Source organism: Flagellimonas taeanensis (assembly GCF_003584105.1).
Taxonomy (GTDB): domain Bacteria; phylum Bacteroidota; class Bacteroidia; order Flavobacteriales; family Flavobacteriaceae; genus Flagellimonas; species Flagellimonas taeanensis.
Genome location: NZ_QXFO01000018.1, coordinates 57,545 through 114,291, shown reverse-complemented (window position 1 = coordinate 114,291; position 56,747 = coordinate 57,545). Strand labels below are relative to the sequence as shown.

At 44.4% G+C, this 56,747-nt stretch carries 61 protein-coding genes and 2 tRNA genes (1 of these 63 cut by a window edge); 21 read left to right on the top strand and 42 right to left on the bottom strand.

Features of this window, described 5'->3' with window-relative positions; genetic code table 11:
* Positions 1–370: 370 nt before the first annotated feature.
* The 4 genes from D2V93_RS08545 to D2V93_RS18645 all read right to left on the bottom strand — a co-directional run bounded on the left by D2V93_RS08545 (position 371) and on the right by D2V93_RS18645 (position 4,607).
* Positions 371–1,168 carry an SDR family oxidoreductase gene (locus tag D2V93_RS08545; protein WP_119619168.1) on the bottom strand — a complete coding sequence of 266 codons (798 nt, stop codon included), beginning with the start codon at positions 1,166–1,168 and terminating at the stop codon, positions 371–373.
* A gap of 229 nt (positions 1,169–1,397) precedes the next feature.
* Positions 1,398–2,330 (bottom strand): helix-turn-helix domain-containing protein, encoded by a 933-nt coding sequence (locus D2V93_RS08540; protein ID WP_119619167.1) that lies wholly within the window; start codon positions 2,328–2,330, stop codon positions 1,398–1,400.
* A 728-nt stretch (positions 2,331–3,058) separates the two neighbouring features.
* On the bottom strand, positions 3,059–4,273 hold the full coding sequence (locus D2V93_RS08535; protein ID WP_119619166.1) for a site-specific integrase: 1,215 nt from the start codon (positions 4,271–4,273) through the stop codon (positions 3,059–3,061).
* Positions 4,274–4,510: 237 nt separating this feature from the next.
* Positions 4,511–4,607 (bottom strand) — tRNA-Arg (locus D2V93_RS18645).
* A gap of 107 nt (positions 4,608–4,714) precedes the next feature.
* On the opposite strand from D2V93_RS18645, the gene D2V93_RS08530 reads away from it, so the two are divergent.
* The 11 genes from D2V93_RS08530 (at position 4,715) to D2V93_RS08475 (ending at position 13,764) form a co-directional block, all read left to right on the top strand.
* Complete coding sequence (locus D2V93_RS08530; protein WP_119619165.1) at positions 4,715–5,932, top strand: site-specific integrase; 1,218 nt, start codon at positions 4,715–4,717, stop codon at positions 5,930–5,932.
* The gene (locus tag D2V93_RS08525) at positions 5,932–6,795 is read left to right on the top strand and encodes a hypothetical protein (protein ID WP_119619164.1); all 864 of its coding nucleotides are present in this window, start codon (positions 5,932–5,934) and stop codon (positions 6,793–6,795) included. The genes D2V93_RS08530 and D2V93_RS08525 overlap by 1 nt, the downstream gene beginning before the upstream one ends.
* Before the next feature lie 79 nt (positions 6,796–6,874).
* Entirely contained in the window at positions 6,875–7,210 is a 336-nt protein-coding gene (locus D2V93_RS08520) for a helix-turn-helix transcriptional regulator (protein WP_119619163.1), read from the top strand.
* Positions 7,211–7,214: 4 nt separating this feature from the next.
* Complete coding sequence (locus tag D2V93_RS08515; RefSeq protein WP_119619162.1) at positions 7,215–7,625, top strand: hypothetical protein; 411 nt, start codon at positions 7,215–7,217, stop codon at positions 7,623–7,625.
* Positions 7,618–8,244: a DUF6291 domain-containing protein gene (locus D2V93_RS08510; RefSeq protein ID WP_119619161.1), complete on the top strand. Its 627-nt coding sequence runs from the start codon at positions 7,618–7,620 to the stop codon at positions 8,242–8,244. Before D2V93_RS08515 ends, D2V93_RS08510 begins: the two co-directional genes overlap by 8 nt.
* On the top strand, positions 8,241–8,669 hold the full coding sequence (locus D2V93_RS08505; RefSeq protein ID WP_119619160.1) for a hypothetical protein: 429 nt from the start codon (positions 8,241–8,243) through the stop codon (positions 8,667–8,669). The genes D2V93_RS08510 and D2V93_RS08505 overlap by 4 nt, the downstream gene beginning before the upstream one ends.
* Positions 8,662–9,495: a P-loop NTPase family protein gene (locus D2V93_RS08500; RefSeq protein ID WP_119619159.1), complete on the top strand. Its 834-nt coding sequence runs from the start codon at positions 8,662–8,664 to the stop codon at positions 9,493–9,495. Before D2V93_RS08505 ends, D2V93_RS08500 begins: the two co-directional genes overlap by 8 nt.
* A gap of 91 nt (positions 9,496–9,586) precedes the next feature.
* Positions 9,587–9,967 (top strand): hypothetical protein, encoded by a 381-nt coding sequence (locus D2V93_RS08495; protein ID WP_119619158.1) that lies wholly within the window; start codon positions 9,587–9,589, stop codon positions 9,965–9,967.
* A gap of 236 nt (positions 9,968–10,203) precedes the next feature.
* On the top strand, positions 10,204–12,780 hold the full coding sequence (locus D2V93_RS08485) for a hypothetical protein (protein WP_119619156.1): 2,577 nt from the start codon (positions 10,204–10,206) through the stop codon (positions 12,778–12,780).
* Positions 12,781–12,814: 34 nt separating this feature from the next.
* Positions 12,815–13,006, top strand: coding sequence for a hypothetical protein (locus tag D2V93_RS08480; protein ID WP_147377390.1), 192 nt, complete (start codon positions 12,815–12,817; stop codon positions 13,004–13,006).
* Between the two features lie 158 nt (positions 13,007–13,164).
* Entirely contained in the window at positions 13,165–13,764 is a 600-nt protein-coding gene (locus D2V93_RS08475; protein WP_119619154.1) for a hypothetical protein, read from the top strand.
* 292 nt (positions 13,765–14,056) lie between these two features.
* Here the strand turns inward: D2V93_RS08475 and D2V93_RS08470 are convergent, their stop codons facing one another.
* The 5 genes from D2V93_RS08470 to D2V93_RS08445 all read right to left on the bottom strand — a co-directional run bounded on the left by D2V93_RS08470 (position 14,057) and on the right by D2V93_RS08445 (position 16,183).
* Positions 14,057–14,572: a hypothetical protein gene (locus tag D2V93_RS08470; RefSeq protein WP_119619153.1), complete on the bottom strand. Its 516-nt coding sequence runs from the start codon at positions 14,570–14,572 to the stop codon at positions 14,057–14,059.
* Positions 14,573–14,706: 134 nt separating this feature from the next.
* Positions 14,707–14,928, bottom strand: coding sequence for a hypothetical protein (locus D2V93_RS08465; RefSeq protein WP_119619152.1), 222 nt, complete (start codon positions 14,926–14,928; stop codon positions 14,707–14,709).
* A gap of 18 nt (positions 14,929–14,946) precedes the next feature.
* Positions 14,947–15,189, bottom strand: coding sequence for a hypothetical protein (locus D2V93_RS08460; RefSeq protein ID WP_119619151.1), 243 nt, complete (start codon positions 15,187–15,189; stop codon positions 14,947–14,949).
* A gap of 1 nt (position 15,190) precedes the next feature.
* Positions 15,191–15,412 carry a hypothetical protein gene (locus D2V93_RS08455; RefSeq protein ID WP_119619150.1) on the bottom strand — a complete coding sequence of 74 codons (222 nt, stop codon included), beginning with the start codon at positions 15,410–15,412 and terminating at the stop codon, positions 15,191–15,193.
* A 474-nt stretch (positions 15,413–15,886) separates the two neighbouring features.
* Positions 15,887–16,183 carry a helix-turn-helix domain-containing protein gene (locus D2V93_RS08445; RefSeq protein WP_119619148.1) on the bottom strand — a complete coding sequence of 99 codons (297 nt, stop codon included), beginning with the start codon at positions 16,181–16,183 and terminating at the stop codon, positions 15,887–15,889.
* A gap of 159 nt (positions 16,184–16,342) precedes the next feature.
* Between D2V93_RS08445 and D2V93_RS08440 the strand changes: the two genes are divergently transcribed.
* From D2V93_RS08440 to D2V93_RS08430, 3 genes are read left to right on the top strand one after another with little or no spacing between them, the layout of a single operon-like run.
* Positions 16,343–16,609 (top strand): hypothetical protein, encoded by a 267-nt coding sequence (locus D2V93_RS08440; RefSeq protein ID WP_147377389.1) that lies wholly within the window; start codon positions 16,343–16,345, stop codon positions 16,607–16,609.
* Positions 16,610–16,616: 7 nt separating this feature from the next.
* A complete protein-coding gene (locus D2V93_RS08435) occupies positions 16,617–16,931 on the top strand; it encodes an SH3 beta-barrel fold-containing protein (protein WP_119619146.1) in 315 nt (104 codons plus the stop codon).
* 29 nt (positions 16,932–16,960) lie between these two features.
* Complete coding sequence (locus D2V93_RS08430; protein ID WP_119619145.1) at positions 16,961–17,536, top strand: hypothetical protein; 576 nt, start codon at positions 16,961–16,963, stop codon at positions 17,534–17,536.
* A 150-nt stretch (positions 17,537–17,686) separates the two neighbouring features.
* Here the strand turns inward: D2V93_RS08430 and D2V93_RS08425 are convergent.
* The 5 genes from D2V93_RS08425 to D2V93_RS08405 all read right to left on the bottom strand — a co-directional run bounded on the left by D2V93_RS08425 (position 17,687) and on the right by D2V93_RS08405 (position 21,464).
* A tRNA-Arg gene (locus D2V93_RS08425) sits at positions 17,687–17,760 on the bottom strand.
* Positions 17,761–17,862: 102 nt separating this feature from the next.
* The gene (locus tag D2V93_RS08420) at positions 17,863–18,690 is read right to left on the bottom strand and encodes a sugar phosphate isomerase/epimerase family protein (RefSeq protein ID WP_245978174.1); all 828 of its coding nucleotides are present in this window, start codon (positions 18,688–18,690) and stop codon (positions 17,863–17,865) included.
* 179 nt (positions 18,691–18,869) lie between these two features.
* Positions 18,870–19,469: a YceI family protein gene (locus D2V93_RS08415; RefSeq protein WP_147377388.1), complete on the bottom strand. Its 600-nt coding sequence runs from the start codon at positions 19,467–19,469 to the stop codon at positions 18,870–18,872.
* A gap of 85 nt (positions 19,470–19,554) precedes the next feature.
* Positions 19,555–20,817, bottom strand: coding sequence for a hypothetical protein (locus D2V93_RS08410; protein WP_119619340.1), 1,263 nt, complete (start codon positions 20,815–20,817; stop codon positions 19,555–19,557).
* Between the two features lie 41 nt (positions 20,818–20,858).
* Entirely contained in the window at positions 20,859–21,464 is a 606-nt protein-coding gene (locus tag D2V93_RS08405; RefSeq protein ID WP_119619142.1) for a YceI family protein, read from the bottom strand.
* A 278-nt stretch (positions 21,465–21,742) separates the two neighbouring features.
* Here D2V93_RS08405 and D2V93_RS08400 point away from each other — a divergent pair, with 278 nt between their 5' ends.
* Positions 21,743–23,719 (top strand): monovalent cation:proton antiporter family protein, encoded by a 1,977-nt coding sequence (locus D2V93_RS08400; RefSeq protein ID WP_119619141.1) that lies wholly within the window; start codon positions 21,743–21,745, stop codon positions 23,717–23,719.
* 11 nt (positions 23,720–23,730) lie between these two features.
* On the opposite strand, the gene D2V93_RS08395 is transcribed toward D2V93_RS08400, so the two are convergent.
* From D2V93_RS08395 to D2V93_RS08360, 8 genes are all read right to left on the bottom strand, one after another.
* Positions 23,731–24,246 (bottom strand): DUF5004 domain-containing protein, encoded by a 516-nt coding sequence (locus D2V93_RS08395; RefSeq protein WP_119619339.1) that lies wholly within the window; start codon positions 24,244–24,246, stop codon positions 23,731–23,733.
* Between the two features lie 55 nt (positions 24,247–24,301).
* Positions 24,302–24,571 (bottom strand): hypothetical protein, encoded by a 270-nt coding sequence (locus tag D2V93_RS08390; RefSeq protein WP_119619140.1) that lies wholly within the window; start codon positions 24,569–24,571, stop codon positions 24,302–24,304.
* Between the two features lie 35 nt (positions 24,572–24,606).
* Entirely contained in the window at positions 24,607–25,020 is a 414-nt protein-coding gene (locus D2V93_RS08385; RefSeq protein WP_119619139.1) for an SRPBCC family protein, read from the bottom strand.
* Position 25,021: 1 nt separating this feature from the next.
* A complete protein-coding gene (locus tag D2V93_RS08380; RefSeq protein ID WP_119619138.1) occupies positions 25,022–25,447 on the bottom strand; it encodes a VOC family protein in 426 nt (141 codons plus the stop codon).
* 37 nt (positions 25,448–25,484) lie between these two features.
* Entirely contained in the window at positions 25,485–25,862 is a 378-nt protein-coding gene (locus D2V93_RS08375) for a DoxX family membrane protein (protein WP_119619137.1), read from the bottom strand.
* A 101-nt stretch (positions 25,863–25,963) separates the two neighbouring features.
* On the bottom strand, positions 25,964–26,872 hold the full coding sequence (locus D2V93_RS08370) for a VOC family protein (RefSeq protein WP_119619136.1): 909 nt from the start codon (positions 26,870–26,872) through the stop codon (positions 25,964–25,966).
* A gap of 32 nt (positions 26,873–26,904) precedes the next feature.
* Positions 26,905–27,270: an iron chaperone gene (locus tag D2V93_RS08365; protein WP_119619135.1), complete on the bottom strand. Its 366-nt coding sequence runs from the start codon at positions 27,268–27,270 to the stop codon at positions 26,905–26,907.
* A gap of 18 nt (positions 27,271–27,288) precedes the next feature.
* Complete coding sequence (locus D2V93_RS08360; RefSeq protein WP_119619338.1) at positions 27,289–27,696, bottom strand: VOC family protein; 408 nt, start codon at positions 27,694–27,696, stop codon at positions 27,289–27,291.
* Between the two features lie 34 nt (positions 27,697–27,730).
* Between D2V93_RS08360 and D2V93_RS08355 the strand changes: the two genes are divergently transcribed.
* Positions 27,731–28,795: a GlxA family transcriptional regulator gene (locus tag D2V93_RS08355; protein WP_245750747.1), complete on the top strand. Its 1,065-nt coding sequence runs from the start codon at positions 27,731–27,733 to the stop codon at positions 28,793–28,795.
* Positions 28,796–28,807: 12 nt separating this feature from the next.
* Here D2V93_RS08355 and D2V93_RS08350 read toward each other — a convergent pair whose 3' ends face one another.
* The 8 genes from D2V93_RS08350 to D2V93_RS08315 form a co-directional block, all read right to left on the bottom strand.
* Positions 28,808–30,562: a hypothetical protein gene (locus D2V93_RS08350; RefSeq protein ID WP_119619134.1), complete on the bottom strand. Its 1,755-nt coding sequence runs from the start codon at positions 30,560–30,562 to the stop codon at positions 28,808–28,810.
* On the bottom strand, positions 30,555–32,771 hold the full coding sequence (locus tag D2V93_RS08345; protein ID WP_119619133.1) for a tryptophan-rich sensory protein: 2,217 nt from the start codon (positions 32,769–32,771) through the stop codon (positions 30,555–30,557). Before D2V93_RS08345 ends, D2V93_RS08350 begins: the two co-directional genes overlap by 8 nt.
* Complete coding sequence (locus D2V93_RS08340) at positions 32,768–34,054, bottom strand: BatA domain-containing protein (protein WP_119619132.1); 1,287 nt, start codon at positions 34,052–34,054, stop codon at positions 32,768–32,770. Before D2V93_RS08340 ends, D2V93_RS08345 begins: the two co-directional genes overlap by 4 nt.
* 1 nt (position 34,055) lies before the next feature.
* A complete protein-coding gene (locus D2V93_RS08335) occupies positions 34,056–34,955 on the bottom strand; it encodes a DUF58 domain-containing protein (protein WP_072878887.1) in 900 nt (299 codons plus the stop codon).
* Positions 34,955–35,959, bottom strand: a complete 1,005-nt coding sequence (locus tag D2V93_RS08330) for an AAA family ATPase (RefSeq protein ID WP_119619131.1) — start codon at positions 35,957–35,959, stop codon at positions 34,955–34,957. The genes D2V93_RS08335 and D2V93_RS08330 overlap by 1 nt, the downstream gene beginning before the upstream one ends.
* Positions 35,960–35,969: 10 nt before the next feature.
* Positions 35,970–36,590, bottom strand: a complete 621-nt coding sequence (locus tag D2V93_RS08325; RefSeq protein WP_119619337.1) for a DUF4159 domain-containing protein — start codon at positions 36,588–36,590, stop codon at positions 35,970–35,972.
* Between the two features lie 97 nt (positions 36,591–36,687).
* Entirely contained in the window at positions 36,688–38,004 is a 1,317-nt protein-coding gene (locus tag D2V93_RS08320; RefSeq protein ID WP_072878883.1) for a TldD/PmbA family protein, read from the bottom strand.
* A gap of 26 nt (positions 38,005–38,030) precedes the next feature.
* On the bottom strand, positions 38,031–39,671 hold the full coding sequence (locus D2V93_RS08315) for a TldD/PmbA family protein (RefSeq protein ID WP_072878882.1): 1,641 nt from the start codon (positions 39,669–39,671) through the stop codon (positions 38,031–38,033).
* Positions 39,672–40,066: 395 nt separating this feature from the next.
* On the opposite strand from D2V93_RS08315, the gene cls reads away from it, so the two are divergent.
* The gene (cls, locus tag D2V93_RS08310) at positions 40,067–41,497 is read left to right on the top strand and encodes a cardiolipin synthase (protein WP_245978150.1); all 1,431 of its coding nucleotides are present in this window, start codon (positions 40,067–40,069) and stop codon (positions 41,495–41,497) included.
* On the opposite strand, the gene D2V93_RS08305 is transcribed toward cls, so the two are convergent.
* The 6 genes from D2V93_RS08305 to D2V93_RS08280 all read right to left on the bottom strand — a co-directional run bounded on the left by D2V93_RS08305 (position 41,492) and on the right by D2V93_RS08280 (position 47,978).
* Complete coding sequence (locus D2V93_RS08305; RefSeq protein WP_119619130.1) at positions 41,492–42,499, bottom strand: 2-hydroxyacid dehydrogenase; 1,008 nt, start codon at positions 42,497–42,499, stop codon at positions 41,492–41,494. The genes cls and D2V93_RS08305 overlap by 6 nt on opposite strands.
* 138 nt (positions 42,500–42,637) lie before the next feature.
* Entirely contained in the window at positions 42,638–43,489 is an 852-nt protein-coding gene (locus tag D2V93_RS08300) for a universal stress protein (RefSeq protein WP_119619129.1), read from the bottom strand.
* A gap of 93 nt (positions 43,490–43,582) precedes the next feature.
* Entirely contained in the window at positions 43,583–44,425 is an 843-nt protein-coding gene (locus D2V93_RS08295; protein ID WP_119619128.1) for a universal stress protein, read from the bottom strand.
* A gap of 40 nt (positions 44,426–44,465) precedes the next feature.
* Complete coding sequence (locus D2V93_RS08290) at positions 44,466–45,302, bottom strand: universal stress protein (protein ID WP_119619127.1); 837 nt, start codon at positions 45,300–45,302, stop codon at positions 44,466–44,468.
* Between the two features lie 89 nt (positions 45,303–45,391).
* Positions 45,392–46,441, bottom strand: a complete 1,050-nt coding sequence (locus D2V93_RS08285; RefSeq protein ID WP_119619126.1) for a response regulator — start codon at positions 46,439–46,441, stop codon at positions 45,392–45,394.
* Complete coding sequence (locus D2V93_RS08280) at positions 46,419–47,978, bottom strand: sensor histidine kinase (protein ID WP_245978147.1); 1,560 nt, start codon at positions 47,976–47,978, stop codon at positions 46,419–46,421. Before D2V93_RS08280 ends, D2V93_RS08285 begins: the two co-directional genes overlap by 23 nt.
* A 49-nt stretch (positions 47,979–48,027) precedes the next feature.
* Here D2V93_RS08280 and D2V93_RS08275 point away from each other — a divergent pair, with 49 nt between their 5' ends.
* Positions 48,028–48,435 (top strand): hypothetical protein, encoded by a 408-nt coding sequence (locus D2V93_RS08275; RefSeq protein WP_072878875.1) that lies wholly within the window; start codon positions 48,028–48,030, stop codon positions 48,433–48,435.
* Between the two features lie 30 nt (positions 48,436–48,465).
* Here D2V93_RS08275 and D2V93_RS08270 read toward each other — a convergent pair whose 3' ends face one another.
* Together D2V93_RS08270 and D2V93_RS08265 are read right to left on the bottom strand one after the other, a co-directional pair.
* Complete coding sequence (locus D2V93_RS08270) at positions 48,466–48,756, bottom strand: chaperone modulator CbpM (RefSeq protein WP_072878874.1); 291 nt, start codon at positions 48,754–48,756, stop codon at positions 48,466–48,468.
* Between the two features lie 4 nt (positions 48,757–48,760).
* Entirely contained in the window at positions 48,761–49,672 is a 912-nt protein-coding gene (locus D2V93_RS08265) for a DnaJ C-terminal domain-containing protein (RefSeq protein WP_119619125.1), read from the bottom strand.
* A gap of 193 nt (positions 49,673–49,865) precedes the next feature.
* Between D2V93_RS08265 and upp the strand changes: the two genes are divergently transcribed.
* Positions 49,866–50,519, top strand: a complete 654-nt coding sequence (gene upp / locus D2V93_RS08260) for a uracil phosphoribosyltransferase (RefSeq protein WP_119619124.1) — start codon at positions 49,866–49,868, stop codon at positions 50,517–50,519.
* A 7-nt stretch (positions 50,520–50,526) separates the two neighbouring features.
* Here upp and D2V93_RS08255 read toward each other — a convergent pair whose 3' ends face one another.
* Both D2V93_RS08255 and D2V93_RS08250 read right to left on the bottom strand, forming a co-directional pair.
* Complete coding sequence (locus D2V93_RS08255) at positions 50,527–51,897, bottom strand: MBL fold metallo-hydrolase RNA specificity domain-containing protein (protein WP_119619123.1); 1,371 nt, start codon at positions 51,895–51,897, stop codon at positions 50,527–50,529.
* Between the two features lie 7 nt (positions 51,898–51,904).
* Entirely contained in the window at positions 51,905–52,747 is an 843-nt protein-coding gene (locus D2V93_RS08250; RefSeq protein ID WP_072878868.1) for an ATPase, read from the bottom strand.
* A 90-nt stretch (positions 52,748–52,837) separates the two neighbouring features.
* On the opposite strand from D2V93_RS08250, the gene D2V93_RS08245 reads away from it, so the two are divergent.
* Both D2V93_RS08245 and D2V93_RS08240 read left to right on the top strand, forming a co-directional pair.
* Positions 52,838–53,143, top strand: a complete 306-nt coding sequence (locus D2V93_RS08245; RefSeq protein WP_119619122.1) for a DUF6660 family protein — start codon at positions 52,838–52,840, stop codon at positions 53,141–53,143.
* An 81-nt stretch (positions 53,144–53,224) separates the two neighbouring features.
* Positions 53,225–55,399, top strand: a complete 2,175-nt coding sequence (locus D2V93_RS08240) for a TonB-dependent receptor (protein ID WP_119619121.1) — start codon at positions 53,225–53,227, stop codon at positions 55,397–55,399.
* A gap of 121 nt (positions 55,400–55,520) precedes the next feature.
* Here D2V93_RS08240 and D2V93_RS08235 read toward each other — a convergent pair whose 3' ends face one another.
* Positions 55,521–56,255, bottom strand: a complete 735-nt coding sequence (locus D2V93_RS08235) for a LytR/AlgR family response regulator transcription factor (RefSeq protein ID WP_119619120.1) — start codon at positions 56,253–56,255, stop codon at positions 55,521–55,523.
* Positions 56,256–56,271: 16 nt separating this feature from the next.
* Positions 56,272–56,747: the end of a tetratricopeptide repeat-containing sensor histidine kinase gene (locus D2V93_RS08230; protein WP_119619119.1), read on the bottom strand. The gene runs 1,318 nt beyond the window's last position; only the last 476 of its 1,794 coding nucleotides appear in the window; its start codon lies off the right edge, out of view — the gene reads right to left on this strand; it ends in the stop codon at positions 56,272–56,274.

The following is a 56,747-nucleotide window of genomic DNA, read 5'->3' as shown; positions in this document are numbered from 1 at the left end:
TACAAATAAGTGGAAACGCCGGACCTAGTATACCACACTCGCCGGATAAAATTGAGCACCCTTGGAACTAACACAAAAATCTGAATTTTAATCTGCTAAAGCCAAATTATTGAATGGCTCAAATTTTCCGTTTTTGGTGGTCTCAACCATTCGGCTCATCCGATCAGGAAACAAATCGATTAAAGTTCTTGGAAACACAATGGTTTTCCAAGAACTTTAAATTTCAACGATCTATACATGAATTTAATACAGTCTGATATTTAGAAAGTGTTACACTTTGGGCCTTTAATGAATCTTTTCGCAAATTGGCAATCCAATGGTAACCCTAATCCCCAAAAGAGCTAACCACATATGATAAATTATTTGGCTGTTACAATTCTTGCAAACTTGTTAAACGTTCATTTAATACCGCTTTAATATTGTTTTTTGCAACATTCCCTATCGCAATTCGAACCATAGGTTTTTGGTTATCTATACTATTGATAATAATATTCGCTACTTTATTAACATCGTCAAGTTCCCCAAACCCTTCTGCTATTAACTTCCTCAAATCATTTACTGGAGTTTCCTTGTATTCATCCATTGCCGTTGCGGTAACCAGGCTTGAACCAAAATTGGTTCCCGTAGGTCCAGGTTCCGCAATCACAAACTTTAAATTGAAGGATTCGAGGTCTTTCGCAATAGATTCAATAAACCCTTCTATTCCCCATTTGGATGCATGGTATAAGCTAAAACCAGGATATGCCATTTGTCCACCTTCTGAAGAAACTTGAATGATATGGCCACCATTAATTTGATTTCTCATATATGGGATGACCGCTTTTATCAGTCGGATAGAACCAAGTAAATTTACATCCAACTGTTGACAAATCATGTCATCTGATAATTCTTCCACGGCACCAAAAAGTCCATAACCTGCATTACTGACCACTACGTCTATACTTCCAAATTCATTAAAAGCCCTATCGACAACTGATTCGATCTCATTATTATCAGTTAGTTCCAAATGGGCGATTTTTAATTGTTCTGGATATTTAGAATGAAGATCCTCTAAAGCCTCCGTATTTCGGAGAGTAGCAAAAACGTTATTTCCTTGTGATAGAAGTTTTTCTGTCATTATCCTACCGATACCACTGGATGTTCCTGTTATAAACCAAGTCCTTTTCATATGTTCTAAATTTTTGTCTTATGCAAAGAACATTAATAATGGTAAAGGTGTGTTATCAAACACCAAACCAATAGTTGTAAAAATCAAACTTATTTGATATTCATCCAACGATGGGCGAAAACCTATCAAAAAACAAACTATAAAACCATCTATAAGTCAATAAAAACTGATAATTATTGAGTAATTGAATAGAACCAAATTGTATTTGTCTAATTTAACTTTTTAAAAATCAAACTTTTCGGTATTCCGATGGTGGAGTTCCCTGCAATTTTCTAAAGAAATTGGAAAAGTGGGTAACCTCCTTGAACCCCAAAAGATAGGATATCTCAGAGATGGTAATTGTGGAATGTTTTAATAGGACCTTTGATTCACGAAAAATACGTTCTTGAACAATCTTTGAGGTCGAACTGCCCATTGTCTTTTTGAGTACACGGTTTAAGTAATTCACATGAAGAGACAATTTATCCGCAAAATCCATGGGTGAGGTCAATGTCAAGTGCTGTCCCTTGGTCTCTATAGGAAATTGGCGTTCCAATAACGCCAAAAAATCATCGGTTATTCGTTTTGCCGAATCACTATGCTGTCTGTAATCATTGATTCTAGGCGAAATTTTTGTGCCAAAATGGATGATTTCAAAAATGAGATTGCGCAAAAGGTCATACCTATGGATATAATCAGAGTTAAATTCACTTCGCATCCTTTCAAAATAATTTTCAATTTCTTCACATTGGTGGTCTTCCAATTCGAACACATGTGTTCCATTGGGATGAAAGACAGCATACTCATTAATTTTTCCGAATTGATGAAAAAATTCAGGTGTGAAGACACAATAAACACCACTATGACTTCCTTCTAAAGGAATCCAATTGTATGAAATTGATGGATTGGCAAATAGTAAGGCTTGTTTTTTTATGGTATATGTCCTATCTGAAAAATGCAGATTGTATTTTCCTTTTAATAGATTGATCTTATAGAAATTTCTTCTTTTGTAAGGAATGGGTTGAATATGATATCCCGTTAAACTATCGACTGATATTATATTGAAGTTCCCAAGCTCCTTCGTCCATTCAATTTGACACCCTTGAAGGGTCCTGTCTTCGCCATGCTGCATATTCATAGTATGAAAATACAAACATCGACCGCATAATCCATCAGGATACATGATTTATTTAAGAATATGATATTTTGGACTTTTCAATAAAGTGTCTTTGGGCTTCTCAATAAACTGAAACTGTCAATGTATATAGGTCTTCCTATTAAAAATGTCCCACCGACTTCTCAATATTTTTAGGGTCTCCGAGAGTACACTGTCCCAATGACTTGCTGAAAATCTCCTTATCGGAAAACATAAATTCATGTTTATCAGAATTTTAACACCCACAACACCGCCTTGGCGTGTTGTCGTCTTGCTCTACCGCTTTTCCAAATAATTAAAAACCGTTGCGACCTGTGGCCGTTGGCCCCAGCATTATTGGGCATTAAACAATATTTTACATTTTATAGAACCTTTAAAATATGGGACAATACATGTCCCATTCATTTTTTTGAATGTCCCCAATCCTTTTGTTTTTAGGTCTTTTTCATTGTCATATTGTAATGGGACAAAAGAATAGTAAGCTTATCGATGTCCGTCACTTACGAAACTATGTACTATTTCATAAAATCTATTTATAGTGAGGCTCCTTTTTAATAGTATCTAATACTAAAGTCATAGAAAAGATTTTCATATTCCAAATTCAAAAAAGCTGTGGGGAATATTGATGTGAAATATAGTTGAAATTCCTGAACTTTGAGTACCCCAAACACTTCATGGACAGATACGTTCCCTTGAATATCAAATAGAAACTGGATATTCAGTGATTTCATTGTTGTGCAACCTTAATCCTGTATTTATCCAATCCTATATTTGGATAATACAATGTCCATATCCTCGGCCAATTTTCGGTCAACGACCTTCGCATAGATCTGGGTCGTCTTTATATTGGTATGGCCCAGCATTTTGCTCACTGATTCTATGGGAACACCATTGGCCAGGGTCACGGTGGTGGCAAAGGTATGTCTGGAAAGATGGAAGGTCACTTTTTTCTTGATCCCGCAGATTTCGGCGATGTCCTTGAGGTAGTCGTTCAGTTTTTGGTTGCTGACCACGGGAAGTATATATCCTGTTTTTTGGGTATGGGATGCTGCATATTTTTCCATGATCGCTATGGGTATGGGCAATAGTGGGACACTGCTCTTGGTCTTGGTCTTTTTTCGTTCGGTCTTGATCCAGTGTTGGCCTTTGATGTCCATAACGATATCATCCTCGGTGAGTTTTTTCACATCGGCATAGGAGAGTCCCGTAAAGCAGCAGAATAGGAAAACGTCCCTTGCCCGCTCCAATTTTTTGTTCGTGAATTCCTTTTCCAGTAGGGCATTGAGCTCACTTTCGGTCAATACCTCCCTATCGGTGAACTTCCATTGGGCCTTCCAGTGAAAGAAGGGATCTTTGTTGATCCAGTTATGGGCATGGGCGATCCGGACAATTTTTTTGAAGTTGGTGATGTACTTTGTAACGGTGTTTCTGCCCCCGGCTTTGGTGACCCTTAAATGGTGCTCGAATCTTTGTATAAAGGAGAGGTCCACTTTTTTGATGGGGATGTCCTCTAGGCCGTATTCCTTATATAAGAATTTTTTCAAGTGCTTCATGGTCCTGTTATGCTGGTAGTACCGTCCCTTTGAATATTCTTGGCCCACCAGTTCCAAGATCTGTTCGTTGTGTTCCCGGTATAGGGCTATGAGCATTTTTTCACTTTTGCCCTTGCCGAGAAATCCATCCCTAATGGCGTTGGCAGTAATGGTCTTGCCTTTGGAAATCATTTTACTGTGGATGTCATACAGTCGGTGACGGATTTCGTCAAGGTGCTTATTGGTGTCGATGGCGAATTGACCGCTACCTTTTACCTTACCTGCATCTTGATTCCATTGGTTGGGATTTACCTTTCGTTGGACGCTGATCTCGGCTCGTTTCGTGCCTACGGTGATACGCAGGTAAATGGAGGCCCTTTGGTCATTGTTAGATCGGCTTTTCCTGGTGTAGAACAGGATTGCGAACGATTCTTTCATGGTTTTCTGCCTTTTTTCGATTCTAATGTTGTCTTTGTTTCTGCACCGAATGTTGATATTCAGTTTCTTAACATTAAATCGACACGCTTTTTACGGATATGGTAATGTCAAAAAGTGAACACCGGATTGCACACCAATCCCTTTGTTTTCATTTGGAAGCAAATAGTGGCAATGAAAATGAAAAAGCCCTAAATTATTGATAATTAGGGCTTTTTGGATTCATATGGAAGTATGATGTGATCGCGGAAGGATTCGAACCTTCGACCGTCTGCTTAGAAGGCATAAATTCAACACAAACCATCCAAATACCAAAACAAACAAAAATAACACAACCCCTTTGTTATCAATACTTTTATGTTAACAAATACTTTGCATTGACATGCATTTGTTTTGTGATACTGTGTTACATTTGTGTTACAATCGTGTTACAGATTAAAGGATATGGAAGCTACCGCAGATATTTATCTTGATCCCCGTAAAAAAGCCGATGGGAAATGTTCGGTCAAAATCAAGGTCACCCACAAACGGAACCGTAAATATTTTTCCACTGGGATAGACCTCTTTCCTGACGAGTTTGAGAAGGTTATGACGGCCAAAAGGCGCACAAGGGAGGAAAAGAACATCCACACCAAACTTGAAGTATTCAAGAGCAAGGCCAACAATGTAATCGAGGGCATGAAGGTATTTACATTCGCAAACTTCAAGGAAGGTTATTACGAGAGCAGGGACATCAACAATGATGTTTCGTTTGCCTTTGATAAACGTATTGAGGAACTAAGGGAGAATGGAAAGATAGGTACAGCAGTGACATACGAATGTGCAAAAAATAGCCTTTCGGATTATAGTCCCAAATTGACATTTGCTGAAATAACCCCTACTTGGTTGCGCAAGTATGAAAAACACATGTTGGACAAAGGGCGCAGCATTACAACCGTCAGCATGTATTTGAGAAGTCTTAGGGCAATATTCAACAACCAGAACATTGATAAGTCAATCTACCCCTTTGGGCGTGGCAAGGGTAAATATAGCATCCCTACCGGGCGCAATGTAAAAAAAGCCCTCACTTTGGAAGAAGTTGCCAAGATATACAACTACGAACCAAAAAACGATGTCCAGGCGATGGCTAGGGATTATTGGATGTTCCTCTATTTATGCAATGGCATGAATGTAAAGGACTTTTGTTTGTTGAAATGGGATAACATAGAGGGTGATATTCTTTATTATGAAAGAGCCAAGACCACCACGACCGAAAGGGATAAAAAAGGCATTAGGATAGCCCTAAAGCCCGAAAGCAAATCCATAATCCGTAAATGGGGCAACCCATCATTGAACAAATCGGATTTTATTTTCCCACACCTAGAAGCCAGTATGACCCTAGAAAGGCAAAGAAGGATTTACCAAGACCTTACAAAGCAGATAAACAAATACATTCAGGTCATTGCCAAAGAGCTTGAAATACACCACCATGTGACCACATACAGCGCACGGCATAGTTTCGCCACGGTTTTAAAGCGTTCCGGTGCCAACATAGCCATGATAAGCGACCTTTTAGGGCATAGTGACCTAAGTGTGACACAAAACTATCTGGACAGCTTTGAAGATGATCAGATTCAGGAACAGACAAACGTATTGACCACTGGATTTAAAAAGGCGAATTGATGAAAACATTAGATTTGAGAACTGAATTTAAGGAACAATATCAAGGTTCAAATCTACAGAAGATTGTACGGAACAATCCTATTCCCATTAAATATACAATTGAGGGCATTGATTGCTATTTTTTCAATCCCGATTTGTTTGGGCTTATGGACTTCAAAATCAAAAAGGATGGACTTACCCCGGATGATTTTGCAATCGATTATAAAGACGGTTTCCAAGATGGATTGCTTCATCTTAGAGAAAAAGAGGAAATAACGGTCAAGGATTTAAGGAACAAGGATTTTAGAGAGGAAGCGATTCAGCAGTTAAAACGGATTCTTTATGAGAGAGAGTTTAAGCGTCACACCAAAGGACTATTGGAACTTGTATTTAAAACAACCCCTCGGATTTTCACTAAAAAGACAATCTACAATCATGGGTACTGGAACGCTATAGTCTATTCCATTGACGAATTAGGGGAAATTGCAGGGTTGGAGATTGGAGAACTGCAAAACCAAAATGTGAAAACTGAATATGAAGAAAAGAAAACCTTAACTCATCAACAAACCGAAAAGCCAAAATCTGAATTGTCTTTAAGACAAATCGCATTAATTTACGTGTATTCCGACAAACAAATAACTGAACATAACGGAAATGAAATTGCTAAAGAATACGGATGGACTTCAGGGCGTAAACTTTGGCAACACTTCAACTTTTATTATAAAAAAGTTAATAGAAAGGGATTAGATGCAACCGAAAAGAAAACTAAAAACAAAATAAAGCTAATTGAAAGCGTTGTTGAATTATTACCCACAGATAAGCAGGAAAAGGCAAAAGATGAAGTTTCAATATTAAAAAAGATATACGAAGCTGAATATCAATAAACTTTATAACTGGTTATAACTGGTTACCCACTTTTCAATCGTGAAACCTTTGTTCAAGTATTTTAAAAACTTGTACAAAATGAACAATCCATTTGAAGTAATTGCAGCACGGTTAAGCAGTATTGAAAACTTGATACTCGACCTTAAGCACAAACCGCAAACGGCTGAACCCGCCGAGTATTCCGAATCACGTGATAAACCTTTTACCGTTCCTGGACTTGCGGAGCTACTTGACCTCTCAATTCCTACAATCTACACTAAACACTCAAAAGGTGAATTGCCCGGTGGATGCAAAAGAGGTAAGCGGCTATACTTTCAACGTGATGTTATCCTTAATTGGCTAAAAGAAGGCCGTCAAAAATCAAATGCTGAATTAGAAAAGGAAGCTGAATCCTTTCTAGCATCAAAAAAATAAGCCCATGGAAAAAGATACCGATGGGCTAAATTCGTTTGCAGGCGAACGGTCCAAAGATAAACAATTTATAGTTAGCAACTTACGGAAAAAGATAGAAAAAGGCTGCGGTATGTCCATAGCACAATTATGGAAGGAACAGCCAGAGGACAAAATCTTCTATTTGGCCGCTTATGCCGTTACCACGACCAAGAAAGCTATTTGCTTGGCCAGTGGTGTACCAGTGGAGGCCGCATGTCGTTACAAGAGGGATCTCGAAAAGTCAGGACTATTGAAACAATCCGAAAAGGATGTGTTGTGTCCGGTCACCGGACACCCTGCAAGATTGATAAGTACCAACCCCAGTGAGTTTAGAAGGCTGGAGAACTCCAACCAATTGAAACTTTTCCCAACCCCTAAAATTCACGGCAATGGCTGACGGCAAGAAATCATTTTTATTCTACAACGATTGGTCGGAGATATTCAAGGAGCTTCCACCAGAAAAAGGGTATGCATTGCTAATGCACATATTGGCATACGTCAATGACGAGAACCCCAACACCGAAGACGATTATATCAAATTGGCCTTTGCATCCATCAAGAACACCCTAAAGCGTGATCTGGACAAATGGGAGGCAAGAGCTGAAAGGAGCCGGGAAAACGGGAAAAATGGTGGTCGACCTCCTAAATCAAAAAACCCAGAAAAACCCAATGGGTTAAATAGGAACCCAGAAAACCCAGACGAACCCGAAAAACCTGTTATAGTTAGTGTAAGTGTTAGAGATAGTGTTGTTATAAATAACAAGAGGTTTTTAGAAGACCTAAAAAAGAATGAAACCGAACATGCATCCTGGGCGGAGGGGCTGCACATGAAGCATTCTTTGAAAAAGGGTTCGTTAAATAGTCTACTAAAACAATTTATCTGGCATTTGGACAACATAGAAAAGCCGCACCCTGACCTAAAGTCCTTCAAAAGCCATTTTGATCACTGGTTGGGAACCTGTGGCAAGAGTGGGACATTAAACGAATACAAACATTCAAATGTTGGGATGCTATGAAGAAGAAGGAAGCGATACAGCGTTTGGGATGGAGGTTTGCCAACCACAGCACTTTCAACGTCAATGCCAAGGACATTGAAGCATGGAACACCATAATCGAACTGGTCAATTCACACGATGCCGATGGTTTCAAGAACAACCAGTTGTTCGCCAAGGCCTATATCGGATTGTTGAAGGCGACCTTGGAACACTACGGTACGGACATATTCGACAGCAAGCCCCAGAAGGCCATGCACAAGTATCTCGAAAAGCCGTTGCAATGGCACATCAAAGAGTTTGTGGAATACCTGAACCTATCGGCAATGTACGAGCGCATTGAGAACGGTAAACTGGAAAGTGCCGAAAATGCCTTTACGGTCGAGGACGTGGAAATGAACACAAAACAAATGGTCAACGAATGCCTAAGAAAGTACGGTAATGTTTGAGAAAGTCGAGATAAAGGCACCTGAAGAAGAAATGGTGGATTTCCGGGAGTTTAGGCACAAATACTACCTAGACCCGAATAAGCCCATAAAACGACAGCCCGTGGCATTGAGCATAGGAGAAACCAACTACGGACAGGAGCGTTTCCCGATACCCTTCGGGAGCTATGGCGACTTCTCTTGTTTGGTAGGGGCGTCCAAGTCCATGAAGACATTTTTAAAGACCGCTTTGATTGCCGGATATATCGGCGGCAGGACAAATAACTATTTTGATGAATTTTTAGGCCATGAGACGAACGAAAAGTTCATTTTGGACATAGATACTGAACAATCACCATATCACGCCCAGAGGGCTTCAAAACGTGTTATTGAGATGGTCGGCAACGAATATCCCTATCACATGCCCTTTGCGCTTCGGGAAGTAAGCCCAAGACAACGGTTTGAGTTCATAGAGTGGTTGGTAATGGAAAGCGAGTTCCGGGGCAATATCGGATTGATAACGATTGACGGTGCAGCGGATTTGATGGAAGATGTGAACGACCTAAAGGAATCCAACAGAGTGGCCCAAGCATTCATGCGGTGGACAACGGTTGCGAACTGTCATTTGATAACGGTGCTCCACCGAAACTTCGGCAGCAACAAACCAACGGGGCATTTGGGAAGTGCAATATTGAAGAAGGCCGAAACGGTGGCATTCGTGGAAAGGGACAAGGAATCGGGAACCACTAGGGTAACACCTGAATACACCAGAAACTACCCGTTCAAGGAATTTGCCTTTAGGCTCAATGACAGGTTTCTACCTGAAAAGGTGGAAGCGGGATATTTTTAATAAGTTACAATATGAAATCTATATTTGATTTTATAGTTACAAATAGTAAGTTAAAAGTAGATAATAGGTTAAAAACGGTTAATAAACGGTTATGGCAGGAAGAGAGGACATTCACCTAGACGGTAAGAGAACGCAGTTTGGAAAAGGTCAAGACCCCACCAAAGGGGGTGCGCCAAAGGGCAAGAGGACTACAACGATACTAAAGGACATCCTGAACAAAAAGGCCTCCGATATAGGTATCGAGGGATTGCCGGATGACATTGACGGCAACATGGCCATTGCTATGGAACTTTTGCGGATAGCCTTTGGCAAGGATTCAAACAACAAACTGGCGGCGATAAAGGAGATAATAAACAGGATCGAGGGCAGGCCGTTAAAATCCATACAAGTGAGCGATAGTGAACCAAAGGCAATGAGATTGGTTGATGCAACGGGCATAACATTCAAGGACGAACCAGAGATAGAAGAATGAGTAATTTAAAATTAAAAAGTGGAATTATGAAGTGGACAAAAGTTAGTGAAAGATTGCCATCTGTCGAAATTGATGGCGAAAAAGTACTCCTTTATAAAACAATTGAAGGAAGGGAAGAAGCAGAATCTATGTTTATCATAGACACCACGCTAATACGGCATTTTTGGATGGGCGATAATTATTGGATGTCGTTGCCTTATAGGCCATAACACTAATGTGAAGATAGATTTTTGATTATGGAAAATATTCGACTGGCAGAATTTGACATCGACATCGATGCAGTGGTAAAATCCGCAGCGGAATTGAAAAAGGCAATCGACCAGATAACTGATGCCCAAAAAAAAGCAAGAAAGGAAGGGAACGACCTTGACGAACAGTATGTTGCGAACGAGGCAAGCCTGAACAGGTTGCGGAAGGAATACAACAAGCACATCAAATCTTTGGCGGATTCAGCAAAGGCGACAGCGGACCAAGCCAATAGGGAGGAACTTCTGAACCTTGCCCTGACCCAAGAGGCCACCACCATTGAAGGGTTGAGGGAGCAGAACAAGCTGCTCAATACCCTAAGGAACCAAGCCAATCTCACCACAGCGGAGGGCAGGGAGGAAATCGACAAACTTAACGCTGCACTGGACAGGAACAACGACATCATAAAAGAAAATGTGGATGCCCTTTCCCAACAGAAAATAAACGTTGGTAACTATTCGGACAGTATCAGGGATGCCCTTGGGGACATGAACCCCTTTAACCAGTCCATAACCGTTTTCATATCCAACGTACAGGAAGCGGGGGGGGCGAGCGCATTCTTTTCAAAAGGGATGGCATCCTTACGAACCTCCATACTGGGCGTCACAAAGGCATCCTTGGCATTCATAGCCACCCCGATAGGTGCGATACTTGCAGCGATAGGCATTGCGGTCGGATTGGTGGTCAACGCCATGAACCGTAGCGAGGAAAGTACCAATAAACTCAACAAGGTCTTTTCCGTGTTCAGTGGTATATCAAATGCAGTATTAAAGGCATTGGAGCCACTTGGGGAGTTTTTGATAGATGGCATTGTCTGGGCAATGGAACAAGCAGTTGAAGCAGCCTCTAAAGCTAGGAACGCATTGGCCGACTTCTTGGATTTTGTGGGATGGGAGAGTGCAGCGGAAGATGTCAGGGAATTTGACAGGGCAATAAATGCAGCCATTGAAGGTGCAGAGCGATTGGCGCAGGCTGAAGCAGATTTGGAGAAGGCACAGCGTCAGGCGAGACTTACCCAATTGGAGTACCAGAAAGAAGCCGAAAAACTTAGACAGATACGTGACAATGAAAACCTGACCATCCGTGAGCGCATAAAGGCCAATGAGGAACTTGGGGCAGTACTCGAAGCACAACAGCAAGAGGAACTGAGGCTTGCCCAAATAGCACTCGAAGTCGCCAATCTACGCATTGAGCAGGAGGGCAGGACAAAAGAGGCTTTGGATGCGCAGTACGAAGCCCTTACCCAGATTGCCGATATAGAAGAACGTATCGAGGGCCAACGCAGTGAGCAGTTGACCAATAGGGTCACCCTTCAAAAAGAGGCTGCCGATAAGGCCATACAACAACAAAAGGATGCCCTCGACCTATTCTTGGCGGAAGCCGGAGAGCGAGCAAGGACTTTGCAGGAAGAACTTGACCTTGAAGAGGCAGCAAGCGAAAAGCGCAAGGAGATATTAAAAGCGGAACTCAACGCCAAGAAACTTTCCCAAGATGCCTACAAGGCGGAACTTATCCGCATAGATGAGGATCTGGCAAGGCGAAGGGCGGAGATAGCAGCCGACAATGCCATGCGTGAGATAGAGGCCAACAGAAGGGCCTTGGAACTCCAAAGGGAGGACAGGTTGTTCTTGACCCAACAGCTTGCGGACGATAGAAAGGCGGAGAACACCCAAATCTTGGAGGAACAATTGCGTTTGGCGGAACAAAGGTTACAGCAAGGCCTTATAAACGAGCAGGAATACCAAGATTCAATACGTGAACTTACCGAGGCCAATAGGTTGGCAAATAGGGAGATTGACAAGGAACGTGAGGCTATAGAACGCCAAGAGGCAATCGAGCAACGGAACATAGAGTTTCAAGAAGAATTGGCAAGGTTGCAGGAAGAGGGAGCATCCAAGTTTGAAATTGAACGGGAACGCATAAGACAAGAGTTTGAGATTCAGAAATCAGAACTGGACAAACAAAAGGCAGATGGTCTTATCAGCGAGCAACTGTACCAAGCGAAGTTGAACGCCATTAAACAGGATTCAAGGCGCAAGGACAGTGACAACGAAAAGGCACTTGCAGAGCAAAAAATAGCGATAACCGCAAGTGTTTTGGGAACGATATCGGGTTTGTTGGGCAAAGAGAGCGCAGCAGGAAAAGCCGTAGCACTTGCCCAATCTTTGATAAACACCTATCAGGGCATAACCGCCGGACTTGCGGCACCATGGCCGATGTCCATCCCTGCGGTCGCCACCGCTGCGGCAACCGGGTTCAAGGCGGTGAAGGACATCATAAAGACTAATCCCCTGGACGGGACAGGAAGCACAGCTAGTGCTTCTTCCGTTTCATCGGACATGAGAAGGGCCACACAACCATCGGGTATCAATGCAGGTCAGATAGCGGCCAGTGGGAATGCCGTGGTACAGCAGCAGATACAGAACAGCGCACAGCAGAACGGACTTTCCGATGTTGTGGGCGCAGCGGTAAGGGAAGGTGCAGCGCAGGGAACCGCACAGGGAAGTGAGCAAGGGCTTACGAATTTGAGTGATAACAAGGCTATAATGCAAGCAAGTACGTTTTGATTGAGTAATGATGGATTTTTTAAAACAATGGACAATGGAATATTTTTTAGCAACAGTGTTGTTGATGTATCTGACCAAGGCATATTACGTGCATAAGTTGAGACAGAAGCGTGACAGGATAGATTTCACCACCAAGCAGGGGAAACTTGAAATATTGCGCATCAACAATTTGATAGATTTTTTGAACGGGGCATGGATATTTATCCATAGCAAAAAGAAAGCATAGTGATTTAAAATTAGAGATATGGAAGTTTTAGAAGTTGGAAAGGTGGCCGAGAGGCGGAAACAACGAAAGCGTTGGTTTCACAGGTCAAAATTGAGAATGAAGATCCTAGAGGTCAAAAAACAAGTAAAATCAAGTTTAACAAGAAATGAAGTAGAAAAATGGTTGCAGTCGAAAAAGAAGTAAAGGAAGTGTTGCTCTATGTGGACAAATTTGAATTGAACGGGGCAAAAGCAAGAGCAGAAAAGGCAGAAAAGGCATTGAACGATTTTATCCGAATCGTGGAGGGCCAACTTCAAAGGCAATTGAACGGCAAGGAATTTAAAGAGGTCAAAGATGATGCGCTGAACTGGTTGGAAACGGCATTGACCTTTCCATTGTCCAAGGCACCGAAGAAATTACGCTACGAAGCCCTGAACATCGATATTGCAAAGATTGAGAGGCTTTGGGAACAAAGGAGCTGGGAACGCTATGAGTTTGACCAAGTAGGCAACGCTTTCAAGTTAAAAAATGAGCAGCCCATTTATAACACATACAGACATTATGCAACGCCCAGGCAATTGGAGGTGTTGGAACAGACCAAAGCGTTGGCAGATGCGCTCAATTTGGCAGCAGAACAGGGGTTGAACAGTTGGAAATCCTATCATGGTTCGCATACGGAACCAATGCACAAGGTCAAAGATACCTTCAGGGTATTGAGATATGACCAGAAGGAGGATAAGGTAGTGCCGGACTTGGAAATCATCTCCCGGATGAAATAGTTTATGGATCTTTCTTGTTTTTGTTAGAGGGGGTACGGCCTGACATAGCCGTGCCTCCTTTTTTTATACACACGCGTTATGACCCCAATATACTTCATTCAGCACCCTTTTCCGCACGCACGTTGTGACTTGTAAAAAACCTTCACCACCATCTTTTTATAGTGTCAAAATACTCTTCATAACCATCCTTTTTTTATCGAGTGGGAAAACTCAATTATTTCTTGTAATCAAGGGATTGGAACACCTTCCCTCGTATGCGTGTTGTGACTTGTAAAAAATCTTCGTGTAATCACTATAGGATGTAAAGTAAAATCGGAATTATTATTGCAGCCGCAGCCGCAATCCCCATTAGCCAAAGTGAAATTATCTCATACCTTGTAAATGGTTCACTCTTCTCTTTCAAATCCGACTTTTTGGATGCAGATAGCTTCAAAAATATTTTCCCCAAAAAAGATGTAGACTTTGATTTCTTTTTGTCCCTCTCAAAGTGGTGTCTAATAGAACTGTTAGGGTGTAGTTTAAAATACTCTTTATTGAATACTAAGTTACGGTCGTAGAATTTAAATTCAAGATTCCTAACGTGGTATTTCCTTGGCTCTATGCGCTTCGTGTTTTCAGCTTCCTTTTTATCCATTAGCGTGTTAAACACCATTTCCCCTGTATCTGGATTTATTTTGTGTAGTTCAACAACATCCCTTGGATGGGTAACTGTATAGTTTTTGAATGTTCCGGTTTTGACATAATCCCTAAACCATTCTGAATAAGAAACATGAAAATTTTCTTTTGCTTCGTTGTGTATGATTATCATTTGTTTTCAAGTTTAAATTGTCACTGACATCATTGTTTTGACTTCCTGAAACAAAATTAAATCGAAGTAATTTAGCCTAATTATAAATTAGGGATGATATACGGGTTTTTTGCAGTCATGCCAAGGCACTTTATTTAGAATGCGCTCTGGAATGCATTTTTAAGGTCCTTCGGGCAATATCGGATCCGCTTCCCGTTGTATCTTTTCAGGTGTGGGTTGTCCCTCACAAATGCATCAAAAGTGGATAACGGCATATCGAGATAGTTCGCTGCCGTTTCCCTGCGCATCAGGCCATTGTCGGTAAAAATTTCCAACATGGCCAATACTTCTTCACGGGTAACAATGTCAATGTTCATTTATGGCGTTTTTTTGGGTTAATTATGCCTATCCCTTTCTTTATAGATTGATTCCTCGACAAAACTACCTTTAACACTTCCTCTTCTGATTAGTGTATTTGGAGCTTTTAGAAGGTCATAGAACCTTCTTTCCTTGCAACCCAATATCTTCATAGCCTCCCATTTGTCAATACAATGGGTCTTTCTTTTTTGACGGAGTTCACGGGCTTTATCAAGAACCAGTTCATCAAAGAGTTCCTTAGTTATAACAACTGTTTCCATATCAACGTGATTTAATGAAGTCCTTGCATTCCTTTGGGCAGTATTTTGGGGCCACGCCCTTTATCTTGTGCTTTAGATGGGGGTAGTTCGCTATGAACTTATCAAACGCCTTCAAGGTCATTCCAAGTTCCTTGGCAATGTCCTTCCTGCCCATCATTGGAGGTTCAAAGTAATTCCTTACGATTTCCTCTACTTCTTCCTTGGTTAAGATTTCAATAGGCATTTATCAAATTTAACTGAGTTGTTCGATGAAATGATACTCCAGGACAGACGAAAGTTCAAATTTCAGATTTCTATCCAAATCATCAACGATGAACTTATCCCGGTTTAATCTTACCCATCTAGGGGATTTGTACAATAATTTTGCAACCTGTGCTGTGGTTAAAAACAAACCCAACATCCTTACCCTATGTAGTGGAGGAATATCTGTGGTGAATTTAAGACCACGATTGACGCTTTCCATTTCTTCGTAGTTTATACCTTGCCAATGTAAGTGTGTCAAACTCCCAATCCCCTCGCTTGTTCTTTCGTTTACCGCCAAGGATTATTGCGTTCTCGTAAAGCCATTTCCTTGAACACCCTAATAGGTCGCAGGCCTCCCTGACATTGGATTTAGGAAGACGTTTAAGGAGTTTTCCCAAAATATCAATATTGTCATTAAAGACTCTTTCTGCGATTCTTTGTACTTCCTCGGGGGTCATTCCTTAGCAGATTCCATTAGTTGCTCTATATCAGCAAAAGAGCTTACCTCGTGAACGACCCCATTCACTTTGATATACCCATGAGGTTCATTATTTCCCTTGCCTGTTTTAAATAGATCCCTCACCTCTACATTTAGCACCTCGGCCATTTTCATCAACACGTTGGCCCTGGGGAAGCTGTTACCCTGCATGATGTTGGATAAAGCCACCGGAGATATTCCCAACTCTTCTGCAAAATCTTTCCCAGTCAACCCCTTCTTATCCATTAAAGGTTTCAAATTCAAAATATCCATAACTATTATTTGGCTTCAAAGATAGTAATTATACTTAAACTTTAATAAAATATGTTAAAATTTAATTTAAACTTATATTGTATTAAATTAAAACTTATATTTGAATCGAAATATTAAAGTTTAAAATTAATAATGAACGCTGAAACCTTCAAATCCGAAATGAAAAACCTAAAGGAATGGTTAAAGGGAAAAACCATAGGCATTACGCTTATAACCCCTAACGGTGGAAGTAGGTACACCTTCAAGACCTTAAAGGGGTTCGGGGCTGCGGTACTGGAGTTCGAGACATTGGGGGCTTCCTTTGGGTTCATCAAGGTAGGCAACGACTACATAGAAAAGTCCACCAAGGACCATGCGGAGTTCATCCACAGGGTAAACAATGGCGTATGGACAAACGTCCACTTCATAGCGACAACAATCAAATAATCATATCATGGAAACATTCAGATCACAAGTATTCAAGAGGGCGCACGAAATAGCCCGTACCACTGGAAAAGCATTTGCCATTTGTCTAGTGAAGGCATGGCAGATCTACCGCCTTAAAAAACAGATGTTGGCGGGAACCGTAAAGTTCGCCTTCGAGAAAGTTGACGGTACTATCCGTTATGCGTATGGAACCTTGGAACAAAAGTTCTTGGGCGATGTGCAAGGGCTTAGACAGCCCAATCCCAAGGTCGTGAGCTATTACGACATGGAGAAACTGGCCTTTAGATGTTTCAAGGCCGAAAACCTAGTCAGAATCTATTAATCAAATTATAACACTTAAAACCAAGAATCATGATTGTAATGACAGACTTAAAAATGTATGATACCATTGAGAAGGCAAAAGGAGGCAAAATCTATAACGCCTTTATGGTAGAATGTCCCGAACACAATAGCGTCAAGGACACCAAAAATTTAAAGGTGGCCATAAATTCACTAGGGGTCATTCAGGACATCCATAAGATGAACGCTCTATTGGAAGAAATAGGGAGCGAGCATAGGGTTGATGTTGAAATATTCTATATCGTCCTGGAGAAAGTGATAAATCCCAACGCCAACTTGACCGAGGAACACCGGAAACGGTTCTTCATGGGAACCAAGAAACTTGAAGAGCTTAGAGAAACCATATCCAGTCTTTCCCACATGAGCCTCTATTTTCCTTGTGAAGTGGAATACCTTGTGTTGGGAACCAGTCAGGAAGAAGTGAATGCCCTGAACAACCAACTGGCTGATGAAGATTTCAAGGACATATTCTTCCACCATCAAGCCTATTTCCAAAAAGGGATAATGGACTACGAAAAGTTCATATCATCGTTAAGGGAGTGGATTGCAATGATAAAGAAAGGAGGTGAGATCAATAAAGCAGCATAGTGTCCTATTTTTGGATATTTCAAGGAAGAGGGGAAACCCTCTTTTTTTTTGGTTCAAAAATCACCTCTTATTTCGATTTTGTGTTACAAATGTGTTACGAAGCCAATAAAAAAGCCACCTACTAAAATCGTAAGTGGCTTGTTATCAGGGTGATCGCGGAAGGATTCGAACCTTCGACCGTCTGCTTAGAAGGCAGATGCTCTATCCAGCTGAGCTACGCGACCTCGCTTTTGCGGGTGCAAAGATACTAATGTGAATGGTTGTAAAAAATATTTTTTTTATTTCTTGCCCAATTTGCCTAAAGTGGCTCTTGCACAAAAAATCAGTTAATCAAAACCAATCTCCTTGATACCCTTGTGGCTGATTATGATGACTTCCAACGGTTCTTTGTCCCAAGTCATATCCTGCTCCACAAAATATTTCTTCATGCCGGAGGTTTCCTTTTCCTCCAAAATCCTTCCAAAATCGATATGGCCTTCACCTACGGGAGCAAACTTTCCCTCATCGTCCATATCCTTTACGTGCCAAGACTTGAACCTGCCAGGGTATTTCTTAAAATAGGCTACGGGATCTGCACCAGCTTTGGTCACCCAATAGAGGTCCATTTGGAAATTCACGTATTTGGGGTCGGTGTTCTCCAATAAATAATCTATGGTAACCTCTCCCTCCGCATTCTGTTTAAACTCAAAATCATGGTTGTGGTACAATAATTTGAGACCGGCCGCTTCGCATTTCTTGCCCAGTTCCGTAAGCACTTCGGCCAAATCCTCAACAGTTCCCTTCATGCCCATGGTTCGGGCTTCAGGATCAAAAGTGAACATACCCATAGGTGGTACTGGGATAGTAAAATATTCAAATCCTGCCGCTTTCACCGCTGCAATCTGCTCATCGGCATTCTCCAAGGTCACTGTTCCTTGATGCGTGCTCACTGGTTTGAGTCCCAAACTTTCCAGATAGGCCTTAAAATCCTCGGGGGTCATGCCATAGAACTTCCCGTCGTTATATCCTGCTGCCTCAACATAGGCATACCCGGCTTCCTCGACCTTTTCCAAGGTTCCCTTTGCATCTTTTCCCATATTGTCCCTGACTGTATAAAGCGCCAGTCCACCAAAATTGTCCTGTGCCTGCATTGAAGTTGCCATAGCGCCCAGCATCAAGACGGCTAGGGCCTTTTTTCCATTGTTGATTATGAAATTGTGCATGTTGTTTGTTTTAGTTGAAAATCAGTCTCACAAGATACCTATTTCTTGAAACATCACAGCACACATTTGAACATAAAAAATTCCGTTGGATGTGATATCGCAACGGATTGAATCTATAATTCCAACAAAACCTATATCTCCTTCAACTTAAGGGAAAGTTCTACCTTGATCTTATTGTCCACCTTGATCATTCCCAAAACTTTTCGGGGAGGTTCAAGGTCAAAATCGCTCAACAATAGGTCCAAGGTCCCGTTCACACAGATATCCCCTGCTTGGACACAGCTCAGTGTGGTCTCGTATTTATGGGCCACTCCTGCAATGGTAATTTCCATGCCCACCCCAATTTTTTGCCCATCGGTCTCAGGTGGGTCCACATGGAGCAGCCTGAGTTCCACTTGTGGATGTTGCTCAGTTTTCAACAGCTCCCTGAAATCCTTGTTGATGGCCTTTCCTCCACAATCAAAGCAATCGTTTGCCAGTTTGAGCTTGGCATTTTTGAACTGAATCTGTTCCACTTTGTCGTTATAGGTCAATTGTACGGGCACTTCCAACTCCTGTACCTTGTACTTACAGGTAAAACCATTGACATTGGTGGTACCGATGATCACCACTTCACTCTCAGGGGCCACCCACACCCGTGTCTCACGTTCCGGTGCAGAAAAGAAAGCCCCGAAGATAAGAAGGGTCATAGCGGATATGCTCTTGACGTTATGGATCACAAATGGTATCATGGTAATTAAAGGTATTGATTTTTATGGTTTCAATCAAGGTCTGGGACGAATGTCCCAGACCTTTTCACCTAAACTCAAGAGTGACCTAGAAACTGATGACAGCTTCCAACAGAATCCCTTTAAATTCTCCTTCGCTGAAGATACTGGCTGGGTCGAAACCGTTGTACTGTTGGTTTACATACTCAATTTTGGCAAGTATGTTCTTGGTCAAGAAAACACCACCTCCCAATTGGAACCTGTCAATGGTGATGTCCTCTCCTGCAGCGGTGTCGGCATTTACCGTATTGTATCGGGTTCCTAGGTAGAAGTTTTCAGTCTTACCGAATCGGTATATAAGTTCTCCTGCCAATTGGGTAGCTGTTCTGTCGTCGGCTTCAGCATCTGCCTTGCCTTTAGCTTGTTCAAAGGTTCCGAAGAACTCCAATCCTTTATATTTTAGGAACGGGTTGATCATAAAGGAGGTGATCTCATTGGTCATTCCAGGATCGTATCTACCTGAACGGAAATTGCTGGATGTAGTAGCCTCGGTATTCTCCATGACCAAATAGTATCTGGAACCGCTTCGGTCCGCACTATATAGATAAACCCTTCCAGATTTACCGGTACTGTACATAGATCCGGTTAAACGCAACCTAAAATCATCTGTCAATTGTTTGTCATATCCCAATTTGGCCAAGATAGAAGCTCCTGTGGTTTCTGGGTTGGTCACCGCTTGGTTCAATTTACCGTTGGATAGCCCAAACATCCCTATAAACCCATTTTTCCTGAAATAGACCTCACCACCTACCTCTGTGGTAAAGGCATCCATGATCAAGTTGCCCACAAACGGATTATGTATGGCCTGTGCGTTGTCAGTCCTCCTAAAGTGGGCATCACCATAGTTGTTTTCCATGTGTCCTACCTTGATGGTCACATATTTCATGGCATCCTCCAACAGACCGGGGCTGATGAAATCCAGATTATCCACTTGGAAATACCCTCCTTTCACATAGGGTTCTGGGTGGTGCCTGGAAGACAGGTAGGTCCTTAAGTGCATTCGAACACCTTTGGCCAAAGCCACATCAAGATCTAAGTTGGCAGTTGCCAAGTTAAAGTTGTCCCCTATTTCAATCAGTTCCACAGCCCCTGAGTTCTCATGATCCACGGCTTGAAATTGTAGCGTGGATGATCCCCCCACCCTGACCTTGACCCCGTCAAAGGTAAGCGCAGTATCTTTTGGGCTTTCAAAAACGTTCACCCCGTTCTTATCAGGTTGTCTGTAGTTGTCCAGATTTCGATTTTGGGAATATCCCCACAGTCCTACCATGAATGTTGCGGAAAACAATCCGTATTTTACATATTTTTTCATTGTTATAGATTTTTTAGTTGAGTACTTCTTTTTATTGTTTATTATTTTTTCCAAATCGTGTTATAGTGAATTTCAATTTCATCCCCTGTTTTGATGGTTCCCATTAATGCCTTGGGCGGTTCTATGCCAAAATCGGTCATTTTCAATCCTTTTTTCCCTTCCAAACTGACCTTTTCCCCATTTACTGTCAAATCAAATGGGAGCTCTATTTTGTTTGTCTTTCCTGCAATGGTCAGGTTGCCATTGGCCACTACCTTATATTTGTTCGAGGAAGAGGGCACAGGCGTAATCTCTTTGATGCTTGAAAGTTGAAACACAATCTGTTTGTGGCTATCCGTGTCCAGGGCCTTGTACGTATTCTTGTCCATGGCGCTCTTTCCACTTTTTAGACTTTCTGCCTCAACAATGAACTTCAAGGCAGCAATCTTGGGCAGCTCCCCAGAAATGTCCACTTGGAGTGACCCTGATTTTTGCTCGGCAACCTCTTCCCAATCATGCAGGGTGGAAGTTCCTGTGACCGCAAGTTTGCCTTCCCCGTTGCTGAGCTTAAAATTTTGTGAAGAAAGCGTTACGGGTACCAGTCCCACTACAATGGCCAGAGCGGCTATTTTTAATGAACGCTGGTTCCTTTTGATATAACTTTTCATAGTTTCTAGGTTTTGATAGGACAAAGATCTTGTACAGACCATTCTTAAAAGATGATAAATGTCAGGTTTTTCCTAAAACGATATTTTCTTTGGGAAAAGACCTACCTCTGTCATTTTCGCTTTTCGAGTATAATTGGGCCAAAGTGGATAGGGAGCAGGCTATTTGAAAAACCTTGATTGCTTTGGAAAAGTTGATTGTGAACGGACATACTGAAGATACTTTCTTCTTAACTTTGAGGTTTTGGTCCAGTAGTGATAACCATTAAAACCCACCCGATATGCACTTACCCATGTTACAGGACTTTTTGATCTTGCTGGGACTTTCCATGGTCGTGGTATTTGTTCTGCAACGCTTGAAACTACCCTCCATCTTGGGTTTTTTGGTCACCGGGATCCTTATCGGGCCCTATGGTTTTGGTCTCCTGAACGAATCTGAACAGATTGAGGCCATCTCGGAAATTGGGGTCATCCTATTGTTGTTCGTGATCGGAATGGAACTCTCCATCAAACAGTTGATGTCCATAAAGAACACGGTCTTCATCGGAGGTGCCTTGCAGGTGGGACTGACGATATTGGTCTCAGGATTGATCTATTATCTATTGGGCTATGCATGGAACGAGGCCCTTTTTGTGGGGTTCCTTTTTTCGCTGTCCAGTACCGCAATTGTGCTGAAGGTCTTGCAGGAACGTAACGAAATGTCCGCCCCGCATGGTCGTAATGCCCTGGCCATCCTGATCTTCCAAGATATCATTGTGGTGCCCATGATGTTGTTCACCCCGATCATTGCAGGGCAGTCGGGCAATGTGACGAACAGCATATTGATGCTGTTGCTCAAAACGGTCATTGTTCTGGCCATTACCGTTGTCAGTGCCCGGTATCTGGTGCCAAAGTTGCTGTACCTCGTTGCCAAGACCAAGAGCAAGGAGCTTTTTCTGATCACCACCATAACCATTTGCTTTGCCGTGGCCTTTCTGACCTCCGAGGCCGGGCTATCGTTGGCCTTGGGTGCCTTTTTGGCGGGTCTGATCATTTCCGAATCCGAGTATAGCCATCAGGCCACCAGCATCATATTGCCCTTTAGGGAGCTCTTCACCAGTTTCTTCTTTATATCGGTGGGCATGCTCTTGGACCTTCCTTTTTTTGGAAGGAATGTTGGGGTCATTTTGCTCATCGTGTTCGGGGTATTTCTCATCAAGTCCTTGATCGCGGCCCTTTCCATCGCAGTGCTCAAATATCCGCCCAGGACATTTCTGCTGACGGGCCTTGCACTTTTTCAAGTGGGGGAATTTGCCTTTATACTTTCAAAAGTGGGGATACAATATGGGCTGCTCAATGCGGAGACCAACCAATATTTCTTGGCCGTTTCCATCATCTCCATGTTCCTGACACCTTTTGTGATCATTTTCTCGGAGAACATTGCCTTTGGCGTTATGAAACTGGGGCCCATCAAGGCAATGGACAAAATGCTCATGGCCTCGGAGGAAACGGAAAAATCCGATGAAATGAAGAACCACTTGGTGATCATAGGCTATGGCATCAATGGGAGTAACCTTGCCCGGGCCGCCGAGTTCAGCAACATACCCTATGTGGTGGTGGAACTCAATGCTGATGTGGTGAAAAAAGAAAGGCAAAATAATGTGCCCATCCATTTTGGGGATGCCACCCAGGACCACATCCTGGAATTTGCACACACTTCCAAGGCCCGCGTGGTGGTCATTGCCATTTCCGATTCCATCGCCACCAAGGCCATTATAAAAAATATCAGGAGCATCAGCCGGTCCATCCATATCATTGTGAGGACCCGTTACGTAAAGGAGATCACCGAATTGATTGCCATGGGTGCCGATGATGTGATCCCCGAGGAGTTTGAAACATCGATTGAGATATTTTCAAGGACCTTGCACAATTTTCTTGTGCCCGAAGATGATATTGAACATTTGGTGAACAGTGCCCGATTGGACAACTATGAATTGTTCCAAAACAAAAAAGGCACTCCTCGAACATTCAGGCCCACTGAGTTCCCCGATTTCAACATTTCCTGCGTACGGGTCAACACCGACGACAGGGATATTGTGGGCAAGGAACTCAAAGACCTGAACCTAAGGAATGCCTATGGCATCAATATTTTGGGTATTTCCAGAAAAAATGAGCTACATAGTTCCATAAAACCCTCGGACAAGATCTATCAAGACGATCTTCTCTTTGTGAGCGGGGACCAAATGGGTATCGATCAATTCCGGAAAAGTATTGATTAAAGAATCCTTTATCACTCCAAACTATAGGTAAAAGTAATTTCGACGGCACTTACCACGCCATCCACATCCCTTACCTCAAAATCATTGGTGAACGAGAATTCGGTCCCATTGACATTGAATTCTATATCGGTATTCTGCAGGCTACATCCGCTGACCAAGCTCAAATTCGCTGAGGCCAGTCGCCATGTTCCCTCCAATGCTGCTTTGTTCTGACAATCCGTGGCATTCTGTCCCTGTTCGTATTCATAGGTCCTGTCTGAATTGAAAGTATAAGAAGCGTCCCTTTGGCAGGCTGAGTATTGTGCAAAAAAATCAGTACTTGGATTGTCCACATCATCATCGGTAAGATCGATTTCCTCATCAGCGGTAATTGCTGAAAGCACCCAAGTCCCTACCAGCAATTCTTCTTCAGTAGCCAATTCGCCGGTAAAATCCTCAGGGCAATCAACGTCATTGTCCGAGTTGCACGATGAGATGATTCCTCCCATCATAACCAACATACCAATAATAAAAGCGTTTCTTTTCATAAACATATCAAATTTATAGTTTATATATTGATGGGAAAAACGGCATTTGGTTGCATCATTTTTGCCAAAATCTTTTTTGCATCCCATTTTTTTCTTCATTCACGACATCTGGAAGCAACTCGATTTTGAACCCTTGGTCCCTCACGATCCTTAAAATGCTCTTGATACAAATTTCCCCATCAAGCTTGGATTGTACCCGAAGGATCTTGTCACAATCCTCCAGGTCAAAGTTGATCCCAAGACCTGGAAAATGCTGCTGAAGAATGTCCAGAACCTGTTCGGCATTGATGTTGGACACTATATTTGTACTGAATACTTCTACCATTGCACGTTTACTACCTATCCGAGAAATTGGAAAAGTTACCTTTCAACATAGGCTTTGAAATTATTGAGGATGGCCTGCCAGCCTCCTTGCTGCATTTCCAAAGGATTTTGATTCTCCGGATCAAAAACTGTCGTCACCAAGGTACCTGTCCCTGAAGTTTCAAAAGTGGTCGTGGCCTGCCTGCCATCCGTCATCGTGTACGAGATTTTTTTGTGTTTGACCACTTCATCGTAAACGGCCTCAAAATCGAAACCAAAACGACCATCCTTCGCTTCCATCCTGGCCCTATATTTGCCCCCGACCTTAAGGTCGTTCTCGGCCTTTGGACAGCACCAACTGTCCGCAGCAAAATTCCATTGGGTAATGTGCTCTGGATCGGTCCAGCACTCCCATACCCTTTCCACATTCTTGTTCACAGTGGTCTGTACAGTGATTTTATCCTTTTCCATCTTATATGTATTGTTTATTGAAGTTCACCATCCATCTCACACCGAACTTATCGATAAAACTGCCAAAATAATCACCCCAAAACTGGTCTTCCATGGGCATTTCCACATCACCTCCCTCAGAAAGTCCATTGAAAAGCCGGTCAGCTTCTTCCCTGCTCTCTGGATGCAGGGAAATGTACACGTTGTTGCCTTGGTTCAAGGTATGACCCATGGACTGAACAATATCCGAGCCCATTAAGATGGTATCCGTGCCAATGGGAAGACTGATGTGCATGATACGGTTTTTCTCCTCTTCGTTGAGACCGTCGGTGCCTGGAGCATCCTCCATCTTCATGTTGGCAGTAAACTCACCACCAAAAACCGATCTATAGAAATTGAAGGCATCTTCGGTTTTACCGTCAAAGTTCAAATAGGGATTTACTTTCATTTTTTTTGCTTTTTAATTATGGATTATATTGAATTTTTTATTGGAAAATGGGCCTGTATTTATATCTGTTCTCGTACATGATCCATCCCAAGATAATGGCCAGTACCAAAGCGATGACGAATCCGCTTGTGTCCACCACCGTGTTGACGAGCAAAATGCCCACCATCACTGGAAGAATGATCAATGCTCCCAAGGCCCGTGTTTTGGGTATGATGACCAAAATACCACCGATGAGTTCGGCCAAACCCACCAAGGGCAATAGCCAAGAAATTTCCATCATTGCCTGAAAATCCTTCAACAAGGCTTCTGGCATTTCTTCTGGCATGGGCATGTAGTTCAAAAATTTGTTAAGGCCTGCATTGGCGAACATCAGTCCGAAGAGCAAGGCCAAAATGAAGAGAATCTTGTTTTTCATGATTCATGAATTGTTTATCGTTTACGCTTATAAAACTAAGGCATATGATATTGAAAAGGAGGTGTGAAAACGGCGGCTTTAGGGGGCATTCCCGTCAAACTTTATTGATTATAGGCTGCCACGAGTTGAGATACATCCAGTTTCTTCATTTGCCATAGGGCCTCCATCAGCTGCTTTACACGATGGGGCTCACCATTCACCAACTTTTCCGAAACAATTTCCGGAACAATTTGCCAAGACACTCCATACCTGTCCTTCAACCAGCCACATCGGGACTCACTGCCCCCATTCTTGGTAAGTGCTTCCCATAAATGGTCCACCTCTGTCTGGTCTTTGCAGTTGACATACAATGAAACGGCCTCGTTGAACGGCATTTCCGCTTCCGTACCGTTGTCTATGACCATGAATGTCTGACCCTCCAGTTTAAATTGGGCATGGTTCACCAGACCTTCGGGCCCAGGTCCGTTTGCCCCATATCTGGATATTCCATCCAAGGATGAGTCTCCAAAAATGGACATGTACTGGTTCAAAGCCTGCTCTGCATTGCCTCGCTGCTCCCCAGAAAGCATCAACAATGGGGTCACCCGTTGCCCAACATCTTCCAACTTGCCCTTCATCAGTTGCCAAGAAAGCCCAAAGCGATCCGTGACCCATCCATAACGCTCGCTCCACGGATAGGTATCCAAGGCCATCATTGCCTCACCCCCTTTTATTAATTGTTCCCAGACCGAATCGATTTCATCCTCAGTCTCAAAAATGACAAAAAAGGAAATGGATGGGTTGAACTTGAACATGGGACCCGCATCAAAAGCATGAAAAGTGGTGCCATCCAGGGTAAAACACCCATTTTGGACAGTAGTTGAAGGAAAAGGACTTCCCTCCGGCCATTTGTTCAAAAAATCAATCTTTGAGTTTGGGAAGATCGAGGTATAAAAATTCATGGCTTCCTCGGCCCGGTCATCAAACCAAAGAAAGGGTACAATCTTTTGGGTGTTCTTTGTTGTTTTCATGGTGCTTGAATTTATGTGCTTTTTGGGTTGTTCTATGATTTGTTAGCTTCCAGTTGCTGTTGGTATCTATAGGCCATCATCCGTTTGATGAGCTCCATAGGCAATGGTCGATCATGTGGAAACTGGACAGAGCCTTTTCCTTGTTTATATCCGGCCAATTCCTTTGCAAAGTGTTCATGGGTGTTGGGGATGGCGTAGAAACCTATGTGTTTTTCATAAGCTGCATAGTAGACCAGGACACCTTTGTACTTCAGGGCCGGCATATTGTAGCTGATCGCTTCACTGGCCAATGGGGCCACGGTTTTCAATTCTTTGCGGATGGTGGCCATACGCTCAAGGGCCGCTTTTGGGATTTCCTTGAAATAATCGTCCACTGTAGTGAATTTCCTGCCTTTCATATCTGTTTACTTTTGCCGTTATTTTATATGATAATGGAACAACCATTCGTTGCCGTACTTGTCCACCAAACTTCCAAAAAGGTTCCCCCAATGGGTCTTGCCCAGCGGATACGCACTTACGCTCCCCTTTTTGAGTTTTTGGTAATATTCTTGGAGCTGCTCTTCACTCGAAGCACCCAAAAGAATGGATATGGAATTGCCTCTGACCAATTCCCGGTCCACCATATCGGTACCCATCAACAACATCCCGTCCTTTTCCAAGGCCGCTTGTACCACGAAACCCTTTAGTTGGTCTGGAAACACATCGGCTCTTGGAGTGTCCTCCAACGTCTGTAGCTTCAGTTCCCCTCCTAGACATTCTTGGTAAAATTCCATGGCTTCCCTGCAATTCCCATTAAATGTAAGATATGTAATGATTTGGCTCATCGCTTGCCTATTTTTCAACACAACAAAGATGAAAATGAAAATAAGAAACCGCAGGGTGCAAAAACGTCTGTTTAACGGGTTGATTCCGCCAAAGGTTTTCATTACTTTTGGAAACATGAAGACCATATCCATCTTAATTCCCAAAACTGCGGTGGCCTCGGGGGTCACGGCAGCCCGGTACCTGTTCACAACGGCCAATCAATTTTTACAGGCCTCTGGCAAGGAACCCTTGTTCAACGTGCAAATGGTGGGCACCGATAAGGAAATCCGGATCCAGGACGGGGCCTATTCCATAACCACGGATGCCTTTTTGGAAGACTCCGGGCAGGCCGACCTCGTCATCATCCCTCCTATCTTTGGTGACATGCAGACCGCTTTGGCCCTGAATGAGGATACGATTCCTTGGATCACAAAACAGCGGGACATGGGTGCAGAGGTGGCCTCTTTGTGCATTGGAGCTTTTCTATTGGCCTCCACGGGCATGCTGAATGGCAAAAAGTGTTCTACCCATTGGGCCTTTTACAACGAGTTCAAGGAAATGTTTCCAGAGGTGGAAGTGGTCGATGGCGGGGTCATCACCGAAGAAAATGGCATCTATTCCAGTGGTGGGGCCAATTCCATATGGAACCTCTTGCTCTATCTTTTGGAAAAATATACGGACAGGGACATGGCCATCCTGGCCTCCAAATATTTTGCCATTGATATCGACAGGGACAGTCAAGCTGCCTTTATGATGTTCACTGGTCAAAAGGACCACAACGACGAACAGGTAAAACAGGCCCAAGAATACATTGAAACGAACTACCACGAAAAAATGACCGTGGACGAACTTGCCGAAATGGTCGCCGTGAGCCGAAGAAGTTTTGAGCGACGTTTCAAACAGGCTACGAACAATACGGTGGTGGAATACCTGCAACGGGTAAAAATAGAGGCTGCCAAGCGCAGTTTTGAGTCTACCCGAAAAAATATCACCGAAGTCATGTTCGATGTGGGCTATACCGATTCCAAGGCGTTCCGGAACGTGTTCAAGAAAATCACTGGGCTCACGCCCATTGAGTATCGGAACAAGTACAACAAAGATGTGACCGCGGTCGCCTGACCTGAACCCTTATTAGTGGAAAAGCTTGGGTTCCAACCACAGCCATCCCATACAAAGGACAAACGGGACGAAGAACCAGAACGGGGATATAGGGGCATGGTCCTTTGATGTTAAGGGTTTGACTTTTCCAAAACCTCCATGCTGTCCAAATTGTCTGAGGTTTGCTTCCAGCACATTTTGCTGCGTCATGGCTTTTCGCTCATTGGTATCAAAAACATAATAGGAAAAATGGGATAGGGAATCCGCAGAAATCCCTAGTTGATTCCATCCAGCACGACGGGGGTATCTGGTACCGTTCCATAACGTGGATACCGAAAAATCCTGAAGCAGCGGAATACCCATTCCTTGATCGGTTTCCACCTTAGGGCTTTCCACATTGGTGCGCAATTGAAATTCAAAAGGCTGGTTTGGTCTAGGAATATCCGTCAGGGCTTGCCACTCCGTCTCCACTTCCTGCTGGCGGACAAACTCGTTCAACAGATGTGTCCAAATTCTGGCGTACAGATCTTGATTTCCATTCAATATCAAATGATAGGTATCCTGCAGGACTGAAGTGGCCATCTTGCCTTTTTCCATCGGGATATAGGCTGAAATCTCCACCGAATCCAGAATGATGGGTTGAAGGGGAAACCTGTGCTGAAAGGAATACGGATATTTTTTCAGGCTTTGCGTAATTCCGCCAAAGGTGAAATCACTTTTCCCATCCACCAAAAATCGAAACGGGGACTGCCGTTGCGAAAGTTTAAAAAATGAGGTGTTGGGCTGAATGAACAGCCCGGTTCCCTGTTCCCGTATTGTTTCTTCCAAAATCGCTCTGGAAGATGTCCCCAGACCAAGGTATGAGTCCGTGTCCATGATGATCAGGTCAAAACCTTCCAACGCCTTTGGCGTAATTTGGTAAATGGGGGAAGCCTCCCGATTGAAATACTCAAACTTGAACTTGTCCTTGGTCAATTGGGTGCGTGCCAATACGCTATGGCCATTTTCGGCCAGAAAGTTCTTGAGGTATTTGGTCTCGAATGTGGGGAAGTTTGTGACCATCCATATCTTTAGGGGTTCACGAGGCTGCACCTTTACGGGTAGGGGCTCTGTGCCCACCAACGACCCTTCGGCATCTTTTTCCACCAACGAATAGACAAACTGACCGCTGGCCTTGGGTTTGGTTCCCAATTCAATATACTGATCGGTCCCATCTTCGAGTGCGATGGAATCGAGTCCATTCCCCCCAGAATCGTTCAATATGAGCCAATGTCCCAATTTAGGGTTGTTGTATCTAGCCCTTATGGAAAGTTCATCCCCCAACAAAAGCTCATTTTCATGCGCTATGTCCACCAATCCTTCAGGTTTCCCGCCACCCAGAAAGTTAACGGACTTGCCCTTGAACTGCCACACATCAAAAGGCTGTATCCCATGCCCCAATACAAAAAGGGAATCAGTGGTTTCCAAAAGGGCCAGGGTTTTTCCTGGGATATAGCTTTCCATTTTTATGCGTCTAAAAATAGACCGGATGCTATCCAATTGTTCCGGCCGATGACCTTCCGTCAATACGATGCCTCTTCCCAGAAGTGCTTCTTTTTGATGTGCGGGCTTCAAAGCCATCAACAACAATGAAGCTATCCCGATAAAGGAGACTACCAATTTTACCCAGAACCTTCGCTCTTTTCGCTGTGGCCATTCCTTCCATATGAACGTTCCCCAAAGCAACAGACTGCCCACGAAAAATGGCCAGAAAAACTTCCAGTTCAAAAAGGACAGCCCATCAATCATAACTACCCAACTCTTTTAGGTACAACCTATTGATCTCGTCTTGCAAACCGGTTTTCTTACCTGGGTTGCCCTCCACTTCACCGATAACGGAAAGAAGACTTTTCTGGATTTCCCTAAATTTTTCCGGTGTTCTCGCATCAGCCCTTTCCAGGTCGCGCAGCCCCTGTAATACCTTTAGGTATTTTAAGGGTTCCACCACTGCTTTTTTGGCCAACTCGTTGCCCGTTTCTTGAAAAAGTGCCCTATCCGTTTCCTTGAATGTCGTACTGCCCATACTCAAAAGTTCGAGACGGGATATGGCCTTTCGAGTGGATGCAAAGGACAAGGCATGGTCGAACTGTTCTTTTTTGTCATAATTCGCAATTTCCTTGATGTCGCCCGTAAGCCGCTTTTCTTCTTTGATGGGAGGAGGGTCAAAACCTATCCGGTGCACATAGATCCGGGCGCTGTTCTTGATCTCCTGAATGAGTTCGAGTGCCTTGTATTGGTATGGCAAGGAATTTTCGGGCTCGTAAAGCCTAAGATAAAGTTCCGCATCCCACATAATGTTCAGGGCCTCCCTGAGCTTGTCCTTCAACGATTTTTCAAACAGGGTGGATTCTTCGGGGTCATCATGGTTGTGGAGGTATTCATGCAACGGATCTTCTTCTCCTTCCTCCTCTTCCTCCGCATGTTCGGGCACCAAATTGTGCTCATTGTCACTGTCATGTTTGTGACTGTACCCTTCCAGAAGGTCTTCTTCGCCTTCTTCATGAACATCATCAGCCTCTACATGGGAAACTGCACCTGGAGCAGCCTGTATTTCGGCTTCATCGCCCATGAACTGCCCATATTTCAATCGGAGGGATTTTTGGTCAAAGCCCAGTTCGTTGCTCTTGAATTTGAACTGATATTCGGATAGATTGGGACGGTCCTTGATGAGTTTTTCGGTGTCGATGATCAATTGGCGCTGGCTCCTGAAATAATCGGGCATCAGGTCCACTCCCAATGTGCCTTCCACGGCAAATCCATCACTGACCGTGTCCCTGATCACCGCAAAATAGGTTTCGCTTCGGGAAACATTGGCGTTCGGAACTTTGTTGTCCAAGGCCTCCACATAGAAATAGAGCTCATCACCGGGATCCATACCCAATTGGTCCAAATCCAACTGTTTCCGTAATTCCAGTTGCTTGCTCCCTTTGGAAAAAGCACCTTCAAAACGAATGGTTTCTTCCCTGAATTTTACCGATTCCCCAGACCCCTTGCTCACCGTGGCCACAATGTAAACATCATCCACCCCAAAATCATCCGTGGTCTTGGCTTTCAGCGGAATCTCCTTGGCCGCATCATACTCAAAATAGCTGTATTGGGGCAAATCGTCCACTTCGATGACTGGCGGAATATCTTTTATGGCTTCCAAGGAATATAGATCCGTGGTATAGGCATTGCCTTCCACATCCTTGAAACTGAAACTATAGAACCCGGATGCCTCCACTTTCTGGTTCAGGATATATTCTCCGTTCATTTTGGAAAGTGCAAAAACTTCGCCCATGCGCTCCATGTCGATGGAAGCCGCTTCCCCTTCGAATACCAAAGTCCAAGTCACCACAGACCCTACTACGGCACTGATATTGGGGTTCGAGGTCTTCAACGTGGGCAATTTCGTATAATCTGGATAGTTGACCGTAATCGAGGTCTCTTTCAATTTGGGAGCTTTAACAGCCGTTTCCAGCGTATCCAAGGGGGTGAATTGAATCCGACTTTCGGTTGTGGGTTCCACGAGATGTTTTCCATAGGTCTTGACTCCAAAATGAACAGCTAAACCTATCAGGACAAGACCCAACATCACCGGAATGGAAATGATCAATTTGTGGGGCGGCCTCAATTTGGGCAAAATGGTGTGCAGTTGGGAATATACCTTGTGCTGCTGCAACTTGGACAGGTCGGAAAGCTCTTCCGTGGACATCGCCAAAAGCCCACTGCTATATGCCGCTTCTGGCACATGGGCATCGATATAGGCCACGGCATTTTCCATATTCAAGCTCCAGGGCCGGTAAAAATAGAGTGCAACCAAGAAGGCAAGAACAAAAACCAAAACGGTAGCGAGAATGTTCCATGACACCAGATAGGTCAGTGCACCACAGCCCAAGGCATAGCACAGACACTCCAAATATAGGATTCGTTGCCATCTTTTCCTGAACTGTACCAACTGCCCCTCTCCCATCATCATTGCTTTTTGAGGTATGAAATCACACGTTCAACCATCATCAACACCAAAAGGGCCAAAAACGCCCAATGCGACATGTCTTTGAATGTGGCCCGCTCCCTTTTCGATTTGGGTTCCACATAATTGGGCTTCAACTCGGACGCATCCATCTGACGGGAATCCGCCTTCAAAATCACTTCTTCAATATCAGCATCCAAGTCCAACAGCGTTAATAGTTGTTCTGCAAAATGTTCCTCTACCGTATTCTCCGCAGTCAGGGTCTTGGTCAAATGATAATGTCCATCTTGAGCATTAGGGACTATCAGCCGATTGGCCAATGGGTCTTCATGGCGCACCAACCATTTCCCCGAAAAAGCATCCGAGGGGTCGTCCCGCAACCAAATATTCAAATCTGCAGATGAAGCGTCGGGCTGTTCGCCTTCCTTAAATGTTTGAACCTTGATGTCCCGCTGAAGATAGTTGGACAATGCGGCCAAGGAGGCTTCAATGTATCTTTTTTCGGTCTCAGTTTCCGTATGGGAATAAAGGGCTACTTCGATAGGTCTTAAAACGGTATGACCTATGGTCTTTGTTCCATTGTCCGTTTCCACCTTAAGGCTGTCCCTGTTTTCGGTAAGGGAAAAACCGTTGGTCAGTTTTTGCTTTTTGAAAAGGTTGTTCTGCCCATCACCGACTAGGGAGAACATCTCTGTTTCTTGGCCATTTTCCAAAGCCATCAATGGGGTTTCCCCAAGGTTTTCAGGTTCCATGACCACCCAATTGATCTTTTTGTGTGTAGTGGGCCTCATAGACTTGAATCCCTGCACCCGGGCGTGTGAAAAGACCACAATGCTATCGGAGGGTAGGGAATCCATTTTTTGGACCAACTGCCAATAATTGGGTGTTGACGCTCCGGGATTTTCCATATCCATTTCCCATTCCGGAAATCCATTTTTCAACAGCAATATCTCTGAAATATCGTTCAAACTGTCCAGAACTTTACTCAAGGTTTCATGATTGCCAAGGGATGGCTCCACCACATAAGTGACCTCATCTCTATTTTTATGCGTTCGCCATTGGGGCCCGGCCATCAGCATGACCGCAAGGGCGATGACCAACATTCGCAGAAAAAGTAGGAACCATTCGTTCAGTTGTAGACTGCTCGATTGTCTTGAGTTGGATTCGTCCAACAACTGTATGCTTCCGATCTTGATGGTCTTTGCTTCCTTTTTGCTCCACAAATGGATGGCCAAGGGGACCAAAAGACCCCATAATGCCCATAAATATGAAGGATTTGCAAATACCATTCTAATTCAATCTTGATCGTTCCTTTAAAAATAATTGCAGTGCATTGCCCAAATGCGCATCCATCCGAAAAAGATGAAAGTGCACTCCTTTGGAGAGCAATTGTTCCTTGGTTCGCGCCATTTTGGTTTCCAAGGCCTTCAAATAACTTTCCCTGGCCTTGTCCACATCCACCTTTACTTTGGCCCCGGTCTCCAAATCTTCAAAGGTGACCGATTTTTTATACGTAAAATCCAGTTCGTTGCCCGCCATCAATTGCAGTACCACGACCTCATTGTTGGAGTTCTTCAGTTCTTTCGCAAAATCGGAGAGTTCCGAAATGTCCTCGTACATGTCCGTCAGGAAAAAAACCAATTCCCTATGGCCCCTCCCGTGGATCCTTTTGGTGGCCTGGGAGAGTTGCGGCCATTTTCCCTTGGTGGATATATGGAGCAGTTCCAAAAGCAATCTGTTGTAGTGTTTTTGGTCCGCTTTTGGATAAATCTCGACAAATTCATCCTCGTTCAGGGCAAACAGGCCAACGGAATCGCCTTGCTTTTGCGCCATTTGGGACAGACAGGCCACAATGACGCGAGCAAATTCCAATTTGGAAATCCCATTTTCGGTATGCTCCATGGAGGCACTTGCATCCACGATAAACTTTACCACGACCTGACTTTCCACTTCCGATTGTCGGATATAGTACCTTCCCGAACGGGCCAACATTTTCCAATCGAGCAAGCGAAGGTCGTCCCCGGGTTCGTAGGCACGGTATTGACTGAACTCCATTCCGGGACCCACGCTCCTGCTCCTGTGCAGACCCGACAGGTAGCCTTCCACCACGATACGCGATATCAGGGAAAGTCCCGATACGGTATTGATGACTTCCGGTTTTAACAGATCGTGGTAGTCCCTAGTGGCCATTATTTTTCCTTTAATTGGACCGTTTTCAGAATATGACGGGTCACTTCATCCGAGCTTATTCCTTCGGCCTCTGCCCTAAAATTGACCAATACCCTGTGGCGCAATACGGGAACGGCGACCGATTTTAAATCTTCAAGGGAAACGGCCAAACGTCCTTCCAAAAGTGCATGGGCCTTGGCGGTCAATATCATGGCCTGACCGGCACGGGGACCTGCGCCCCAATCCACCCAATCCTTGACATAGTCCATCGGTGTGGTGTCCGGTCGTGTGGCGCGAATGACATCGCTGACATATTTGATCAGTCCGTCGCTAATGGATACATCCCTGACCAATTGTTGCAATCTGATGATGTCTTCTCCGGAAATGACCTTGTTCAATTGGACCTTGGTCCTACCCGTGGTCGCCTTCAAGATTACCGTTTCTTCAGCTTCGGTGGGATAACCAATCTTGATGTACAACAAGAACCTGTCCTGCTGCGCTTCGGGAAGGACAAAAGTCCCTGATTGCTCAATAGGGTTCTGGGTGGCCAGTATGAAGAAGGGCCTGTCCAATGGGTAAGTCTTATCCCCATAGGTCACTTCAAATTCCTGCATGGCCTCCAAAAGGGCTGCCTGCGTTTTTGGGGGAGTCCTATTGATCTCATCCGCCAAAATGATATTGGAAAAAATAGGCCCTTTGTTAAACTTGAAGAATTTTTTTCCCGTGGTATGGTCCTCTTCCAAGATCTCTGTTCCGATGATGTCCGAAGGCATCAAATCGGGGGTGAACTGTATCCGTTTGAATTTTAGATCTATGGCATTGGCCAAGGTGCGAATCATCAAGGTCTTTGCCAGTCCTGGCACACCTTCCAAAAGGGCATGTCCCCCGGCCAAAAAGGTGATGAGCAATTGTGATACGGTCTCTTCTTGCCCAATGATCACTTTGCCGATCTCTTTTTTGAGCGCCTTTAGTTTTCCGGAAAGGTTCTCGACCTCTGTGGCTATCTGTTGTAGTTCTTTGTCCAAATTCGTAATGTTATGAGGTTAGGGCATAAAGCACAATGTTCACCGCAAAGCGGGTATTGTCCACTTTATACCATCGTTTGTTCCTAAAATCGTAATCCCATTCGCAACCATAATCCTTGTTACTGTAGAGCACTCCTATCCTTCCGTTGACCATTATGGCCTTCAGATAGTCGTGGACAAGGTCGTCGCCCCATCCGTTCAGTTCCTGTGAGGTGGTCGGAGGGCCATCTTCAAATTCAAAAAAGATGGAATAGAGCTCATGGTCGTTCGGGATTTTCTGAAGTTCTCCCGGCCCGAATATTTCGTCCATTTGGCGCTCAAAGGATTTAGCGAAAAGTCCGTCAATATCATGGTTGCAATCATCGGCAAAGACAAAGCCTCCGTTGCGTACATATTTTTCAAAATTCTCCCTTTCCTTTTTGGTGAACTGTACGAGTTTGTGTCCAGAGATATAGCAGAAAGGGCTCTTGAAGATGTCGTCACTGGACAGGGTAATGATCTTTTCCTGGGTATCCACCTTCAAAGTGGTGTATTCCACCAAGGAATTCAACACGTTGGAGGGCATGCGTTGGTCCACATCCCAATCACCGGATTCATATTGTAAACGGGTAAAAAAGAATTCATTTTGCAACGCCATAGGGTATTGGGGGCTACATCATCACTTCCAAAATGAAAACTGGCGGTCATGGACATGCCATCAACCACCAGTTTTACTAGTATCCTATTGTTTATACAGCATCGGAAAGACTGGTGAACGTAAAGTCACGAATCTTCATGTACGGAATGAGGTTTCCATCGACCCGAACCTGCTTCCCGAGGGATTCCAAGTTGTTGAGCATGATGATGGGGCTCTCATTGAACCTAAAGTTCTTGACGGGGAACTTGATCTTTCCGTTCTCGATATAGAACGTCCCGTCCCTGGTCAGACCTGTATAGAGAAGGGTCTGGGGATCCACACTTCGTATGTACCAAAAACGGGTGACAAGTATTCCTTTCTTGGTGCCCTTGATCATATCCTCAAGGCTCTCATCACCGCCGGCCATGATGGCATTGGACGGGAACGGCATGGGGTCCATCCCTTTTTGTTCTGCCCAATATCGGCTGTAGGCCAAGTTCTTGACCACTCCATTCTCTATCCAAGAGGTTTTCTTCAAAGGCATACCTTCCCCATTCCAAGTGGATGTGGGCACATCGGGGTGCAAGGGATCGGACCAAATGTTTACGCGTTCGTCCACAATTTTTTGGCCCAACTTGTTCCCGCCGTTGGGGGCCGACATGAAGTTGCGTCCTTCATCAGCTGAACGGGCATTGAAAGAGCCGAACATATTCCGCAACAGGTCAGATGCCGCAGCAGGCTCCAATATGACCGTATATTTTCCTGGCTCTATGGCCTGGGCTCCTTTGGACATTACCGCTTTGTCTATGGCGGTGTTTGAGGCCTCTGAGGCATTGAACTTTGAAATGTCGTTGTAATCGCGGGTCACCCAGCCAGAACCTGTACCATCGTTGGTGCGCATGGTTACGGTAAAATCCACATTGGTGGATTTGTTATAGGCGAACAAGCCGTTAGAATTGATCATGGCTGAAAAACGGGCGCCATCATTCAAAAATCCTGCTGCAGTGACATCTTTGGCCGCAGCCGGGACAATGCTCTGACTGGCCACTTCCGCCCTAAATTCTGGGGTAGTGTTGGCCGTAGCTTCTACGTAAGTGATGGATTCGTCATACACCTGAGGTCCCAGAGGTGCCATAAATTCAGGGTTTTCTGGAGATAGATTGGCCAATTCCTCTGCCCTGCGGACCACTTTTTCCAAAGAGGCGTCATCAAACTCATCTATGGTTGCGGTACCCACCTTTTTGCCGAAACTGGATTGCACCACCAAACTCTGACTGGATTGGTGCCCGGCAGTGGACACCGTATTCCGGGCATATCTAATGTTTCCACTATTTGTGCCACTAAGGTTTATTTCACAGGCATCGGCCTTGGAAAAGCTAAGGGCCTTTTCCAAAATCTTCTTTGCTTCTTCTTTAGTATATATAGCCATTGTAGTATTTTTTGAATGAACGAACCTTAGATGGTCCTACCTGTATTGATTACATTGATTCCGTTGAACCTAGTAGTGGAGCTTCCGTGGGAAACCGCACTGACCTGCGATGGTTGCCCTTTTCCATCAAAAAAGGAGCCGAACAACCTGTAGTCGTCCTTATCACAGATCTTTGCGCAGGAATTCCAGAATTCCTGGGTATTGGACTGGTAGGCCACATCTTCCAACATACCCACAATCTCTCCGTTCTTGATCTCATAGAACAATGTACCTCCAAATTGGAAGTTATATCGTTGCTGGTCGATGGAATAAGATCCCCTTCCCAAAATGTAGATTCCTTTTTCCACATCCTTGATCATGTCCTGCAAGGAATATTTTTCTTTTCCTGGTTCCAAGGAAACGTTGGGCATTCGTTGGAACTGTACATCTTCCCAGCTCTGCGCATAGCAGCAACCATGGGATTCGTTCTGGTCTATCATGTGGACTTGGTCCCTTATGGCCTGATAATTGACCAAGGTCCCATTTCTGATCAAGTCCCATTTCTTGGTCTTCACTCCTTCATCATCATAACCAACGGCGCCCAATGATCCCACTTGGGTCTTATCTGCCACAATATTGACCAAATCGCTTCCGTAGTTGAAATTTTTGCTCTCCCATTTGTCCAAAGTAGCAAAACTGGTACCAGCATAGTTGGCCTCGTAACCAAGTACCCTATCGAGCTCCAATGGGTGACCTACAGATTCGTGGATGGTGAGTCCCAAATGGTTGGGTTCCAATACCAGGTCGTATTTGCCGGCCTCGACCGATTTAGCGGTCAATTTTTGCTGTGCCTGTTTAGCGGCCAGTGTGGCATCTTCCACGATATCATAACTATTTCTGTATAGCTTGATGCCCTCAGGTCCTGAAAGCTTTTCGGACTCCAGACCGTCCATATATTCGTAGCCCATGCCCATAGGGGCACTCATGGCCTCCCTGGTCTTGAACTTGCCTGCTTGACGATCTACTGCGGTCACGCTAAAAGTGGGCCAAATTCGATGTACATCTTGATCAATATAGGATCCATCGGTGGAGGCAAAATACTTCTGTTCATTGACCATGAACAAGGCTGAATTCACAAAGCTTGCCCCATTGGATGTAGCTGCCGCGTTCGCGCTCAACAGCAAGTCCACTTTCTCTGAAATAGGGACTTCCTTGAAATCTTTCTTGATGGGTGTCTTCCAAGAAACCTCTCCATAGGATTGGACAGGTGCCAGAACAACGGGTTCCTTTTGGATCTTTGAATTGGCTTTGGCAATGGCAACGGCTTGTTCCGTGGCCTTTTTGATGCCGTCCTCGGTCACATCGTTAGTGGAGGAAAAACCCCAGGTACCGTTGGCAATGACCCTGATGCCAATTCCAAAGGATTCTGTGTTGACCACGTTCTGAACCTTTTCTTCCCTGGTAAAAACGTACTGGTTCAAGTATCTTCCAATTCTAGCATCGGCATAACTGGCTCCCAAGGATTTGGCCGTGTTCAGGGCAACGTCGGCCATCTTCTTTTTGAGCACCACGTCCATTCCCGGTTCCAGGAGCATCTCCACGGGAATGTTGTTCCCCAAGAGCATGGAAGGCATTAAAATTGCCCCAGTGCCCAGACCAGCGTACTGTACAAAATTTCTTCTTTTCATATGTTTTGGTTATCTGATTTATAATCCCGATCTGTGAACAGCCTGAAAACCAAACTCGCCACCGATCTAAACTCACGGGTTTCTAAAAATAAGTAGTGTGTAGGTAGTCTTATGTTAATTTTAACCTAAAATCCTCTCTTGCCCACTTTATTGAAAACTGGCCGACACCTCCCGCCTATCCCTCTATTTTCATTTTACAATGCTCTTTTTAAGAGAGCACGACCAATACATCATTGGACGTTGTCCAATTTCTTAGTATCATTTTTTTTAAATCTGTTACACATTTTTCAATCTTTCTGAAAAAACAAAAAGTAGGACTGGGTCGATGAAACCATATAACCAGGGTGGCTTTTTGCAGAAGATGGCACAGCGAATAGCCAAGTCGATTATCTTTGTTGCACAAACCCATTGCAAAAAAGGTGCTCGTTCCCATTCTCATAGCAATCTATATCATCGTCGCCCTGATCATGGTGGTGAGCCTATTGCTGAACGGAATAAGGCCTAGCAAAACCTTGGCGTGGCTCTTGGCCATTTTTACCATCCCTGTGGGCGGTGTCCTTTTCTATCTTTTGTTCGGAAGGAACAGGAGGAAGAACAAAATGTTTTCCCTGAAGGACAATTTTGCCTCAAGAAATGAAAGATTGCATGGAACCTGCACCCCCAACATTTCCCAAGGCAAAAAAAAGACCACCGAGCTTATCCACAAGACCTCCAAATGCCCTGTGACCTGCGAGAACGAACTCACTCTTTTGAAAGATGGCAAGAATACGTTTGAGAGCATATTCCAGGCCCTGGAAAGTGCTTCGGAACACATCCACCTCCAATATTATATTTTTGAGGATGGCCTCTTGGCCGAAAAACTATTGGAAATATTTGAACGAAAAATTGCCAACAATGTGACCATAAGGCTGCTATACGATGGTATTGGCAGCTATTCCCTGAGCAAAAAATACCTTGACAGGCTCAAGGACATGGGTGTGGAAACCGCCCAGTTTCTTCCCTTTCGGTTTGGACGCTTCCTATCTTCCCTCAACTATAGAAACCACAGAAAGATCATCGTGGTCGACAATAAGATTGGGTTTACAGGGGGAATCAACATATCGGACAAGTACCTGAAGGGTGACCCCTCATTGGGCAAATGGCACGATACCCACTTAAAGATCGAAGGAGAGGCGGTCGACTTTTTGAACGAGATCTTTGTGACCGATTGGTACTTGGCCAGTGGCAAAAAGGTGGATATGTCAACCTTCAGGGTCAATATGAAATCTGGGGAGCATTCTCCATTACAAATTGTGCCCAGCGGTCCGGACGATGACTTTGACGTCATGGAGCAGGCTTATTTTTCCCTCATCAACAGTGCGGAGGACTATCTCTACATCATCAATCCCTACATCATCCCCAACCATGCCATCCTACAAGGGCTGGAAACTGCTGCCCTCAGCGGTGTGGACGTGCGACTATTAATGTCATCCAGCACAGACATCAAATTGGTGGACTGGTGTGTTAGGGCCTATTTTGAATCCTACCTCAAGGCAGGCATCAAGATCTATCTCTATCCTGATGGTTTTTTGCACAGCAAGGTCATGCTCTGTGACGGTGAAGTGGTGAGTATTGGCACCGCCAATTTGGACAATAGGAGCCTTCAACAGAACTATGAGGCCCAAGTATTTGTTTATGATGGTGCCCTATGCGAAAAGATGAAAATAGATTTTCTAAGGGATTGCTCCAAATCCACAGTACTGGAAGATCATGAAGCATATAGTAAACGTCCCTGGATCCACAAACTCATCGAGGGAACAGCTAAACTGATGAGTCCTTTATTATGACACAAAGGTCTCATACCCCAATTCATTGATACAGCCCCTACCCTCTTCCCAACAATCAAGGTTGTGTATGGTGGTCTGCGCAATCCTGACCAAAGCCTCTTTGGTCGCAAAGGCTTGGTGCGGGGTCAAAAGTACATGGGGAAGGGAAATCAATTCCTTGAGTTGCCCGTCATCAATGCCTTTTTCACTATGGTCTTGAAAGAAAATGCCCCTCTCGTTTTCATAGACATCCGTTGCATACCCTCCAAGGTGGCCTTTTTTGAGGTTGTTGATGAGATCCTCTGTCTTCACGATGCCCCCTCTTGCTGTGTTGATCAGAATAGTCCCTTTCTTCATGAGTTTGAAGAGCGAATTTCTGAACAAGTGGTGTGTTTCATAAGTAAGCGGGGCATTGATACTGATAATATCCGCCTTTTTGCACATTTCTTCCAAAGGAAGGTATTTCAGATCATAATGGCTTTCCAGATATTGGTTCCTTGTCAGGTCAGTTGCCAGTAGTTTGCATCCAAAAGCATGGAATATCCTTACCAAAATCGAGCCTATCTTTCCTGTTCCGAGAATGCCCACTGTTTTTCCGTTCAGGTCAAAGCCCACCAAATCGTCCATGGAGAAGTTATACTGCTTCACCTGTGTATCCGCCTGTACCAATTTTCGGTTGAGCGCCAATAGCAATGCTACGGTATGCTCGGCAATGGCATTGGGGGAATATTCGGGTGCATAGGCCACCTTGAGCCCTATCCGCTTAGCGGACTTTATGCTCACATTGTTGTACCCCGTAGATCTCAATGTAATGTATTTGACCCCCAAATCATGTAAAGTTTCAAGGACGACCAAGGAGGCATCATCATTGGAAAAAATGGAGATGGCGTCATACCCAGCGGCCAACACGGCCGTATCGGTATCGAGGGTATCAGTTATAAATGTCAGTTTATGTTTGCCCCCATTGGCCTTTTTGAGGTTGTCCATCTCAAAATCCTTGGTGCTGTAAACCAATACTTTCATCGCTTTTTATTTTGCTATACATTAATTTATGTCCATTGCCCCTTGGATTTAAACAACCCCATTTTGAGGAGCCGGAAAAACTCTCCTTTCCGCAAGACAACACGAATGGCCTCTTGCTTGTTCCACCCTATTTTATTTTCAATTATCATTCAGTTCCAAAATGGGCACTTTGGGATCATACCCCATCTCTTTTACCAAGGGGTTGGAGAGAACGGTCCATAAAAATGTGTGTTTTCTGTTCAAAAAAGCCACCATGTCTCCCCTTATACTTTCAAGGAATATTTCGATGCCCTTACCCAACTTGACCGTAGGCAAAAAATGCATTTCATAGTCCGTTCCGTCCAAAATATCCTCCAATAATTTTTTGTTGGTTGCCTCGCTTTCACTTAGCGCTCCATCCTTGTCCCTGTCCATGTGCACCACATTGATCCTTGATCCATACAGGTTTGCAATTTCCATTAGGTCCCTGATTTCCTTTTTTTGGAAACTGTTCCTGAAATCTGTTGGGAACACAATTTCCTTTGGTGGTACAAAAAGGTAATCATTGGGTACTGCGATCACCGGGCATTGTTTGATCTGTTCCATGACACGCACGGTATTTGTCCCGAAGATCCTCGTCATGGATCCCGTGACCCCCTTGGTCCCCATGACTATGGCATCGATGTCATTTTTTCTGACAGCATGATCCACAGCTTCCACAAAACTGTTGAACGTACAAATGGTATGGAAACGGTGTTTATGGTTTTCGGGTTGAAGCTTGAGTATCTGTAAAAGGCGTTCCATGCCTTCCTCGGATTCTTTCTTCGCTGCTTCGTAGAGCGGCTCCCCTTCTTCTGGGACCCTCATGCTCTCCAAGGTATATCCAGAAACTTGATAGGCATTCAAAATGTAGAAATCGCACTGCACATTCGCATAAAGGCCCAATGCATATTTGATGGCATTGAATGCATTTTTTGAATAATCAGTAGGCAACAATATTCTCTTGTCCATGATGGCACTTATTTTTGTTAAAATTATCTCACTTCAAAATGCTGTGCCATGATTTTGGTCAGCTTCGTCTGCCCAGAAACAGAAAATCAGGCTTTAAAACCGATACGGCAGCACCAAAAAGGGAATCTTGCTGTGCAACCCAATGTTCTTTATCACCGGTTCCACAAAAAGACGTTCAAAGAAGGTGTGCTTGTTCTTGACCATGGCCAACATGCTTATGTGCATAGTCTCCTGAAAAGAATTGATGGCCGAGACAAGTTCTTGATCGGGAAGGTCGTGGCTTTCATGGTTGTGCTCCAACATCAACCCTTCCAACTTGGCCTTGTTGTTCTCTTGTTCCAAGGTCAATCCATCAGGGGATGAGACATGCAGAACATGGATCTTGGAATGCCATAGTTTTGATATCCACATCAAAAAATCCAGATCGGTCCGGCCATAGTCCACTTCGAAATCCGTGGGGAACAAAAGATGTCTGGGTAATTGAAAACCAAAGTTGGAAGGGATGGCCAGAACAGGCACTTCCATATTTCTCATCACGTGTACCGTGTTGGAACCAAACAGGATTTCCTTGGCCCCCGTCGCACCTTGGGTACCCATGACAACAAAGTCTATGTTTTCTTTTTGGACTACATCCTCCATTTCATCCACCAAAGTGTTGAAAGAGGCATGGGAAACAAAGGTGTGCTTGGGGTTATCGAACTTTTTCCGAATCTGCCCGATGAGTTTTTCCAACGAGGACTCCGCACTATATTTATGGTCGTCAGGAAGGCCCATCTGGCCTGGACTGCCCAATGTATAGTCTATCCGGTAAATCGGGGGCGTGTAGGTATGCAGCAAGTAGAACACACAGGTTACATTTTCACACAGGCGAAGGGCATACTCGATTGCATGGAGTGCATTTTCGGAAAAATCGGTAGGCAATACTATCTTCTTCATAAGGTGTTCTTTTTTAGATGTTTCCCCCTTTCAAAGGGTTTCACTCATGGATTACATAAAATGGTATTTTGGTGTGGAAACTGATCTTCTCCGTCAGGGAATCAAAAAGAATCTGCTGGATAAAGTTCAGGTTCTTGGCTACCATGACCATCATGTCTATGTTTCGGCTCTCCACAAAACATTGTATGGCCAGCTTTGCGCTTTTGTTCGTCAGGGAATGGAAACTGTACCTGTCCGGAAAGGTCTCTTCCATATAATCCAACAAAAATTCCTTGTTGCCCTTCTGCTCCATATTCAGCTCTACCCCTTCCTTTTTGGCGTTCATGATGCGGAAATTGCCTTTTCCCAAATACATCATCTCGGACATGGACCTCAACATCCCATGGGAATAAAATATGTTGAAATCCGTTGGAAAGGCAATCTCCATGGGCTTGGTATATTCGACCTCGCTCGGGACCAATAAAGTATTGCATTGGACCTTGATGATCACATCCCCGGCAGTGCTGCCCACAACTTTTTCCTTAAGACCGGACACTCCTTTGGTCCCCATTACGATAAGATCTATCTCTTTTTCCTCCAAATGCCTTTTGATGGCAGGTATGAAAAAACCATATTCGTGAAGGGCATAGAATGAGTGATCCGCATTGGTACTGTGTTTTCTGCTTTCATCCAACAGTTCCTGCAATTGTTGTTTGGTGCTTCCTGTAGGTCCATCACCAATATCCACTAAGGCCTCAGTATCGGCTTTTACGTCCAAAAGTGTTCCAACATACAATACATAAAAATTGCACTCCAAAAGCCCAAACAGCATTTGCGCATACTTTAGGGCGTTCTTGGAGTTTTCCGAAAAATCAGTCGGTACCAAGATATTCTTCATCTGCCATAAAATGATGGGGGCAAGTTTATCATTCTATGGATGATGTGGAATGATAAATATCATCTCGATGGATTATGGCGACAAAGTGTCTAATGAACGTGTTCCAGTGCCTTCTTATCCAATACTTTGATATTTCTGTTCTCTATGGCTATCAAACCTTCGCTCCTGAAGTCGGACAACGTCCTGATAAGGCTCTCCGTGGCAATACCCGCCACACCGGCCAAATCGCTACGGGTTACTTTTAGAGGCGCTTCCTTTCCCCTGTTCATCGTATTGGAATACATCAACAAGGTCTGGGCCGTCTTTTTTCGAACGGAGCTATAGGCCATTTGCAGCAATTGCCGCTTGATGTTGGCCAAGTTATCGGCAATGACATCCATCAATTCCAAGGAAACGCTCTTGTTGTCTTCCAAAATGGCCTTGACCCGTTCCTTTGAGATGCCCGCCAGTTCCACATCTTCCATGGCAACGGCATAGTCTTGGTGGGGAAGGTTTTCGGTCAGGGAAGTGAACCCCAGAAAATCATCCTCACAATGAATGGATGTAATCAGTTCCTTGCCTTCTTCATCCAGACCGCAACACTTGACCACTCCCCCCAAAATAAGGTGGACCATGTTGGAATGATCGCCAATGCTATAAATGGTCTCGTCTTTTTTATAGGAAAACGATTGTCCATTATCATCAAAAAAATTCTTGAGCTCGTTCAACGACCTGATGTCATTTTGCTTTTTTTTTTGCCCGGGAAGCCCTAAGAGTACATCCCCGAACTGCTTTGCTTTTTCCAACCTGGTTTGGATGGCCCCCAAGAGTTCATGTTCCTCAAAAGGTTTGGTCAGGTAATCGTCCGCGCCCAGGTTCATGCCCTTCCTGATCTCGTGCCGCTCGGTCTTGGCCGATACAAAGATGAAAGGAATGTGTTTGGTGGATTCATCCGATGACAGGTGTTCAAGAACCTCATACCCGTCCATTTCGGGCATCATGATGTCGCAGAGCACTAGGTCCGGATGTTCCTTTCTGGCCATTTCCACCGCTATTTTTCCATTGGAAGCCGTAAAAACTTCAAAACCGGACAACTCCAATAACTCTTCTACGTTTTCACGCAATGAAGTGTCGTCCTCAACCAGTAATATCTTTGTCATTTTCCATGCTTTTTATGGGTATGTGCAATCTGAATATGGAACCTTGCCCCTGTTTGCTCTCAAAAGTAAGGTTGGCACCAAGGTTATGTATGTGTTGTTGAACAATGTTCAACCCTATTCCCGTTCCCTGTATGGTCAAAACGTTGCTGGCCCTGAAATACCTGTCAAAAACAAAAGGCTGGTCTTCGGGCGGAATCCCAAAACCTTTGTCCACGATATCGATGTACAGCCAATCTTCCCCATTCGACACCCGCAACTCTATTTCGGTCCTTTCGGGGGAATATTTAATGGCATTGTGCACCAAATTGGAGAGTGCCAAGGTCATGATCTTTTCATCAAAATCCACATTGATGCCATCGATGTTTTCCGGATACCGGATACGTTGGCCCTCCTTCAGAAGGGTATTGGAATCATAAATCACCTCATTGACCAATTTGCTGAGGGGAAAGGTGGTCATGTTATAGTTTACTTTCCCGGAATCCAACCGTTCAATGGAAAGGAAATCTGTGAGGATATTGTCCAAGTACTTTACTTTGGATTTGATGGTCCCGATGTGCTTGTCCCGTTTCTCTTGTTGTTTGGTTTCCGTGTATTTGGACAGGAGCGATGTGGAGGTCAGAATGCTGGTGAGCGGTGTCTTGAACTCATGGGAAACCAATGACAAGAATTTGGTTTTCAACTCATTGAGTTTCTTTTCAGCCTTCAACGCTTCCCTGAGCTGTTCCGTACGCTCCTCTACTTTCTTCTCCAGTTCGTGGGTATAGTTCTTTCTCTCGGTGATGTCCAACACTATGGCCACACAAACTTGTCTTTTCTCGATGGACGATAATTGTAGGTGGACCTCAACGGGGTAAATGGTACCGTCCTTTCGTTTGTGTACCGTTTCAAAAATCACCTTTTCCCTTTTCCCTTGAAATAAGGGAGATAAAAGGCGCTTAAAGATTTCTTTGGTGAATTTGGGCTTTATATCAAGGACCGACATTTGGTTCAGTTCCTTGAGGGTGTATCCCAAGTTCAACTGTGCCCCTCGGTTCACATTGATAAAGATATAGGATTCGGCATCGAACACGTAGATCTCATTGAGGGATTCCTCAAAGATCTTGAACCAATAATCTATGGTCTGCTCCGCCTTTTTCCGTTCCGTGATATCCACGATCAGTGCCATCACATAGGTCTTTTTCAACAACCTGAACGGATTGAGGCTTATTTCCAATGGAAACTCTTCACCATCCTTTCGCAACCCCAAAAGATCTAGACCTGGGCCCATCGGTCTGGCCTTTCCCGTACTCACAAACTTTGCCACATCACCGTGGTGCCCTTTCCTTATCCGTTTGGGGATCAAGATTTCCAAGGGCTGCCCTACCAATTCTTCCTTTGTATAGCCAAACAGTTGATTGGCGGCGGAATTGGTGCCCACAATCTTCTGCTCATCGTTCACAATGAGTATTCCCTCGGAGACGACCTCCGATAACATCTCCAGTACTACGCTTTCTTCGAATAATTCCACAACAGCAACTAAAATACTGATTTTAGTCATGGATTAAAACAGTATCGATGACTATATTTATCCTCAAAAAAAATAAATAATGTTGGATTCCAAAGAAAAACTGGGAAACGAGTTTTACCAAAATCTGGGGAAACTCTTCTATGCCGTGGCCATGGCAGACCATAGCGTACATATGAAAGAACTGGAAAAACTGAACGAGGTGGTCCGTGACCATTGGTTGGACGTGGACGATGTGGAAGATGAATTTGGAACGGATGCCGCTTTCCAGATTGCGACCGTTTTTGATTGGCTCTTGGAATATGAAAAAGATGAAGAAGAGATCTATGAAGAGTTCGAGGAGTTCTATACCGATCACAAGGTACTCTTCTCCCCCAAGATAAAAAGTCTGGCCATGTCCACTTCAAGGGCCATAGCCTCTTCCTTTTCAGGAAACAACAAGGCCGAACTGGTGCTCTTGGGACGTCTTGAACTTTTGTTCAATGACTGACAAATAGGGAATGACCAAGGCCCTGTCCTATCATTCCAACCTGTCCAGCTTCCTTCGTAACGATACCACTTCTTTTTGAAGGTCTTCGACCTGTTGCAATAGATGGTGGATGGCCTGAATGCCCTCGGGGTTGATGTCCAGTTCATGGTGCAAACGGACCATTTTTTCCAGAAGGGGCAATTCTTCAAGGGGAAGCTGTGCGCCATCCTGTCCATGGTCCATATGGACAAGTTCAAACTCGTACATGGAATGGACAAAGGACTCCTGTATTCCATATCTTTTGCAAAAGGTCTTTAATGAAATGTAGCTCTCTTTTTCCATGTTCTTATTCCAGTTTGGTGTTTTCCAATGCTTCAAAAAGTGCTCGTTGCTCTTGGGTCAATTTTTTTGGAATGGCAACGGAATAAGTCAATATGAGATCTCCGAACTGCCCATCCTTTCGATATTTCGGGAACCCCTTTCCTTTGAGTTTGACCTTGGTGCCGTTGTCCGTTCCCGAGGCAACCTTCAGCTTTACCTTTCCAGTGAGGGTCTCCACAAGGATCTCGCCTCCCAACACTGCTTTTACAAGTGGGATCTGCACGGTTTTGTACAAATCGGCACCATCCCTTTTAAAATCTGTGTTATTGACAATGGAAAAGGTGATGTAGAGATCTCCCGAAGGGCCGCCCTCTATTCCCGGTCCACCATGTCCCTTTATCTTGATGGTCTGCCCATCCTCCACCCCTGCAGGTATCGACAGACGGATATTTTTTCCGTTCACGGTCAGGGTCTGCTTTTGGGCGGTGTACACATCCATCAACGATAATTCCAGCTTGGCCTGATAATCCTGTCCCCGAAAGCGTACTTTTTGTCTATGGGAACGAAATCCCGAGCCGCTGCCCCCGAACATGGACTCAAAAAAATCGGAAAAATCTTCGGAAGTATCTCCTCCACTGGAATAGGTGTACCCAGAATAGTTCCCTTGGTTGCTTTGTCCACGGGAACGTTTGGCCTTCTCAAACTCCTCTGCATGCTGCCAATCCTTCCCATATTCATCATATTTCTTTCTTTTGTCCGGATCGGAGAGCACTTCATGGGCCTCATTTATCCTTTTGAAGTTCAGTTCTGCCTCACTATCATTGGGATTGAGGTCGGGGTGGTACTTGCGGGCAAGCTTTCTGTACTGTTTTTTGATCTCTTCGGCGGTGGCTCCTTTGTCCACCCCCAACACCTTATAATAATCTATATATTCCATTGGTAAATCCAGTCATCAACGGTTAGGTATTCCTTACTCCAGAATCCATCGACATTTTGCTTCAAATTAAGTAAAAGTTAGGTAAAGTGCACAATGATGTTTATCAGTATGGGTCATGACAAAAAGCAGTACCTTGTAGCTTTCTGTTTCTTTTTAGGATAGAGGAACAAGCAGCAACAAATACCACCATTCAATGATCATCCACCAATTTGACCAAAGGAACTCGATATTGAACACCTTCATTTCCGAACTACGGGATGTGGACATCCAGAAAGATGCCATGCGTTTCCGAAGGAACATTGAACGCATTGGCGAGATCATGGCCTATGAGGTGAGCCAAACATTGGATTACCATAATGCGGAGGTAACCACTCCTTTGGGCATAAAAAAGACCTTTCTCTGTACCGACCATTTGGTGATCTGCTCCGTGCTTAGGGCAGGATTACCACTTCACCATGGTATTTTGAATTATTTTGATGCAGCGGAGAACGCTTTCATATCGGCATACAGGCACCATCCCAATGATGATGACGATTTTGAGGTGGTCGTGAACTATTTTGCCTCTCCTTCGTTGGAAGGCAAGGTCCTGATCTTGACCGACCCCATGCTGGCCACGGGAAAGACCTTGGAAAATGTACTGAACGTTTTGAAGGACCATGGAACCCCGAAACAGATCCATATCATCTCGGTAATCGGTTCACAAACAGGAGTGGCCAAAATGGAAGAGATCTTTCCCAAGGACACCCAACTGTGGATCGCCGCCGTGGATGAAAAGCTTTCGAGCAGGGGATACATCGTGCCTGGTCTAGGTGATGCCGGTGACCTCAGCTACGGGGTAAAACTATGACCAAAGGTCATATCGGTATTTCCACGGTTTCGTACAATTCTGGGATATGGCAGTTCCAGCGGTACTTTTCATAGATCTTATCCTTGTAAATGCCCATGGTTTCCTTTTCCCCATGGACCAAGAACACCTTTTCGGGAACATTTTTGATGTCCCCCATCCAAGAGAGCAATTCGGATTGGCCCGCATGTGCGGAGAGGCTCTCCAAGTGGGCCACTCTTGCCTTTATGGGGATGTATTTGCCAAACATCTTCAGCTCTTTGGCCCCTTCCAACAATTTTCTTCCCCGGGTCTCCTCGGCTTGGAAACCCACGAGCAGTATGGTGGTAGATTTCCTTTCCGCTAGTTGCTTGATGTAGGTGAGCACCCTACCACCGGTCACCATGCCGCTGCCTGCAATGACGATCTTGGGGCGGGGGTCGTCAATGGTTTCCCAGGTCTCCCTATACGAGCTCACCAAAGTAACATGGTTGCACATGTTCTGGTATTCGTGTGTGTCGAGCTTATGCCAATCAGGATATCGTTCAAAAACCTCAAGAACATTTATTCCCATGGGGCTGTCCACAAAAATGGGAATGTTGGGAATCTTGTTCTTATCGTAAAGTTTCCAAAGCAAATACATCAAAGATTGTAAACGTTCCACGGCAAAGGACGGAATGATCAGGGTGCCCCGCTCCCGTACTGTCTGGTCCACTAGGTCCTGGACAATGCCTTCCACATCCTCGTCGGGATGGTCTTTGTCCCCATAAGTGCTCTCCACAAAAAGATAATCGGCCCATTTTGGTCGCTTTGGTAGATGGAGCAAGTGGTCCGCTTCCCTGCCCACATCACCAGAAAAGACCAACACCTTGCCGTGAAGGACGATTTCGATAAAGCTTGACCCGATGATGTGTCCATTGTATTTGAAACAAGCCGTGCATTGGGGCGAGAGCATGACGATTTCTCCCTCTTCGATACTTTTAAAAAACTTCAAGGTACGTACCACATCTTCTTGGGTATATAGAGGAAGCGCAGGGTCATGCTTGCTATATCCTTCCGCATTGGCGCGTTCCGCTTCCTCTTCGTGGATCTTGGCACTATCTTCCAATATGATCTTGGCTATTTCCAAGGTCGGAGCTGTTCCAATGATATTTCCCCTGAACCCTTGTTTCACCAAAAGGGGAAGGTATCCGCAGTGATCTAGGTGACCATGCGTCAACACTACAAAGTCCACCTCATCCACCTTAATGGGCAAAGGTTCCCAATTCTGTTTTCTGAGTTCCTTTGTTCCCTGGAAAACACCACAGTCCACCAATATCTTTATCTCTTCGGAATGCAGATAGAACTTGGAACCTGTCACCGTTCCCGATCCTCCTAAAAATTGTACTTGAAGTTTTTCCATACCCCGTCTAAATTTTACAAAGGGATTCCATCTCTGCCAAGATCCTGCTCTTCCTGCCATTGGAAATCCCCAAATGATCCAAATAAAAGTGGTCTTGGGCCAGCTGTTTGCACAACACCACGTCCCTGCTCAGTAGAAAATGTTTTTCCTTTTCGGACAGCAATGTGGAAACGGTTATGGGATAGAGCCCCAATCTATCTATCCTATCCTTTATGCTATTTCCATTGGGATGGTCCCAACTCAAAAGATACAGGCCCGCACATTTTCCATATTGGAGGGCATCCTCGGTGAAACGGGTGTTTGTGACCACCCAACCCAATGTTTCCCCATAGGTCTTATCCTTTTTGGATCCCAAGGGCCCTTTGACATCGTTGTACCTCGAATGGATATAGAGGGGTACTTTCACATTGCAGTTGAGCCCATCTTCCCCATGGAACTTGCATTCGATGATGTTGAGGGTTCCATTTTTAATGGCCAGCACATCTATTTCGTGGGAAACACAAGTTCCCTGAAGTACCTCGCCCACTTTGGTCCCATACCCGGAGTAGTGCAGGATGCCACTTATAAAGCGTTCAAAGGGAAAACCGGTCGGTCCAAGTTCATAAATGGCCTTTTTGAGTTTGTACTTTGATGCGAAAAGTGACTTCTTTTTCTTCAACAGTGCATAGGCCCTGTTATGGATTTCCCTTGTGGAGATACCGGGATACAGTTCTTCCTCCACACGGTGGATGATTTCCTCGATCAGGCCGTCACTGGCTCCACTGTGCTTTAGCGAACGATGTAATTTTTCAAAGGAAAATCGTGTCTTTTCCCCTGAGGATTTTGTGATATCGGGCATCTGTTTGGTCATATCACTAAGGTAAGCATCATTTGTTGATACCTGATTTCCAAATCCAGATATTTTTGGGTATAGACATGGGTTATCATTACTTTTGATGTAATGAAAGTGGTTGCAATCATTTTGGCAATGGCCACAGTGGCACTCTCCTCCTACCCTTGTTGTCAGGAGACTGCCGATGCATCCATGGAACATAGCGGGCAAGATCACCGTGAAGCACCATGCGATACTGATTCGCCCTGCTCTCCTTTCTATGCATGTGGCAGGTGCCCAGGATTTACTGTGGAATATGTCCAGATCCATTTTCTCGCATTGGATATGGTACAAGTGTTGCCCCCTGTTCCTTATTTGGAATCTATTCCAAAGGAAGTGCATTCCTTTCTGTTCAAACCGCCGCGCATTATTTGAAGCTTAAGTACATCACTAGCCCATTTAAGGGCACATTGATAAGTCCAGAATTATCTGGCCAACTTCAAAAATACATTAGATATGAAATTTAAACTATTGCTGGTGCTTTCCTTTTGGGGAATTGCATCCGCTTTTTCGCAGAACACTTTTAGGGCCACTATAAAAGATTCCCTTACCCAAGAACCCGTCATTGGGGCCACTGCTTTATTCCCCTCGCTGGAAAAGGGAGTTATTTCCGATGGTCAGGGAGAAATAACCATCACTGGAATCCCAAATGGAACGTTCAAACTAGAGTTGAGGTTTATGGGATATGCTGTCTTGGAGCGCACCCTTACCTTTCCACTGGATGGCACGTCACAAGGGCTGATCTTTTTGATGGCCCCACAAACCGAAGAAATGGAAGAGATCACCTTGGTTTCCACGCGTAGCAGCAGGACCATTGAGGATATCCCCACAAGGGTGGAGGTCATTGCAGGAGAGGAACTTTCCGAAAAGGGCAATATGAAACCCGGTGACATTCGCATGCTGCTCAATGAAAGTACGGGTATTCGAACGCAGCAAACATCGGCCACAAGTTACAATTCCAGTATCCGTATCCAAGGACTTGACGGAAGATACACCCAACTTCTACGTGATGGTTTTCCATTATATTCCGGTTTTGCCAGTGGGTTGAGCTTGATGCAGATAGCTCCGTTGGACCTGAAACAAGTGGAAGTGGTCAAAGGCTCCAGTTCCACCCTTTATGGGGGCGGGGCCATTGCCGGATTGGTAAACCTCATTTCCAAAACTCCCGAAGAAGAACCTGAACTGAGTTTTATGGTGAATGGCACCTCAGCACTCGGTCTTGACTTGAGCGGCTTTTATTCCCAAAAGTCCAATCGGTTGGGCACGACTATTTTTGCATCCTATAACATGGGTAGTCCCTATGATCCTGCAAACATAGGACTAACGGCCATACCGAAATTCGATAGGTTTACTTTGAATCCCAAGATATATTGGTATGTCGGTGCACGAACCGAGATCATGCTGGGTCTCAACGCTGTGCTTGAGGACCGATTGGGCGGAAACTTGGACCATGCGAAGGGGGAGTTTGTGGACAATCCCTATTTTGAAGCCAATGATACGGAACGACTTTCCACCCAGCTTGGGTTCAAGCATGGTTTCCGCGATCGATCCCGATTGGAGTTCAAGAACAGTTTCAGTTTTTTTGATCGGGATATCCAAATTCCCGATTATACCTTTTCGGGATATCAACGGTCATCGTTCAGCGAACTGAACTATTCCCCTTCATCGGATATGTTGGAATGGATTTTTGGCCTGAATCTATGGACCGAATATTTCGACCATGCATTGGAAAACGATACCGAGGCGCTGGACTATTCCTATCAAATCTTCGGTCTGTTCGCCCAAAATGTATGGCCAGTGAACAACACCTTGTCTTTGGAGACAGGTTTGAGGGCCGATTTTCACTCCGATTACGGAGCCATGGTCCTGCCCCGCATGTCCATTCTTTATGAGCCGAACAATGCCTTGACCTTCCGTTTGGGAGGGGGATTGGGCTATAAGACCCCCACCGTTTTCACCGAAGAAGCTGAACGTCTGCAATTTAGAAGTGTACTTTCGATCGATCCGGAAAATGTCGATTTGGAACGTTCCATTGGAGGGAATTTTGACATCAATTATAAATGGGTTCCCATTCCCGGAATGACCATGTCCATAAATACCCTGCTTTTTTATACCAAAATCAATGACCCTCTCTTGCTGACAATGACCGGGAACGGATTTTATGAGTTTGAACAGCCTGATGGCTATGTGGATACCCGTGGAGCGGAAATCAATCTTAAGGTCAAGTACGGGGACTTCAAACTTTTTACAGGGTACACCCATGCCAATGTAAAGCAACATCAGGGAGGAACGGTCACTGATTTTCCTTTGGTGGCCAAGCATCGACTGAACAATGTGCTGATGTATGAAAAGGAGGAAAATCTTTGGGTGGGACTTGAAGCCTATTACTACAGTCCCCAAAAATTGAGTTCAGGGGAAACCGGACAGTCTTATTGGATATTGGGCCTGATGAGTGAAAAGAAAATTGGGGAAAATTTCTCCGTGTTCTTGAACTTTGAAAATTTTCTGGACACTCGCCAGACCCGTTTCGACTCCGTATTTACTGGAAATCTTGATGACCCACAATTCAGGGATATTTATGCTCCGGTTGATGGCTTTGTGGTAAATGGAGGATTCAAGGTCAGGTTCTAAAGAAACCCATATATGATGTCAAGGATGTCTGAAAAATAAAACCCAGACATCCTTCATTTTTAAATCCATTCTCCGGAAACGATTAACCTAAAGGATGATACAGATTGTGGTCAAAATGGCATCAAAGCTCGCCACAGGCCTTGATGAAGGCATCCTTTCTCCTTGTGGAAACCTCGATCTTGGTACCATCAGAAAGAACAGCATACCCATTTTTATGGTAAGAGGCCACAAAGCCCAGATTGATGAGGTGTGAGTTGTGTGTCCTGAAAAATTGATGCCCGGCCAACAACTGCTCAAAATGTTTCAAGGTTTTGGAAGCTGTGTATTTTTTCCCATCCGATGTGAAGATATGAGTATAGTTCACATCGGCCTGGCACCTGATCACATGGGAGACCAAAAGAAAAACATATCCTTCTTTATGCGGGACACTGATTCTTTTTGGACCGTTCCCTTTTGAAACATTGGACAGCAACACATTGATCCGTTCATGCAGTTGAGACTGTTCCGTTTTGTCCAATGCTTTTTGGAAAGCAAATTCAAAATCGTCCCGGTCCACAGGTTTTAGCAGATAGGCGATGGCCGAAAACTTGAAGGCCTCGATGGCATACTTTTCATAGGCCGTGGTAAAGATCAGACTGAAATCGCGATACGACACCGATGAAAGAAAGTCAAAACCCGTTCTGTCATGCAGCTGCACATCCAAAAAAACAATATCGGGACGGAGGGCATCCACCCCTTTTATGGCGGCATCCATTGTACTGAAACTGACCACTTCCATATGCTCTGAATGCGGTTTGAGCAAATGGACCAAATGGTCTATGCAGTGCTGTTCGTCATCGATTATGGCTACGGTCATCTTATTCACGGTCTGTTTAAAAAATGGTCTCCAAGGGCAGGCTCACTTCCACCCGTGTACCCTTTTCACGACCCTTGTCCAAAATGTTCAATCTGCCCTTGGTGTTCTTCTGTGTGTTCAGGATCTCCAACCTACTTTCAGTGATTGCCACCCCGAACGATTTTTTTGTTGCCGGCCCTACATCTTCCGTCTGCCTGCCCATTCCATCATCATCTACCGTGCACAACAACATATCCCCTTGCTTGGCAATGCCAATGGAAATGTGGCCCTGTTCACTTTTTTGGGCAAACCCGTGCCAGATACTGTTTTCTATGAACGGCTGCAACAGCAAAGGCGGGACCAAAATATTCTGTACATCGAGCCCCTCCTCTACTCTTATTTTATAGGAAAAGCGCCCCGGTTGTCTTTTAGACTCGACCTGAAGATAGAGCTCGAGGAACTTTAGATCTTCTTCCAAAGGAATTTCCTTGAACTCCGAGTTCTCGAGGACCA

Coding starts and splice junctions, on each gene's coding strand:
- D2V93_RS08545 (WP_119619168.1), bottom strand. CDS start 1,168: ATGAAAAGGACTTGGTTTATAACAGGAACATCCAGTGGTATCGGTAGG.
- D2V93_RS08540 (WP_119619167.1), bottom strand. CDS start 2,330: ATGTATCCTGATGGATTATGCGGTCGATGTTTGTATTTTCATACTATG.
- D2V93_RS08535 (WP_119619166.1), bottom strand. CDS start 4,273: ATGAAAGAATCGTTCGCAATCCTGTTCTACACCAGGAAAAGCCGATCT.
- D2V93_RS08530 (WP_119619165.1), top strand. CDS start 4,715: ATGGAAGCTACCGCAGATATTTATCTTGATCCCCGTAAAAAAGCCGAT.
- D2V93_RS08525 (WP_119619164.1), top strand. CDS start 5,932: ATGAAAACATTAGATTTGAGAACTGAATTTAAGGAACAATATCAAGGT.
- D2V93_RS08520 (WP_119619163.1), top strand. CDS start 6,875: ATGAACAATCCATTTGAAGTAATTGCAGCACGGTTAAGCAGTATTGAA.
- D2V93_RS08515 (WP_119619162.1), top strand. CDS start 7,215: ATGGAAAAAGATACCGATGGGCTAAATTCGTTTGCAGGCGAACGGTCC.
- D2V93_RS08510 (WP_119619161.1), top strand. CDS start 7,618: ATGGCTGACGGCAAGAAATCATTTTTATTCTACAACGATTGGTCGGAG.
- D2V93_RS08505 (WP_119619160.1), top strand. CDS start 8,241: ATGAAGAAGAAGGAAGCGATACAGCGTTTGGGATGGAGGTTTGCCAAC.
- D2V93_RS08500 (WP_119619159.1), top strand. CDS start 8,662: ATGTTTGAGAAAGTCGAGATAAAGGCACCTGAAGAAGAAATGGTGGAT.
- D2V93_RS08495 (WP_119619158.1), top strand. CDS start 9,587: ATGGCAGGAAGAGAGGACATTCACCTAGACGGTAAGAGAACGCAGTTT.
- D2V93_RS08485 (WP_119619156.1), top strand. CDS start 10,204: ATGGAAAATATTCGACTGGCAGAATTTGACATCGACATCGATGCAGTG.
- D2V93_RS08480 (WP_147377390.1), top strand. CDS start 12,815: ATGGAATATTTTTTAGCAACAGTGTTGTTGATGTATCTGACCAAGGCA.
- D2V93_RS08475 (WP_119619154.1), top strand. CDS start 13,165: ATGGTTGCAGTCGAAAAAGAAGTAAAGGAAGTGTTGCTCTATGTGGAC.
- D2V93_RS08470 (WP_119619153.1), bottom strand. CDS start 14,572: ATGATAATCATACACAACGAAGCAAAAGAAAATTTTCATGTTTCTTAT.
- D2V93_RS08465 (WP_119619152.1), bottom strand. CDS start 14,928: ATGAACATTGACATTGTTACCCGTGAAGAAGTATTGGCCATGTTGGAA.
- D2V93_RS08460 (WP_119619151.1), bottom strand. CDS start 15,189: ATGGAAACAGTTGTTATAACTAAGGAACTCTTTGATGAACTGGTTCTT.
- D2V93_RS08455 (WP_119619150.1), bottom strand. CDS start 15,412: ATGCCTATTGAAATCTTAACCAAGGAAGAAGTAGAGGAAATCGTAAGG.
- D2V93_RS08445 (WP_119619148.1), bottom strand. CDS start 16,183: ATGGATATTTTGAATTTGAAACCTTTAATGGATAAGAAGGGGTTGACT.
- D2V93_RS08440 (WP_147377389.1), top strand. CDS start 16,343: ATGAAAAACCTAAAGGAATGGTTAAAGGGAAAAACCATAGGCATTACG.
- D2V93_RS08435 (WP_119619146.1), top strand. CDS start 16,617: ATGGAAACATTCAGATCACAAGTATTCAAGAGGGCGCACGAAATAGCC.
- D2V93_RS08430 (WP_119619145.1), top strand. CDS start 16,961: ATGATTGTAATGACAGACTTAAAAATGTATGATACCATTGAGAAGGCA.
- D2V93_RS08420 (WP_245978174.1), bottom strand. CDS start 18,690: ATGCTGGGCGCTATGGCAACTTCAATGCAGGCACAGGACAATTTTGGT.
- D2V93_RS08415 (WP_147377388.1), bottom strand. CDS start 19,469: ATGATACCATTTGTGATCCATAACGTCAAGAGCATATCCGCTATGACC.
- D2V93_RS08410 (WP_119619340.1), bottom strand. CDS start 20,817: ATGAAAAAATATGTAAAATACGGATTGTTTTCCGCAACATTCATGGTA.
- D2V93_RS08405 (WP_119619142.1), bottom strand. CDS start 21,464: ATGAAAAGTTATATCAAAAGGAACCAGCGTTCATTAAAAATAGCCGCT.
- D2V93_RS08400 (WP_119619141.1), top strand. CDS start 21,743: ATGCACTTACCCATGTTACAGGACTTTTTGATCTTGCTGGGACTTTCC.
- D2V93_RS08395 (WP_119619339.1), bottom strand. CDS start 24,246: ATGAAAAGAAACGCTTTTATTATTGGTATGTTGGTTATGATGGGAGGA.
- D2V93_RS08390 (WP_119619140.1), bottom strand. CDS start 24,571: ATGGTAGAAGTATTCAGTACAAATATAGTGTCCAACATCAATGCCGAA.
- D2V93_RS08385 (WP_119619139.1), bottom strand. CDS start 25,020: ATGGAAAAGGATAAAATCACTGTACAGACCACTGTGAACAAGAATGTG.
- D2V93_RS08380 (WP_119619138.1), bottom strand. CDS start 25,447: ATGAAAGTAAATCCCTATTTGAACTTTGACGGTAAAACCGAAGATGCC.
- D2V93_RS08375 (WP_119619137.1), bottom strand. CDS start 25,862: ATGAAAAACAAGATTCTCTTCATTTTGGCCTTGCTCTTCGGACTGATG.
- D2V93_RS08370 (WP_119619136.1), bottom strand. CDS start 26,872: ATGAAAACAACAAAGAACACCCAAAAGATTGTACCCTTTCTTTGGTTT.
- D2V93_RS08365 (WP_119619135.1), bottom strand. CDS start 27,270: ATGAAAGGCAGGAAATTCACTACAGTGGACGATTATTTCAAGGAAATC.
- D2V93_RS08360 (WP_119619338.1), bottom strand. CDS start 27,696: ATGAGCCAAATCATTACATATCTTACATTTAATGGGAATTGCAGGGAA.
- D2V93_RS08355 (WP_245750747.1), top strand. CDS start 27,731: ATGAAAATAAGAAACCGCAGGGTGCAAAAACGTCTGTTTAACGGGTTG.
- D2V93_RS08350 (WP_119619134.1), bottom strand. CDS start 30,562: ATGATTGATGGGCTGTCCTTTTTGAACTGGAAGTTTTTCTGGCCATTT.
- D2V93_RS08345 (WP_119619133.1), bottom strand. CDS start 32,771: ATGATGATGGGAGAGGGGCAGTTGGTACAGTTCAGGAAAAGATGGCAA.
- D2V93_RS08340 (WP_119619132.1), bottom strand. CDS start 34,054: ATGGTATTTGCAAATCCTTCATATTTATGGGCATTATGGGGTCTTTTG.
- D2V93_RS08335 (WP_072878887.1), bottom strand. CDS start 34,955: ATGGCCACTAGGGACTACCACGATCTGTTAAAACCGGAAGTCATCAAT.
- D2V93_RS08320 (WP_072878883.1), bottom strand. CDS start 38,004: ATGGCTATATATACTAAAGAAGAAGCAAAGAAGATTTTGGAAAAGGCC.
- D2V93_RS08315 (WP_072878882.1), bottom strand. CDS start 39,671: ATGAAAAGAAGAAATTTTGTACAGTACGCTGGTCTGGGCACTGGGGCA.
- D2V93_RS08305 (WP_119619130.1), bottom strand. CDS start 42,499: ATGAAAGTATTGGTTTACAGCACCAAGGATTTTGAGATGGACAACCTC.
- D2V93_RS08300 (WP_119619129.1), bottom strand. CDS start 43,489: ATGGACAAGAGAATATTGTTGCCTACTGATTATTCAAAAAATGCATTC.
- D2V93_RS08295 (WP_119619128.1), bottom strand. CDS start 44,425: ATGAAGAAGATAGTATTGCCTACCGATTTTTCCGAAAATGCACTCCAT.
- D2V93_RS08290 (WP_119619127.1), bottom strand. CDS start 45,302: ATGAAGAATATCTTGGTACCGACTGATTTTTCGGAAAACTCCAAGAAC.
- D2V93_RS08285 (WP_119619126.1), bottom strand. CDS start 46,441: ATGACAAAGATATTACTGGTTGAGGACGACACTTCATTGCGTGAAAAC.
- D2V93_RS08280 (WP_245978147.1), bottom strand. CDS start 47,978: ATGACTAAAATCAGTATTTTAGTTGCTGTTGTGGAATTATTCGAAGAA.
- D2V93_RS08275 (WP_072878875.1), top strand. CDS start 48,028: ATGTTGGATTCCAAAGAAAAACTGGGAAACGAGTTTTACCAAAATCTG.
- D2V93_RS08270 (WP_072878874.1), bottom strand. CDS start 48,756: ATGGAAAAAGAGAGCTACATTTCATTAAAGACCTTTTGCAAAAGATAT.
- D2V93_RS08265 (WP_119619125.1), bottom strand. CDS start 49,672: ATGGAATATATAGATTATTATAAGGTGTTGGGGGTGGACAAAGGAGCC.
- upp (WP_119619124.1), top strand. CDS start 49,866: ATGATCATCCACCAATTTGACCAAAGGAACTCGATATTGAACACCTTC.
- D2V93_RS08255 (WP_119619123.1), bottom strand. CDS start 51,897: ATGGAAAAACTTCAAGTACAATTTTTAGGAGGATCGGGAACGGTGACA.
- D2V93_RS08250 (WP_072878868.1), bottom strand. CDS start 52,747: ATGACCAAACAGATGCCCGATATCACAAAATCCTCAGGGGAAAAGACA.
- D2V93_RS08245 (WP_119619122.1), top strand. CDS start 52,838: ATGAAAGTGGTTGCAATCATTTTGGCAATGGCCACAGTGGCACTCTCC.
- D2V93_RS08240 (WP_119619121.1), top strand. CDS start 53,225: ATGAAATTTAAACTATTGCTGGTGCTTTCCTTTTGGGGAATTGCATCC.
- D2V93_RS08235 (WP_119619120.1), bottom strand. CDS start 56,255: ATGACCGTAGCCATAATCGATGACGAACAGCACTGCATAGACCATTTG.